Genomic DNA, 43,330 nt, shown 5'->3' on the forward strand with positions numbered 1-43,330 from the left:
ATGAACTTCTTGAAGAAGGCGCTCGGCCGCGACGACGCGAGCGGGGGTGGCGGTCGCACGCGGTTCTGACCGGACGCGCCGTTGTCCCGCTCGCGCTCGCGTCGATCAGTTCCCGGTGAAGTCGATCCGCGACCCGCTTCCGTCGCCCTTCCCGTCGGAGGGGCCGAGCCGGACGAACTCGTAGGCGTCGTCGTCGAGGTACACCGCGTCGTCGGCCACCGTCACGTCGACCGATTCGAGGACGGCGCCCTCGCAGGGGCCGAAGTTACAGTAACCGCCGTCGGCCTCGAACGTCGCGCCGTGCGTCTGACAGAACACCTCGCCCTCCCGCACGAACGCGCCGTCGTCCTTGTCGAGGCGGACGTCGGTCCAGTGTTGACAGTAGTTCCGGAACGCGCGCACCTCGCCGGCGGCCCGCGTGAGGATCGCCTCGACCTCCGGAGCCCCGTCCTCGCTCTCCCCGAGGTCGCCCTCGCCCTCGTCGACGGCGTCCGGGTCGGTCGGTCGGAGCGTCGCGAGCAGCGTGCTCTCCTCGGGAACCTCCTCGACGCCGGCGATCCGGCGGTGCTCGTCCATGTCCGAGCGAGGCCGGCGACCGGCTTGAACGTTGTGCGTTCCCGCGTCGGTCGCGGGATTCCCGATTCTCCGTCGCTCGAACGCGACTCCCTCTGTGACCCGACTCAGACGCCGAGCCACTCGTCGTCGCGGACCTCGTAGCCGTGCTTGCGACAGTACTTCGCGGCCTGTCGGCGCACGTCCCGCGACCCGGGGACCGTCTCCTTCTCCGCGATCCGGTCAACGACCCAGTCGGCGATCGCCCGGACGCCCTCCTCGTCGTCGAGTTCGTCGATGTCGCTCAGCGCCCGGAACGTCCGCTCGAACGCCTCGTGTTGCGACCGGCCGAACTCCTCGTTCTCGAGCGTCGCGGCCGCCTCGACGACCCGTTTCATCGCGGCCGCGACCGCTGGGCGACGGACGCGTTCCCGGACGGTCGCGGGCGTGTCGAACGCCTCGAGATCGGCGTCGGGGAGCAGGTCGGCGACGGTGTACACGCGAGCGGGCGACGCCAGTTCGCGGTCGCCGACCGCGGCGACGATCTCGCGGCCCGTCGCCGGGAACGTCAGCGGTTCGAGCGCCGCCTCGAACTCGTCGACCTCGTCGGAGTCGATCGGGGGCTCGGCCTCGTCGCCGCGCTCCAGCTCGGACTCGACGTCGCGCTCGCGCTGTCGGCGGTCCTCGTCTGCGGCCTGTTTCTCTCGTCCGTCCTTGTCGTCTGCCATCCCCCGTCTACGGCTCCCGGCGGGATAACGGTGTGGTCGAGCGTGACTCGCGGACCGGTTCGGCGGCCGCCCGCTGGATCCGTCCGGCGGTGATCCGAGGGGCCGCTTCGGCGACCCGCTTCCCCCGACTACAGCCGCCCGCCGTCGTAGTACCCCTCTTCGATCCGCCGGTCGAACAGCCGCGAGAGGAGCGTCGTGAGCGGCCCGGCGACCCCCTCGCCGTCGCCGTCGGCCGCGATGCCGTCGACGGTCTCCACGGGTCGAATCTCCCACGTCGAGTTCGTGAGGAAGGCCTCGTCGGCCTCGCGGACGGCGTCCGGCGCGTACGTCCCCTCCTCGACCGGGATCCCCTCCGACTCCGCGATGTCGATCACGGTCGCTCTGGTGACTCCGGGGAGGATCGGGCCGTCGAGCGACGGAGTCTTGAGGGCGGTCCCGTCGACGAAGAAGAGGTTCGAGGTCGCGCCCTCGGCGACGTTTCCGTCGGGGTCGAGCATCAGCGCCTCGTCGGCGTCGGTGACGCGGAGTTCGAGGCGGGCTACGATTCCGTTGAGGTAGTTGTGGGTCTTCGCCGCGGCCGGGAGCGCGCGGTCCGCGGGCTTGCGCGTCTTCGTCGTCTGGAGCGCGGCCGGGCCGTCGTGGGCCGGATCGCTCCCGACGCCGCCGCGCGGGAGCGGCTTCGCGATGACGACGACGGTGGGATCGACCTCGGGCTGCGGGTCGAGCGTGCCGGGCTGGACCCCCCGGGAGATCGAGAGCTTGACGTACGCGTCCGCGAGGTCGTTCGCGGCCAGCGTCTCGTCGACCCGCCGCTTTAGCTCCGCGTCGGCGATCCCGTGGTCGAGCCCGAGCGTCTCGCAGGTATCGGCGAGCCGGTCGGCGTGCGCCTCCCACCGGAAGACGTCGCCGCCGTACGCGCGCATCGTCTCGAAGGCGGCGTCGCCGTAGGCGAACCCGCGGTCCTCCACCGAGACGGTCGCCTCCGCGGCGGGGACGAGCTCGCCGTCGACGTGGTACCGCAGCGGGTCGTCACTCATGCGCTTCGCACACCTCCACGAAGTTCCGGACCAGTCGCTTCCCGCGGGGCGTGAGGATGCTCTCCGGGTGGAACTGGACGCCGACGTGCGGCTTCTCGCGGTGGCGCACGCCCATCACGACCTCGCGCTCCTCGTCGGTGCGCGCAGTCTCGACCAGTTCGTCCGGGAGGTCCTCGCGCTCGACGCACAGCGAGTGGTACCGGCCGACGCGCAGGCGGTCGGGGAGGCCGTCGAAGACCCCCTCGCCGTCGTGGGTGATCGTCGAGGGCTTCCCGTGGACGACCTCCGGCGCGTGGCCGACGCGGCTCCCGCGGCTGGCGCAAAGCGCCTGATGGCCGAGGCAGACGCCGAACACGGGCCGGTCGAGTTCGAAGACCGCGGTCGAAATCCCCGCGTCGGCCGGCGTCCCCGGCCCTGGCGAGACGACGACGCCGTCGGGATCGAGCGCGCGGATCCCCGCGAGGTCGACCGCGTCGTTCCGCCGGACCGTCACCGCGCCGGCGACCTCGCCAACGTACTGGACGAGGTTGTACGCGAACGAGTCGTAGTTGTCGACGACGAGGACCCGGGCGTCCGAGTCGCCCGTGCCGGGGCGCCAGCCGCGTTTCATCGTCTCAGCCGCCGACCCGGTCATCGCTCCACCGCCTCCTCCACGGGGTCACCCTCGGCCTCGACCGCCATCCCGCCGGCGGCGAGCGCCTCGTCGACCGCGCTGACGAGGGCGCGTGCCTTCGCGAGCGTCTCCTCGTACTCGGCGTCCGGGTCGGAGTCGTGGACGATCCCCGCGCCGACCCGGAGGTGGTACTCCGCCGCGTGGCGCACGAGCGTCCGGATGACGATGTTCAGCGTCGCGCGCCCGTCGAACCCGGCCGCGAACATCGACCCGGTGTACGGCCCCCGGCGCGTCGGCTCCAACTCGTCGATGATCTCCATCGTCCGTGGCTTCGGCGCGCCCGTGATGGTCCCGCCGGGGAAGCAGGCCGCGACCGCGTCCGCGAACCCGGCGTCAGGGCGGGCCTCCCCCTCGATCAGGCTCACGAGGTGCATCACCTCGCTGTACCGGTCGACGCGGCGGTACTCGCTCACCTCGACCGTGCCGAACCGCGACACCTTCCCGAGGTCGTTGCGTTCGAGGTCGACCAACATCGCGTGTTCGGCGCGCTCCTTCTCGTCGCCGGTCAGCTCGGTCTCCAGTCCGGCGTCGGCGGCGTCCGTGTCCCCTCGCGGTCGTGTCCCCGCTATCGGCTCCGTGACGAGGCGCGCGCCGCGGTCGGGGTCGTCGGTCGGCTCGCGCGCCAAGAGGAGCTCCGGGCTCGCGCTCACGAGGTCGACGCCGCTCGGCTGGCCGCCGAACTCGATCAGCCCGGAGTACGGCGCCGGGTTCACTGCCCGGAGCGCGTCGTACGCCTCGACCGGGTGGACCGCGGCCGGCGCGGTGAGCCGCTGGGAGACGTTCGCCTGGAACGTGTCGCCCTCGCGAATGTACTCCTTGACCCGCCGGACCGCGTCGGCGTACCCCTCGCGGCCCACGTCGCTCTCGAAGGTCGCGCTCTCGGCGGTCGGGTCCGGCGCCGGTCCCGCGGCCGGGTCGCCGTCCTCGATCCGGTCTATCAGGTCGGCGGCCCGCGTCCGCCCCTCGTCGAACAGGGCGTCGAGCGCGGCGTGGTCAGCGTCGGGGTCGTCGAATCCGTCCGGGACGCGGGGACAGGCGGTCACTCGAAGCGTGACGGGGTCGTCGTTCGCGTCGGCGTCGTCGCCGTCCACCGGGCACTCCCACGCCGCGACACGGTCGAAGAGGACGGCCCGGAGCCGCGGGAGCCCGCGGTCGTCGACCGCTCCCGGACCGTCGGGCGCTGCGGGCGGGAACTCCTCCAGCTCGCGGGCGGCGTCGTAGGAGAGCCAGCCGAACGCGCCGCAGGGGTACGGCACGTCGCAGTCGCCGCGCGCCAGCCGCTCGCCGTCGAGGACGCCCTCCAGCGCCGAGAGTGAGGGTGACGGGCGACGGTAGTCGCCGGTCGACGGCGGGTCGTCACTCTCGTCAGCAGGATCGGCCGCACCGCCCGCGACGACCGCCTCGCCGGAGACGGTCAGCCGCTCGACCGGGTCGACGCCGAAGTACCCCCAGCCGGACTGGCCGCCGGTCGTCTCGTAGAAGACGCCGCCGGGGCCGTCGCGCGCCCGGCGGTAGGCGTCGAAGGGGTCGTCGACGTCGACCCGCAGCTCGACCGGGACCCGCGCGCCGTCCGGCGCCGCGGCCGCGACCGCTCGGAACCGCTCCCGGTCGGTGTGTACCGTTCGCCTCATGGGACTCCGTTCGGCGGAGGCGACGAAACAGTTGCGGTCGCCCGACCCGCCCTCAGAACTCGCTCGCGCGGTCGATCCACGTCGCGGCGCGGTTCTCGCCGACGCTCGTCCCCTCGGCCACCGCGGCGGCGTCCGCGCCGGCGAGGTCGTCGACCGTCTCGATGCCGATCTCCGCGAGGCGCTCGGCGTACGCCGGGCCGATGCCCTTGATCTCATCGACGCTCGGGCCGCGGTCGTCGTCGTCGACCGCGACGGCGTCCTCTTCGCCCGCCGCGGCCTCCGCCTGCTCGGCCGCCTCGTCCGCATCGGCGCCCTCGTCGTCGACGAGCGACTCGGTCGAGGCGGCGGCCTCCGTCTCGGCGGCGACCGCCTCCCCGTCGGTCTTGTCGGTCTCGTCGGCCTCGCTCTCCGCAGATTCCGGTTCTTCAGTAGATTCCGGTTCTTCAGTAGATTCCGGTTCTTCAGCAGATTCCGGTTCAGTCGCCGACTCCGCTTCCGCCGCCGCTTCCGTCGCCTCGACCGGATCGCTCGCCTCGGTGCCGTCGGTCCCGGACGCGTCGGCCGCCGGCTCCGATTCGCGCTCGACCGTCACTTCCGTCTCGCCGGACTCGCGCTCGCCCGAACCGCTCCCGAATCCGAGCTTCTCTTTGAGCTTCTGGAGTAGAGCCATTGCCGGCGGCTACACGTGCGAGATATTTAAAAACCCTCTCCGCCGCAACCAACCGTTGCCTCCGTCCCGCCGCAACGGTCGGGCGATCCGTCCCGCCGGTTTATAAGTGGGACCGGCGCGTTCCGATGGTATGGACGTTCTCAATCCGGTCATGTGGTCGGTCCACGTCGGCTTCGCCGTCCTCTGGGTCGGCAGCGTGCTGTTCGTCACCCTCGCGATCCTTCCGCCCGCGCTCCGCGGCGACATCGGCGGCGACGCGCTCGGCTCGGTCGTCGGCCGTCTGCGCTGGATCACCCGGATCGGCGCGATCGCGTTCGTCGCCACCGGCGGCCACATGGCCGGGACGCTGTACACGTTCGAGGGGCTGACGGGGACGCCCCGCGGCCACCTCGTGTTGACGATGCTGGGGCTGTGGTTCGTCGGCACCGGGCTCGTCGAGGTCGGCGGCTCGAAGCTGGCTGACGGCCTCGACGCGGGCAAGCTCCGCGAGCCCGCCCGCGACGCGAAGCCGTTCCTCTACGGTGCTTCGGCGGTCTCCGTCGGACTCATCGTCACCGCCGGACTGCTCGCGAGTCCTGGATTGTTTTAACGAGGCTTGGTTCGGGTAGTCGGGTTCTTTTAAGATGTCATCGGCCGCTTATAAATAGCTAATAGCAGATCGGCGGCGAATAGCTCCAAAGCTCCAGTCGCTCGCTTATAAATAGCTGACAGCAGATCGGCGGCGAACACCTCCAAAGCCCCAGCCGTGAGGCGGGCGCACGCTCGCTGCGTTCCTCGGTCGCTCACCCCGTTCGCTCCCTGCGGTACTTACTTCGCCTGCGCCCGCCTCACGGCTGCCCCTTTGAGTCCCACCCCGCACCGCTCCGCACAGCACCTCACACCTCCCCAGCCTCGTCGGCGGTCCTCCGCTCCGCTCCGGACCGCCGACTCCCTCGCGCGTGCTCCTCGCGGCCGCCGATGGCGGCCGCTCGCAGGCACGCGCCGCCGCAGTTCCGTTTATAAATAATCGCTCTACCGCGTCACTCCAGTTCCGCCCGTAACGCCGCGTTCATCGCCTCGACTGGCGCGTCCTCGCCGGTCCAGATCTCGAACGCCTCGACCCCCTGATAGAGGAGCATCCACGCGCCGTCGACGGTCGTCGCGCCCGTGGCGGCGGCATCGCGGAGCAGCCGGGTCTCGATCGGCGCGTACACCGCGTCGAGGACCGCGAGGTCGCCGTGGAGGTGCTCCGCGGGGACCGGGGTCTCCTCGGGCGCCTCCATCCCCACGCTCGTCGCGTTGACGAGCAGGTCGGCGGCCGCGACGCGGGTAGCGAGGTCGTCGAGGCCACCGCCGGTCGCGTCCGGCACGTCCGCGGCCAACTCCGTCGCGCGCTCCGCGGTGCGGTTCGCCACGTGGACCGTCGCGCCCGCGTCGGCGAGCGCGAACGCGGCCGCCCGCCCCGCGCCGCCCGCGCCGACGACGAGCGCGTCGCGGCCGTCGACGGGCACGTCGTGGTGCGCGAGCGCCCGCGTCACCCCGGCTGCGTCGGTGTTGTGGCCGCGCGGCCGGTCGGTCTCGCCCGCCCTGACCGGCCCGTAGTCGACCGTGTTGACGGCGCCGATGCGCTCGGCGAGCGGGGCTGGGTCGACCGCGCCGAGGGCGTCTCGCTTGAACGGCACCGTCACGTTGAGCCCCGCGACGCCGAGGTCGGCGGCGCCCGAAATCGCCGCGGCCGCGGCGTCGGCGTCCGGCTCGAAGGTTACGTACCGCGCGTCGAGGCCGAGCGCCTCGTAGCCCGCCTCGTGCATCGGCGGCGACAGCGAGTGGCCGACCGGGTTCCCGATCAGTCCGTACACGTCCATGCCCGCTCACGCGGCCGCGACCGACAAAAGGCGGTCGGTCGGACGCCGAGCGGTCCGGTCCGCCCCTACTCCCGCTGCCCCTCGGCGTCCCGCTCGGCGTCGATAACGTCTTCGAGGGTCTCGGTGCCGACGTCGCTGGCGACCTTGACGCCGACGAGCGACACGACGATGCCGCCGACGATGAACGCCGCGAGCTGCTGGACCGGGGTCAACGTCATCCCGTACATCGACAGCGGCTCGTGGATCGCCTCCTGCGCGAGGAAGTAGCCCGCGAACCCGCGGACGACGAGGGCGACCGCGGCGATGACGAACGGGAGGTTGAGGTACGGCGTCCGGATCCCCTCGTCGCGGATCAGCTCGTCGAGCAGCCGTCCGACGGCCGCGGTCACGCCCGCGACCGCGAACCACGGAACCGCCGCGTAGGCGAACTCCACGACCTCGACGAGCCGGGGCGATCCGGGACCAAGGTCCGAGGCGGCGAGGAAGCCGAAGAACCCGCCGACCAAGGCGAGCCCGCCCGCCACCACGTACGTCACGACGGACACCTGCCCGGCGTACAGCGCCTCGCGGACCCGCTCGGGCATCCCCGCCACGAACCGGTCGATCGCGAGTCCCTTATAAAGGAGCGCGGCGCCGAGCAGGCCGGCGACGCCCGCGATCGCCTCGCCGGCGGAGAACCAGTAGAACAGCGCGGGGACGAGCAGCAGCGCGACGCCGAACGGCACGAGTATCGTCGACCGCAGCTGCTCGTCGGCGAGGAACTGCTTGAGCAGGTAGTAGGTGGACTCGATGTCCCGGGCCTGGCGGACGACGACGCGGTCGACCGAGTCGACCGGGATCCGCGACTCGACGACCGGGAGGACCCGCTCGTCCTCGGCGGAGTCGACGACGACGATGGCGGCCCGCGGGTCGTACCGCTCCACGAGGTCGTCGAGCTGGGAGGCGATAGAGCGGTCGGCGCCCACCGCGGTGTCGCTCTCGGCGGAGACGACCGCCACGACCGACTCCTCGCGCTCGTCCCTGAGGTCGCGCGCGACGCGCAGCGACTCCAGCAGGCAGTTCACGCTGGCGTCCTCGGGGTCGTCTAACCCGGCGTCCGTGACCAGCGACCGGACGGCCTCCCAGCCGGCGACCGGCATCGGGACGTTGGTGGCGCGACCGATCGCCCCCGAGCGGTCGACGCAGATGACCAGCGTCGTCACGTGTCGACCCACACCGCGACCGGACAAAAATCCTCCCCGTCGACCGCCGCGCGCGGGTCGGCCTTCCCGGGCGCTCCGCTAGCCGTTACCGGAACTCCACGTCGATGTCGCCGCCGTCGTCGACGAAGGCGTCCGAGACCCCGCTCCCGGCCGCGAACGCGACGCGCTCGGCGCCGATGCCGAGCCGCTCCGCGAGCCCGCGTTCCGGGGTGAACTCGCGGACTTCCGGCTCGGCGCCGAGCAGGTCGGCGAGCCGGTCCTCGACGTCGTCCTCGGTGCCGAGGTCGTCGACGAGCCCCATCTCCGCGGCGTCCTCGCCGAGGTACACGCGCGCCTCGGTGTCCCGGATCTCTTCCGGGTCCATGTCGCGCCCCTCGCTCACGGTCTCGACGAACTGCTCGTAGTAGCCGTCGATGATCCCCTGGAGGTACTCCCGTTCGTCCTCCTCGATCTCCTTCAGCGGGACGCCGGCGTCCTTGTACTCGCCCGCCGTGAACTGCTCGTAGGAGATGCCGAGCTTGTCCGCCAGTCCCTTGGCGTTCGGCCGGGACCCGACGACGCCGATGGAGCCGACGAGGCTCGCGTCGCGCGCCCACAGCTCGTCGCAGCCGCTCGCGATCCAGTAGCCGCCGGACGCGCACAGGTCGGTCGCGTACGCCACGGTCGGCCCGTCGAACTCGGCGGCGGCCCGCCGGATGTCGTCGCTCGGGACGACCTCGCCGCCGGGCGTGTTGAGCTCGACGAGCAGCGCCTCGACGTCTTCGTCCTCGTCGGCCGCCTCGATCTGCTCGACCACGTCGTCGGCGGTCGCGCCGCCCGGTCCCGACAGCGGCGAGGGTCGCCCCTGGTTCCGCCGGATCGGCCCCGAGACAGTCACCTTCGCGGTGTTGTACTCGTCGGCGTCACCGAACCGCCCGCCGGTGAGCCGCCCGAGGAGCGCGTGGCCCGCGATCGTCGTCGCCGCGCCGACTGCGGCGGCCGCGAGCAACCCCTTCCGTCCGTCCGTCGAGGCGTCGTTCATACCGACGGTTGGCGGCGCACGCGTTTATAAGCTGTCGTGGGCGGCGCCGCCGATCGCGGGCGGGAGCGCCGGCGGCTCGTCGCGGTCGACGAGCGCGTCGCTGTCGACCGTGGAAAACCGCAGAAAACCGCGTCGGAACCGGGGGACTCGACCGACTTACAGGAGGCCGGTCTTCTGGAGCTTCATCAGGTCCTCGGTGTCGAGCGTCTCGCCCTCCTTGAACTTCTGATAGATCTCCTCGGCCTCTTCCTTCTCCTCTTCGCGCTTCTCGGCGCGCTCGTCCTGCCGCTCCTCCTCCTCCTTCTTGTCGAGCTCGCGCAGGCGCTTCTGGACGCGGACGAAGTCCTCGTGGTGGCGGTCGGCCGCCTCCTGGGCCTCGACGAAGAGCTCGTGCATCTCGTCGGCCTCGTCGCGGATGTCGTCGGCCTCGCGGTAGGCCTCGATCATCTGGTTGTGATGTTCCTGGGCCTTGTCCGCGAGCTCCGTCACCTTCTGGTGGTGCTGGGACGCCTCGGAGCGGACCTCCTCGGCCTCCTCGACGAGCTCGTCGAGCTCGCTCGTGTCGTCGACCTTCTCTTTCTTCTCGGCGAGCTTCTCGCGTTTGTCGTCGATCTTCTCGATCAGCTCGCGCTCGTCCTCCGCGTCGAGCACCTCGGTCTGCTGGCGGAACTCGAGGTCCTCGATCTCCTCTTCGAGCTCCTCGATGGACTTCCCGGAGCCGAGCTCGAGGTCCTGTTTGAGCTCCTCGACCTCGTCGAACAGCTCGTTGGCCTCGGCGTTGAGCTCGTTGCGCTTGTCCTTGTGCTCTTGGACCTGCTCGTTGAGCTCGTCGCGCTTCTCGCGGTGTTCCTGGGCCTCGTCGACCTTCTCGCGCGTCTTCGCGTTGAGGTCGTCGCGCTCGGAGGCGCGCTCGGACGCCATCTGGTTCAGCTCGTTGCGTCGGTCTCGCAGCTGGCCGGCGCGTTTGATGAGCTGGCCCTTGGAGCCGTTCTCCAGGTCGTCCTCAGAAAGGTCCACGTTGTCCGCCTCGTCCATCGGTTCCACGTCGTACTGCTCGATGACTTCTTCTTTCGTTACCATTTGTTATCTCTCCATCACCGCTCCGGCGATAGCGGACGCTCGCTGTGGTGCGTCGGGCCGTCTGCAAGAACTCCCGTTCATTTCAGCGTGCGATTCCACCAGCGCCAGAGGCGTTCTGGTACCAGCAACTACCAACGGGCGATACATAAATACTTCGGTGATTTTCGTGCGTACCGGTGCCACGGAGCGTGTACCCGGCGATTTCCGTGGTTACGGTTCACACGGTCGTCGGCCGCGGCCCGCCTCCCTCGCCGTCCGTCGTCACGCTCCGTCCTCCTCCCCGACCGCGTACGAGAGGACGACCCCGTCGTCGAGCCGCTCCGTTCCCGTGAGCGTCAGGTCGGGAAACCCCTCGGTGAATCCGGCGCCGTCCGCCAGCGTGGGCGCGTCGCGGCCGCCGATCACGAGCGAGCCGACGTAGACGTGGAGCTCGTCCACGACGCCGGCATCGAAACAGGAGAAGATCACCTCGCCGCCCCCTTCGACCATCAGTCGGTCGATGCCGCGGTCGGCGAGCCGATCGAGCCCCTCGGCGACGTCGACGCGCTCCTCGCCGGCCACGATCACCTCTGCGCCGGCGTCGGCGAGCGCCTCGCGCCGCTCCCGGTCGGTCGCGGCCGAGACGAGCAGGTACGTCGTCGCCGCGTCGTCGAGGATCCGGGCGTCGGTCGGCGTCCGCCCGGTGGAGTCGACCACGACGCGGGCGGGGTCGCCCGGTCGGCCGTTCCGCAGGCGCTCGACGCGGCGGTCCTCCTCGTCGAGCGTGAGGTGCGGGTCGTCCGCGAGGACGGTCCCGACCCCGACCAGTACCGCGTCCGCGGCCGCCCGGACGCGGTCGACCCGGTCGAAATCCTCGGGCCCGGAGATCCGGAGCTGCTCCCGGCGGCGGGTGGCGAGCTTCCCGTCGACGCTCTGGGCCGCGTTGACGACCACGTGCATACGCGAGGGTCGTCCGGACGCGGAATGGTCGTTTCGGTCGGGGAGGCCGCTGCGACCGTTGGCCGTGGAGGCCGCCGCGACCCAAAGCGTATCCGACGCGGGACCGAAGCGGGCGCGTCATGAGAACGTCGACGATCGTCGTCCTGATCGGCGCGCTCCTGTTCGTCCTGCCGCTCCCGGGGACGTTCGTTCTCGGCGCGCTGGTCGTGCTCGCGGGACTCGCCGCCCGCCTGTTCGGGCTCTGACCCGACACCGTTTAGCTCCGGCCGACCGAGCGACCACCCGTGTCCGACCCAACCGCACACCACGTCGGGGTCACCGTCGCCGACCTCGACCGGGCCGTCGAGTTTTACACAACGACGTTCGACCTCGACGTCGTCGCCGAGTTCTCGGTCGGCGGCGACGCCTTCGCCGAGGCGGTCGGCGTCGAGGGCGCCGCGGCCGAGTTCGCGCACCTCGACGCCGGCGACGCGGTCGTCGAACTCGTCGCGTACGACCCGGACGTCGACCCCAGCGACGAGCCCGAGCTCAACCGCCCCGGCGCGACTCACCTCGGCCTCGCCGTCGACGACGTCGAGGCGTTCTACGCCGACCTCGCGGACGACGTGGAGACGCTGAGCCCGCCACGAACGACCGAGAGCGGGACGACGGTGCTGTTCGTTCGGGACCCGGAGGGGAACGTAAACTACCCTACCCTACTCCCTCGGCGCTCCGCGCCTCGGTCCTTGAGGGTAGGGCTTTGATGTGGACTCCCGGCAATCAGTCGCCAGCAAGAGGCTGGTGACTCTCACCGTTCAACGTCCCACCATTCACACGCACGTCTACTTGTGCGTCTCCGCTCCCCGACTTGGGCGAGGAACGGAGTTTGTGTTGCCGCTTCCGAGCGTACCGCACGCCAATATTCTTTGCAGCGTTGTAATCCGCGTTCACTTCATACCCACACTTCTGGCACTCGAACTGTTCGCCGTGGCGGTTGCCGTCGTGTGTAAAGCCACAGTCCGTCCGAGAACAGCGTTGAGATGTGTGGTTCGGCTCGACTTGCTCCACGGAGACCCCCTGTTCAGGGGCTTTGTAGGAGACGTACTCAAACAGGCGTCGGAACGCCCAAACGTGGTGCCACTTCGCGTCCGGAAGCCGCTCTCGAATGTCACTCAAGTCCTCGAACGCGATTACGTCGCAGTCGTGTTCGACGGCTTCCGAGACGAGTTCGTTGGCGATGGTGTGGATGTACTGTTTGCGCCAAGCTTCTTCGCGCTTCCCGAGGCGAAGCAGGGCCTTGTGTGCGGCCTGCGTGCCGCGCCGTTGTATCTCGCCACGTCGCTTCTCGAACTCACGACACCAGTGGTCGTAGTCGTCCCCCTGCCAAAACGTGCCGGTTGAGGACACAGCGAGGCTGTTGACGCCGAGGTCGATACCGAGGACCGTTTGGTCGGAGTGCCCGGCATCTTCCGAAACCTCATCGTCACCGTCTGTCCGCCGCGTCGAAATGTTGAGGTAGAACTCGTCAGTGGCCGCGTCGTACCGAAGCGTACTCTCGCGGAACTCGTAGTCCTCCGAGAGTACGTACCGCTCGTAGGGCGTCGGACTGTCTGCCGGGAGAACAAACGAGGGTTCGACTCGGCCCTCAACAGTTGCCAGTGACACCTTGTTCCGGTAGAAGGTCGCGCTCCGCGTGTCGTAGTCCATCGTTTCGGCGGTGAACGTCGGTTGAGAGACGCGCTGTCCCTTTTTCCACCGTTCAACACACGCTTTGACGGCTTCGACAGCGCGTTTGATAGCGGCTTGGACAAGTTGGGCCTGTAGGTCCGTCTCCTCTCGAAGGTCGGCGTAGAGCGCGTCGCGAACCTCTCGCTTGTTGGTCTTACACTGGGTGTAGGAGGTGTCGGACCAACAGTAGTCGGCGGTTCGTTTCGCGCAGTACAGATATTGTTCGGCGGTTCGGTGGAGTACGTCGCGTTGCTCGTCGGAAACAGCGAGTTTCACGACGGCGGTTCGACGCACGCCCATAGTTTCAGAGAGTATCCAACGGTATTTATATTCTTGGGAGTCAGTCGGTCGCTGTGTGGCGGTTGTGTCGTCCCATGTCGGTTTCCTCCCCGACCTACTCGCTCACTCCGTTCGCTCCTTGAGGCCGGGGGCTCCACCTCGAAAATGCTGAGGCGGGCGTCGGACCGTGGAGCGACCGGACCGCGGCCGATCGCTACCGTCTGCCCGCCTCGCGCAACACGAGCAGCGACAGCGGCAGGCTCGCGACCACGAGCCCGTACGCGCCGCCGAGGATCGGCTCGACGCCGAACTCGGGCGCGAGCAGGTAGCCGGCGGCGAACCCGATCGGGTCGCAGACGACCGCGACGAGGATCAGCTGTGCCTGAAACGAGAGGGCCTCGAACCACGCGAGGAGGGCCATGCGCGACCCGTCGCACGTCAGTCAAATAAAACTTCGAGAACCGTCGCCGTGACGGGGGCGCCGCGACCTCACTTCACCTTCGTCCCGGGTGCGGCGTCCTCGTAGGTGGTGAGGAGGTCGGCCTCCTCGCCGGCCGCGAGGACCATCCCGTTCGACTCGACGCCGAACAGCTCCGCCTTCTCCATGTTCGCGAGGACGATCACCTTCGTGTCGGGGAGGTCGTCGACGTCGTGGAGCTGTTTCAGGCCCGCGACGATCGTCCGGGTCTCCGCACCCAGATCGACGGTGAGCTTCACGAGGTCGTCGGCGCCCTCGATCCCCTCCGCCTCCTCGATCCGGCCCACGCGGATGTCCAGTTCCTGGAAGTCGTCGAAGCTGATGCGGTCGTCGCTGAGGGGTTCGATGTCGGTCATGTCGGTGGCGTCGGTGTCGTCGGCCATGTCGGTGTCGTCGGTGGTGTCGCTTTCGTCGTCGTCGGACTCGGACTCGGCGACGCGCGCTTCGAGCTTCTCGTTCAGGGCCTCGACGCGCTCGTCTTCGATCTGCTCGAACAGCTCGGTCGGCTCGCTCAGGTCGCCGGCGGGGCCCTCCCGTGCGGCCTCGACCGTCGCGTCGTGGACGGATCCGGGCTCGCCGAGCTGGGCCCAGAGGCGCTCGCTCTTCTCGGGCGCCAGCGGCTCGAAGAGGACCGCGATCGCCTTCGCGATCGCGACGCAGTCGTAGATGACCTGCTCCGCCTCCGCGGGCTCCTCGTCGACGAGCTTCCACGGCTCGTTGCGCTGGATGTACTCGTTGCCGTATCGCGCGAGGTCGGTGACGGCGTCGCCGAGCGCGCGGACGGAGTAGTCGTTGACCGCGGCCGCGAACTCCTCGACCGCCTCGTCGATCCGCGCCGCCACCTCGTCGCTCGGGGCGTCGGCGTCGGGGCCGTCCTCGTAGTTGCGGTGGGCGAAAAGCAGGGAGCGGTAGAGGAAGTTGCCGACGGTGCCCACCAGCTCGGTGTTGACGCGCTCGGCGAACTTCTCCCACGAGAAGTCCACGTCCTGCTGGAACCCGCCGTTGGTCGCGAGGTAGTAGCGGAGCGGGTCGGGGTGGAACCCCTCGTCGAGGTACTCGTCGGCCCAGACCGCGCGGTCGCGGCTGGTCGAGAACCCCTTGCCGTCGAGGGTGACGAACCCGCTCGCCATCACCGCGCGCGGCTCCGCGTGGTCGGTCGCCTCCAACATCGCGGGCCAGAAGATCGTGTGGTGCTGGATGATGTCGCGGCCGATCACGTGGACGATCTCGCCGCCCTCCGGGTGCTCGTCGCTGACGCCCTCCTTCCAGGCCGCCTCCCAGTCGAAGGCGTCGGCGCCGACGCGCTCGGAGAACTGCTTCGTCGAGGAGATGTACTCGATCGGGGCGTCGACCCAGACGTACAAGACGAGGTCCTGCTCGCCGTCGTCGCCCGGGTAATCGATCCCCCAGTCCATGTCGCGGGTGATACACCAGTCCTGGAGCCCCTGCTCGATCCACTCTCGGGGCTGGTTCCGGGCGTTCGAGGTGCCCTCCAGCCGGTCGAGGAAGTCGGAGAGGTAGTCGGCGAACTCCGAGACCGCGAAGAACTGGTGGGTGCGCTCGCGGTACTCCGCGGGGTTGCCGGTGATCGTCGACTCGGGGTCCTCGACCTCGCCGGGTTCGAGGTGGCGCTGGCACCCCTCGTCGCACTCGTCGCCGCGGGCGTGTGCCCCGCAGTACGGGCAGGTCCCCTCGACGTAGCGGTCGGGGAGGTACTGGTCGTCGACGGGGTCGTACGCCACCATGATCTCCTTCTCGTAGAGGTGGCCGCCCTTGTCGAGGTCGCGGACGAGCTGCTGGGTGATCTCGGTGTTCGTCTCGTCGTGGGTGTGGCCGTAGTTGTCGAAGTCGACGTTGAACTTCGGGAACGTCTCGGCGTAGCGCTCGTGCCAGTCGAGCGCGAACTTCTCGGGGGAGACGCCCTCCTGCTCGGCGTTGACCGCGACCGGCGTCCCGTGCATGTCGGAGCCGGAGACGAACGCGGTCCGTTGGCCGAGTCGTTCGAGCGCGCGGCTGTACACGTCGCCGCCGACGTAGGTGCGGAGGTGACCGATGTGGAGGTCGCCGTTGGCGTACGGCAGTCCACAGGTCACCACCGCGGGCCGGTCGGTGGGGAAGTCGTCGTGGCTCATGTGGTGTGTGTGTCGTGTGTCGGTCGATCGGGTCTAAAGCCCGCTGGTTCGGGGCCGACGCAGCTCGCGCGGTCCACGGGAGAGCCGCGGTCCGCGAGGCGGTCGACGGCCCGGGCGCTGCGGAGAGGCGACGGGATTCGCCGCCGCGGCGCCGTCGACCGCGTTACCGGCCGCCGGCGACGCGACGGGTCCGCCCGCCGCAAAAGGAGCGCATCCGCATCCCAAGCCGTCGGATCCGAGTCACACCCCTCGGTTCGTGCGGTCCGGTCTAAAAAGCGTCGCCCGAGGGGCGGTCGGTTCGCAGCGGGCCGCGGGCGGCCCGCGTCGGCTCACAACAGCTCGCGAACGACCCGCGCGGCCTCGGCAGCGGTCGGCGCGAGGACGTACACGATCGGCTCGACGCCGACGGCGCCGGTCTGGTACAGGACGAGCGTCTCCGTCTCCGCGTCGGCGGGGAGGTCGGCGGCCGCGACCGCGTCGGCGACCGCCTCGCGGGTCGGCCGCTCGGCGTCGAACTCGACGGTCGGGCGGTCGGCGGCGAGCGCCTCGACCGTCTCCGGGTCGTACCGGAGGTTCACCGCTCCCCGAACGTCGGCGCCCGCCTCGCGCGCGGCGAGCAGCACCGTCGCGACGTGTTCGCTCACGCCGAACTCCGGCTCGCCGGGCACCATCGCCCGGCCCTTCACGTCGACGAGTCGACCGGGGACCGCGGCGACGTCGTCGACGGTGGCCGCGTCGGCGAGACACTCCGCGACGTTCGCGCCGACGTTCGGGATGAGCCCCGCGAAGCCGGAGGCGTTCGTCAGGGTCCGGAGCCCGCGACGGACCGAGGTGAGGACGCGCTCGCGCTCGCGGAGGCCGCTGTCCGGGTCGTGGACCGAGAACTCCACGTCGGCGTCGGCGAGCGCGGGCATCGCCGCCTCGTGGAGGTCCGCGAGGAGGTCTCCCTCCTCTAACTGGCGGATCAGCACCTCGATCTCGACGAGCGCGGCCACGGGCGTGAGGTCGCCGCTCGCGAGCCCCTCGCCCACGCGCTCGACGAGGTCGCGCACGCGCTCGTCTTCGACGATGTCCTCGTGTCTCGCCACGTCGCCGGCGGCGTATTTCGAGACCGCGGACTGCGAGATGCCGAGGGCGTCGGCGACCTCGGACTGCGTGAACCCGCGGTCGCGGAGGTCCTCCGCGAGCATCGAGCGGACGGTCGGCAGGAACTCATCGACGACGACCTCCTCGATGAACTTCATCGCTCTTCGCCCTCCGGGTTCCCCGACCGGTCGGCTGCGTCGCCGCCCTCGCCCTCTTTGCCCGCGAACTCGGGGTCGTCGCCGATCCGCGACGCCTGCGGGCCGTCCTGGTTCTGGTACTTCGAGCCGCGCTCGGCGCCGTACGGGCGCTCGGCGGGCCGTTTCAGCTCCGTGAAGGTGAGCTGCGAGACGCGCATGCCGGGCGAGAGCGCGACGGGAGCGGTGCCGAGATTCGAGAGTTCGAGCGTGATCTGTCCTTCGTACCCCGGATCGCACAGGCCGGCCGTGGCGTGAACCACGATCGCGAGCCGGCCGAGCGAGGAGCGCCCCTCGACGTGGGCGACGAGGTCGTCCGGGATCGCGACGCGCTCCGCGGTGGTCCCGAGGACGAAGTCGCCGGGGTGGAGGATGAACTCGTCGCCCTCATCGACAGTCGTCTCCGTCACGTACTCGCTCACCTCGCCCGCGTCGGTCGGGTGGATGCAGGGGATGTTGGTGCGCTGGAACTCCAAGAACCGCTCGCCCAGCCGCAGGTCCACGCTGGCGGGCTGGACCTGCTGGTCGACGTCGTCGAGCGGCTCGATCGCGAGGTCGCCCTCGGCGAGCCGGTCGAGGATGTCGGCGTCGGAGAGGATCATACCGGGAGGGGGAGCGCCGGCGCTTAAAAACTCCCGAATCCGCAGCCGCGGCGAGCGCGGCGGGACGTTCCGGGGCGCTTCAGACCGCCGCGAGCAGCAGCGCGACGACCGCGAAGACCGTCGCCACGCCCGCCGCGCTCCCGCGGTCGAGGTCGTGTTCTGCCTCTAACCCGCCGACGACCACGACCCACTGGACCGCGATCCCGACCGCGGACGCGACGAGCAGCGGCCCCGTCGCGCTCGTGACCGCGGCGACGATCTCGTTCGAGAGCGCCTCGAACGTCTCCCCCGAGATCGCCGCGTTCGAGAGCGCGTACCAGATCGCGGCGAGCCCGGCGGCGAGCCGGAGCAGCTCGACGCCGATCGCCCACCCCGCGATCACGAAGGAGTCGCCGACCGAGCCGGAGCCGCCGGCGACGCGCGCGCCGACGTGGAGCGCGACCGCGAACAGCGCCCACCAGAGCGGCACGCCGAGCAGCCCGTAGTGGAGGTAGCCGGTCGCGGCGTCGCGTAGTTCCTCCCCCGCGTCGACCTCGATCCGCTCCGGCTCGTCGCACTCCTCGGCGAACACGGAGTCGGAGTCGTCGCCGAACGTCTCGCAGGTCGGCTCCGGGGGGCGATCCGGGTTGTCGACGGTGATCTGCCGGTCGACCGTCGCGTCGAAGACGGCTCCGAGCGCGAGGATTCCGACGCTGGTGCCGATCGTGACGACGACGACCATCGCGACCGCAACCCCGCCGGCCCGGGGGGAGCCGAAGGCGTCGCGAACGCGGTCGAGGGCGCTACCGGGAAGGCTCGCGAGAGCGGCGAGCGGGGAGGGCATAGTCGGCCGATCTCCCTCGACGGACAAGTGCTTTACCGCCCGGCTCGCGGCCGCGGGTCGGCGCCTCGGCGGACCTCCTCACTCCCGGTCGAACTCCGGCTCCCGTTCCGCGTCGGTCTCCGGTTCCGCGTCGGTCTCCGGTTCCGCGTCGGTCTCTGGTTCCGCGTCGCCTCCTTTCGCCTCGCTCGGGGCGGTCTCGTCCGCGTCGTCGTCGCTCGCGGCGGCCTTCCGGGCGCGGTCGGCCGCCAGTTCGCGGTCGATGTCGTCCTCGACGTACCCGGTCGACTCGACGGTGACGACGTTGCCGCCGCCGGGGTCGACCACCATCACCTCCTCGCCCTCGTCGATCTCGCCGTCCATCGACCGGGCGGAGTAGTGGGGATTGAACCCGCCGCCGGCGAGCTTCACCTCGCCGCCCGTGGGCGTCACCCGCTCCGTCACCGTCCCCGTCTTCCCCTTCAGCGAGTCGCTGTCGCTGGTCTGTTGCTGCCCTTTCCCGCCGTAGAGGTCGAACTCGTGGTAGCCGTAGAAGGCGGCGGCGCCGAAGGCGAGCGTGAGGAGGGCCATGAGGGCGACCAGCCCGGCGCCGGCGACGACGGACGAGAGGAGGAGCCCGCCGAGCCCCGCGCCGATGAGCGCGATGCCGACGACGATGAAGTTCGCCCCCGGGGCGAGCGCCTCCGCCATCGAGAGCAGCAGCCCCGCGGTCAGAAGCAGGAGCGGGAGGGTGTCCGGCGAGAGGAGCCCGGACTGTGCGAGCGCGTTCATGTTCGGTCCTACGGCCGCGGCCTGATAAGTGGTGCGCGGCCGCGGCGTCGGTCGAGCGGCCGTCCCCGCCCGGTTCGCGCCCGACCGGCGGCGACCTGACTCAGAACCCGAGCAGCAGGACGCCGACCGTGAGCGCGACCCCGAGGACGACGAAGACCGCGTGTTCGAGGGTGACGTCGCCCGGCTCTATCGGCTCGTCCGCGGGCGTGGCGGTGTCTTCCGTGACCCCGTCGGGCCCGACGTCGTCGACCGCGAAGCGCCACTCGCGCTCGTCGTCCGCGCTCTCGTCGCCGGCGTCGTTGGCCCGGCTCCGCTCGCCGAACTCCGCCGACTCCGGGGATTCGGCCGAGTCACCGTCGCGGGCGTCGCCGCCGGATTCGTCGCTCATGGCCGGACGTACGCGGCTCCGTAATAAATGGCTGGCGGGCGCGGGCGGTCGGGTCGGGAGGAGCGGTCAGATCGCTGGGGTGGTTGGGTTGGGCGCGGGACGGGTCGGCGGCCCCAGTTCGGTGGATCGACCTACCGCTCGCGGGCCGCCCGGAGGACGTCGCCGTCGTAGACGACGCCGCGCTCGCCGTCGACGGTCACCGTGGTTCCGTCCGCGACGGACTCGGGCAGGCGGGCGCCCGAGACCATCGGGACGCCGAGTTCGCGGGCGACGACGGCGGGGTAGCCGGTCATCCCCTCGCGGGCGTCGATGACCCCGGCGATCCGGTCGAGGTCGCCGGAGAACTCCCCGTCGAAGTCGGGGCCGAGCGCGACGACGGCGCCGTCCGGCAGCGCGTCGAGGTCGCCGTCCGCGGTCCGGTGGACGGGGGCGGCGACGCGACCGGCGACGACCGCCTTCCCGGTCACGAGCGTCTCGGCGGCGACGTGGACCTTCAGCGTGTTCGTCGTGTTCGTCCCCTCGAACTCGGTGAGCATGCCGGAGAGAACCACGAGGGTGTCGCCGGACCTGGCGCCGCCGCGGTCGAGCGCGGCCTCGACCGCGTTGTCGAGGATCCCCTCCATGTCGTCGGCGTACTCGGTTAAGACGGGGCGGACGCCCCACGAGAGCGCGAGCTGACGGCGGACGCGGTCGTTCGGCGTCGTCGCGACGACGGGGACGCCCGGCCGGAACATGGCGGTCTTGCGCGCGGTGAAGCCGGACTCGGAGACGGCGACGACCGTCGAGGCGCCGATGTCGCGCGCGAGGTAGCGCGCCGACCGCGCCAGCGCCTCCGTGCGCGACCCCTCCTCCGCGGTCGGGACGCGCTGCTCGCGCGTCTCCGCGTACTCGTCGCTGGCCTCGACCTGCCGGACGATCCGGTCCATCGTCTCGACGACGTTGACGGGGTCGTCGCCGACCGCGGTCTCGCCGGAGAGCATGACGGCGTCGGTGCCGTCGAGGACGGCGTTGGCCACGTCGGAGGCCTCGGCGCGGGTCGGCCGCCGCGAGGTGACCATCGAGTCGAGCATCTCCGTCGCGGTGATGACGGGGACGCCCTCGTTGACGCAGGTCCGGATGATCCGCTTCTGGATCACCGGCACGTCCTCTAAGGGGCACTCGACGCCGAGGTCGCCGCGGGCGACCATCACGCCGTCGGCGGCGTCGACGATCTCCTCTAGGTTATCGACGGCGCCGGCGCGCTCGATCTTCGCGACGATCGGGATGTCGTCGCCGCCGCGGGCCTCCAGCTCGTCGGCGATCTCGTACACGTCGTCGGCGTTCCGGACGAACGAAGCCGCGACGAAGTCGGCGTCCGTCCGGGCCGCGAGGTCGAGTTCCGCCTCGTCCTCGGGGGTGATCAGGTCCACGTCGATGGCGACGCCGGGGAGGTTCACGCCCTTCCGGGAGCCGAGCTTCCCGCCGGAGACGACCGTCGCGACGACGGACTCGCCCTCGACGCGCTCGACGCGGCACTCGATCCGACCGTCGTCCAGCAGGATCGTGTCGCCCGGTCCCGCGGCCCCGATCGAGTGGGTGAGGCCGACGCGCTCGGGCGTCGCGTCGTCGCCTTCGAGGAAGGTGACCTCCGAGCCCTTCGCGAGCGAGATCGGCTCGTCGATCTCGGCGGTCCGGACCTCCGGGCCCTTCAGGTCGACCATCACCGCGAGCGGGTCGTCGATCTCGTCGTCGACCTCGCGGGCGCGTTCGATCACCGTCTCCCGGTGGTCGGTCGTTCCGTGGCTGGCGTTGAGCCGGACGACGGACATCCCCGCGTCGGCGAGGCCGCGGATCGTGTCCCGGTCGTCCGAGGCGGGACCGATCGTACAGACGATCTTGGCGTTTCGCATGTCGCCGGGTTCGACGTAGCGCCGGAAAAAGGCACCCGGTTGCGTCGCTCCCGAGTAAACGTTCGTGAAGAACGGTCCCGACGCGGTTCTCCGACTCGGAGTACGGCGACCACTTATAAATCGATACGCGGTCGGCGCGTGCCTGCGAGCGGCCGGTAGGCCGCGAGCCAGCACGCGCGAGGGACGCCGCGAACGCCCGAAGGGCGTGAGCGGCGAGGCTGGGGAGGTGTGAGGCTGCTGTGCGGGGCGGTGGGGGTGGGACTCAAAGGGGCAGTCGCGAGGCCGCCGTAGGCGACGTAAGCACCGGAACGAGGGAGCGAACGAAGTGAGCGACCGAGTGAGGAGCGCAGCGAGCGTACGGCGGCCTCGCGACTGGGGCTTTGGAGGGGTTCGCCGTCGATCCACAGTTGACCGAGTATAGCCGAGCGGCTGGGGCTTTGGAGGAGTTTGCCGTTGATCTAAGTCGACGATTTATAAATAAGAGTCAGAGGCGTTGGAGGGGGCCGTCCTCGAAGCGTCAGCGGTGGTTTATCAGTCGTCCGCGGGGGCGGGCCCGCTCCCGACCGACAGCTCGACCTCGGGCGCGTCGACGCCGAGTTCGTCCAGCGCGGTCTGGGCGGCGCGCTTCCCCGACACCAACATCGCGCCGAACGTGGGACCCATCCGCGGGAGGCCGTGGGCGGTCGCGACCGCCATCCCGGCGGCGATCAGGCCGTCGTGGACGACGCCGGTGTGCTCGACGACGGCGTCCTCGCTCTCGCCGACCCACATCGAGTCGTGGCCGGGCGAGTCGTGGCCGGGGGCGCCGTACTCGCCGTCGCCGGTCTGGTCCATCCCGGTGTTATTCTCCTTGGCGTGTTCGATGCCGGGCGCCGAGAGGACGCCGCGCTCGTCGAGCTTGCTGATCGCGACGGCGTCGTGGCCGGTCGCGTCGATGACGAGGTCGGACTCGACCGCGATCGGGTCGACGCAGGTGATCTCGCGCGGGAGCGCGTGGACGGGCGTCCAGTTCATCACGATCCCGCCGACCTCGTGGTCGTCGCGGACGACGAGGTCGGTGAACTCCGTCATGTTCTGGACGCGCGCGCCGGCGTCGCAGGCCGCCTTGATCAGCCCGGAGCAGGCCTCCGGCCCGGCCGCGGTGTAGAGCCCGTCGACGTCCCCGACCGGCTCGTAGTCGACGTCGAGATCGTCGAGGATCTCCTGGGCGGGATCCCGAACTGTCACCGTGTTCATGAGGAATCCCCCGAGCCAGAACCCGCCGCCGAGGTAGTTGTTCTTCTCGACGATCATCACCTTCACGCCGCGCTCGGCCAGCTCCTTCGCGGCCATCAGCCCGGAGGGACCGCCGCCGAGGACGATCACCTCTGAATCCGTGAAATCGAGGAACCCGTCCGTCCACTCGGTGCCGATGGCTCTCGTTACGTCCGTCTCGCTCACGTCCGCGAAGCCGTCGAATCCCTTCATACAACTTGGTAGTATTACTTGGTTGTGATAGGTGTTACGGTGAAGCTGTGGGAGGTCGTGTCAGGGTCCACTTCGCACATTTATAAGTAACCGAAACGGGAGCCCCGGCGAACACCGCCAACGCCCCAGTCGCTCGGTGATATACGCACGCTACCGACACGAACACCGCCAAAGCCCCAGTCGCGAGGACTCGATGCGCTCGCTGCGCGCTTCGGTCGCTCGCTACGCTCGCTCCCTCCAGTGCTTGCGTCGCGCGTCTTCGTCCTCGCGACTGCCCCTTTGAGTCCCGCCCCGCACCGCACAGCGACCGCACCTCACGCCTCCCCAGCCTCGCGGTTCGCTCCGGGCTCCCTCCGGTCGCCCGTCGCTCACCGCTCCCTCGCGCGTGCTGCTCGGCCGCAGAGCGGCCTCGCAGGCACGCGCCACCGCCGCGTCCAGTTGTCTGCTTATCGTCGCGCGTGCCTTCCCGACCGCCGCAACTCGCAGCCTTTTTACCTACGCTGGCGGTAGAAGTGGCTACTATGGCTGAGGACAAGGCTCGAAGCACCGGCAGCGCGGGCCGATTCGGCGCTCGCTACGGCCGGGTCTCCCGCAAGCGGGTCCAGGACATCGAAGCGGAGATGCGCAACGCGACCGTCGACGGCGACGACGTCAAGCGCGTGGGTACCGGCATTTGGGTCAACGAGGAGACCGGCGAGACGTTCACGGGCGGTGCGTACCGCCCCGAGACGCCCGGCGGTCGCACCGTCCGCCGCTCCATCCGCGCCGCGCTCGCCGACGAGGAATAGGACGATGAGCTACAAGTGCTCCCGCTGTAAGCGCGACGTCACCCTCGACGAGTACGGCGGCGTGCGCTGCCCGTACTGCGGCCACCGCGTCCTCCTGAAGGAGCGCGGCGGCGACATCAAGGAAGTCGACGTCGAGTAAGCGACCCCCTCCATTTCGGACCGTGACGGCGACGCGCGCACACGAGACGGTCCTCTCTTTCAGTTACCCTACCGAGCGACGCGCCCGCGTCGTGGCCGCCGCGCTCGGCCCCGAGGTCGGCGAGATCGACGACGCCCGGTCGAGCGCGACCGTCGACCGCGAGGGCGACGCGGTCCGCGTCCGCGTGCTCGCCGACGACCTCGTGGCGCTGCGCGCCGGCGTCAACAGCTGGTCACGGCTGGTCTCCGTCGCCGAGGGCGTCGGCGCGGGACGCGATTGAGGCTCATCGGATACGCCGATACCGCGCCCTCTCGGCCCGCTGCGCTCCGAATAGTCCGTCGTCCGAGAAGTAAGGGGTTTTTCCGTCCGGGCCGCCTCGGTCCGCCCATGCAAGGGAACATGCCGCCCGAGGCACAGGAGAAGATCGAGGAACTGCAGGAGCTTCAGGAGACCGCACAGCAGGTCGCCGAGCAGAAGGAGCAGGCGCAGTCCGCGCTCAACGAGTCGAAGACCGCCCTCGACGCGCTCGAAGACGTCGACGAGGACGCGGGGATGTACCGCGAGATCGGCGAGGTCCTCGTCGAGACGGACTACGAGTCCGCCTACGACGACCTCGAGGAGAAGGTCGACTCGCTCGAGGTCCGCGTCGAGCAGCTCGAGAAGCAGGAGGAGCGCGTCGAGGAGCAGTTCGACGACCTCCAGAGCGAGCTCCAGCAGATGCTCCAGGGCGGCGCGGGCGGCGGCGGCGGCCCGATGGGACCGGGCGGCCCGGGCGCCGGCGGCGCGTAAGGCCGTGACCGACGACGGAACCGACGATTCAGAGGCCAACGACGGTGCGGACGACGCCGCGGACGCCGCGGACGCCGCCGCGGAGCCGAGCGACGACGAGGTCGTTCGCACCGCCGCCGAGGCGGCCGAGGGAATCGTGTTCAAACACTACGACCAGTCGACGGTCACGGACCTCGACGTCACCGTCACGTTCGAGGAGGGCGTCCTCGACGTGGACGTCTACCTCAACGCGCCCGAGGACGCGGAGCCCGACCGCGAGGCGGTCGCGCAGGAGGCGGTCGAGACCGCGGGCGAGGCCGTCGACGAGCTGTTCGCCGAGTAGGCCGCGCGCCCGACTTTCAGGCGGCGCGTCCGTCCGTCACGCGGCGCGCCCGTCCGTCAGCCGGGCGGCACACCCGTTTTTCCGGAGTCGATGTCGGACCCGAGGAGCCACTTCTGCCGCTAGGCGCAGCTGCTCTCCTCCTCTCGTAGTAAACTATTAATAATGACATTGAGTACAGTTGCCACATGTCATCTCGTACCGGCGGTACCACGGCGTTCGACCGGCTCCGGGCGCGCTTCGACGGCCGACCGCACGCCTGCGAGGAGTGTGGGTTCGTCGACGAGGAGAGCGAGTGGGCGGCCGCGACGACGGGCGCGACCGTCGAGTACCGCCACGAGTGCCCCGGCTGTGGCGACACCACGGTTCGGCGGTACCGGCTCTGAGACGGGGGCGCGAGACCGATACCGATGTACGACGCGATCCTGTGCCCGACCGACGGGAGCGCCGGGAGCGCCGCCGCCATCGAGCAGGCCTGCGGCCTCGCCGCGCTGACGGGCGCCCGGATCCACGCGCTGTTCGTCGTCGACGAGGGTATCGCCGGCGCCGACGAGTGGGATCTAGTCGTCGAACGCGAGGAGGAGCGCGGCGAGCGAGCCCTCGACGCGGTCGCGGAGGCGGCCGCGGAGCGGGGCGTCGAAGCTGAGCTCCACCTCCGTCGCGGTCGCCCGCACGAGGAGATACTCGACGCCGCGACTGACTACGGGGCCGACCTGATCGTGATGGGGACCCACGGCCGCACCGGGATCGGCCGCTTCGTCACGGCGGGCTCGGTCGCCGAGCGGGTCGTGCGACACAGCGAACTCCCGGTGTTGACGGCGCACATCGGAGAATAGTCTCGGATCCCTGCCGCGCTAGTCGTCCGCCTCCTCCCGACGCCCCTACGCCGACTCGCAGATCGCGACGAAGTTCTCGAAGACCTCCTCGCCGCGCTCCGTGTGGGCGACCTCGGGGTGCCACTGGACGCCGTACAGCCCCGCGTCCGGGTTCGACATCGCCTCGATGCCGCAGACGTCGGAGGTGGCGGTGCGGGCGAACCCGTCCGGCAGTTCAGTCACCTCGTCGGCGTGCGAGGCCCAGACGCGCGTCTCGGGCGCGAGCGAACCGACGAGCGGGTCCGCGTCGTCGGTTATCTCGACGTCGACGTCGGCGTAGCCGCCGTAGTCGCCCGCGCCGACCGCGCCGTCGAGCTCGCTCGCGATCAGCTGCATCCCGAGGCAGATGCCGAGGACGGGAATGTCGCGGTCGAGGTAGTCCGGGGCGTTGCCGACGCGGTCCATGTCCGGGCCGCCCGAGAGGACGACGCCGTCCGCGTCGACCTCGTCGGCCGGCGTGTCCGCGGAGATGATCTCGGTGTCGACGCCGAGGTCGCGGAGCGCCCGCCGTTCGAGGTGGGTGAACTGGCCGTGGAGGTCGATGACGACGATCCGGGTCATGCCTTCGGTTGCGGGCTGTCGCACAAAAACGGCTCGGAACGTTTCGCAGTATCGTGGTGGTTTCGGCCGGCGAACGGCCGCGGTAGTACACGAACGCGGATCGATCCGGGCCGGAGACCGCTCACAGGTCAAGCGGACCGCTTTTCGTGAACTCGCGGAGCAGCACGGTCGCGTACGAACCGCTCGGGAGCGCGAACGCGAAGCACGGGTCGCCGCCCGCGAACGTCACGTCGAGGTCGGTACGGAGGAGGATCGCCCGCCGCGTCCCCTTGGAGTCGAACTCGCCGGGGAGCGCGAAGTCGCCCGGCTCGATCCCGGCGTCGGCGAGGACCTCCCGCTCGATCTCGCCCGGCTCGCCGTCGCCGAGCTCCGTCTCGGTGCCGACGAGCGGCGCGGTGACGAACGCCCGCCCGCGCTCGCAGTGCCGGGAGACCACGTCGACCCGGTCGGCGTCGACCCGCTGGAGCCGGTCCGTGTCCGGCGCGTACAGCTCCTCGGGCGCGTCGCCGTCGGCGAAACACACCACATCGCCGGCGACGGGGCGGTCGAACGGGAGCCCGCGGCGCAGTCGCTCGCTCACGACCCGGTTGAAGAGGGACGACTGCGCGGCGTTGACGAACAGCCGCTGGAGGTTCGAGGGCACCGCCTCTAAGGCGTGCCACCAGTCCTCGTCGTCCGGCGGCGCGGCCGGGTCGACGCCGCGGTCGGCGAGCCGGTGGACCATCGACCGCTCGAACCGGAGCTTGCCGGGGATCGCGTCGAGGCAGGCGGCCCAGTCGCCGTCGCCCGTGCCGTCGGCGGCGGGACCCGACTCCCCGCCGACGCCGAACGCCGCGTCGACGCGGTCGCGCGCGGCCCGGGTGTCGTCGGGCTCCGTCTCGGCCGGGTTGCCGGCGTACAGCCGGACCGCCTCGCGGGGGTCGCGCCGGGCGATCGCGAGCCCCACGAGGTGCGTCACCGGCCGCCGGCTGCCGAACCGCTGCTGGCCGAAGTAGTTCGGGACGCCGACGGTCGCTTCGATCGGAACGTCGCCCTCACCGTCGGGAGGGGCCTCTCCGTCGCCCGCGAACGCGCGGAGGTCCCGCACCGCGTCGGTGACGCGTTCGGGGGCGTCGTCGACCGCGTCCGTGACCCGGATCTCGAAGGCGTTGCCCGCGAGGTCGCCGAACGAGAGGCTCCGCCCCGCCCGGCCGAGCGCCTCGATCTCGGCGCCGCGGATCTCGGGGAGTTCGTCGGCGTCGACCCCGCGGACCGTGAACAGCTGGGTGGTGACCGCGCGCTTGTCCTTCGTCCCGGCCCACGAGACGCGCTCGCGGCTGATCCCGAGCGCGTCCGAGAGCCGGCGCGCGAAGTCGTTCGTGTCCCAGTCGCGGAGCGTCGCCCGGAGGACGAGCTCGGGGTAACTTCCGGGGTCGGCGTCGAGCGGTTCCGCGTCGAACGCCTCCAGCTCGCGGACGCGGAAGTCCTCGGGCGACTCGCGGAGCCGGCCGCCGATCCCGTCGGCGTCGCTCACGTAGTGATCGATGCCGACCGCCTGCTCGGTCGGGTGCGCCTCGCGAAGGGTGCGTTCGACGGCCATTAATACAGCGAGAGGTCGCCGGTCACGCGGTCGACACTGTCGTCACGGGCGGGCCCGACCGCGAGCGCGGTGACGGTGCCGGGCTCCAGCTGCGTGTGGCCGGCGTCGCGGACGATGGCGTAGGGAAGCCCCTCCTTGTCGGCCTTGTCGGCCAGCTCGAACAGCTGGCTCTCGGAGTCGCCCTTCAGCACGACCTTCTTCTGCCCCTCGCCCTGCCACTTCTTGCGGGCGCGCTTGCCCGCGTCCTGGTACGCGGACAGCGACGCGTGCGCGACCTGCGCGGCGAGCTTCCCCTCGCCCATGCCGATGTCCGTCCGGGCGACGATGGCCTGTTTCATACCGTCTCCACCGCCGCCGCGGGTTTAGCGCTTTTCTCTCCGCCGCCGAGTCGCGGGGCTCGTCGTCGCCAGTCGAAAAAGAAAGAAGCCGGAACCGAAAGCGTCCTCAGTCGTCGGCGGGCGCCGCGCCGCTGCGCGAGGCCGAGCCGAGGCCGGAGGCCATGTCGGCGACGGTCCGCTCGTTGTTGACGACCCAGCGCAGCAGGAGGAACGCGAAGAGGTACTTCGCGACGATGTCCATCCCGCTGTACGCCCACGAGGTGATCGCGATGTCCAGCACCGCGATCCCCTCCGCCCCGAGCGCCCAGAAGATCGGGTAGCCGAGCCAGAGGACCACGGTGAGCACCTTCAGCGTGTTGAAGATGTCCGCGGTGCCGGCGACCTCCGCGTCCTTCGCCCACTCAGCGAGCAGGATATAGAGGACGACGACGAAGAACGCGCAGCTGATGGCGTACCAGACCCACCGCAACAGGAGGGAGGACGTGGTCAGCGCGGCCGCGAGCCCGGTGATACACATCCCGACGTCGGCCACCACGGCGGTGAACAGCTTGCTCAGGTTCGACCCGGCGAGCAGGCCGAGCGCGACGAGGATCATCGGCGTCGAGAACGCCCACGTGAGGTATCGGCCCCACGGGGTGAACACGCCGCCCTCCGGCCCGGCGCCCGCGCCGGCGAGCGCGTGTCCCGCCGGCATCTCGAGGAAGCTGACGGTGAGTCCGGAGACGAGCCCCGTGTAACTGGAGATGGACACCAGCGGTACCATCAGGGTTGCGACGAAGATCAGCTGTGCCCGGGGGTCCTCCACGTTCCGTCCCATATAGACGAACAGGAGGATCGACAGGCCCGCGAGGGCGATGTTTACCCAGAGCGACGCGCTCAACAGCGTGTTGCTCTGAATGAACTGGAATATCTCTGTCTGGGTCATTTCGAGCGGGACTGTTCCGCTTGCGAGTAAGTCAGCCGCTGCTGTTTCGATCATGCGACAGTGCTAATCACGTGGCGTATTTATTAAATGTACTAACCTTACTGGTAAGGTTTTCTAACCGTTTTTGATCTCGCGACCTGTTTTTCGAAATATTTTTTCTCTTCTCACTAACTGTGGACGAGCGTTTTGTTCTCTCCCCCGCTCTTCTCTCCTCCTCTCCGCTCCGTTCTGCTCCGCTCTTCCCGGCGCCACTCACTGACCCACCAGCGGCAGCCGGTCGAAGGGGCCTCCACCGGCCGCGTCCGCCTCGACCGCGGCCGCGCAGTGCTCGCCTCCGAGCAGGCACATCGGCACGCCGATCCCGGGGTTCGCGCTCCCGCCGACGTAGTAGAGCCGGTCGGTCCCCCGAACGCGCGGCCCGGGGCGCAGCGGCCCGGTCTGTCGCATCGTGTGGGCGAGCCCGAGCGCGCTCCCGCCGGGCTGGTCGAATCGCTCCGCGAACTCGGAGACGCACGCCGACTCCTCGGCGACGATCCGGTCGCGGAGGTCGACGCCGGCCCGCGAGGCCACCGCGTCGAGGACACGTTCCCTGAGCGCCGCCCGCCGCTCCGGCGTGTCGTCGAGCCCCGGCGCGAGCGGCACGAGCGTCACGACCGCCTCGTGGCCGTCGGGCGCGACCGACGGGTCCGTCCGCGACGGGACGTTCACGTACACGACCGGCTCCGTCTCCCCGGTCGGCCACGCGGGGTCGTCGAAGATGGCCGCGAAGTGCGGGTCCCAGTCCGTCGGCAGCGCGAGCGTGTGGTGTTCTAACTCCGGCAGCTCCCCCTTGACGCCGAGGTACAGCAGGTGCGCCGAGGGGCCGTACGTCCGCCGGTCCCAGTAGTCGCCGAGCCGCGGCACCGTCCCCTCGGGGAGCAGCTCGCGCTCGACGTGGGCCGGCGGCGCGTTACAGACCACCCGGTCGTGAACGTAGCGGTCGCCGCCGAGCTCGGCCTCGACGCCGCCGTCGATCGGCTCCAGCCCCGTCACCTCGACGCCGGTGTGAACGTCGGCGCCGGCGTCGCGGGCGACCGTCTCGACGGCCTCGATCACCTCGTACATCCCGCCCAGCGGGTAGTAGACGCCGAGCCCGTAATCGACGTGGCTCATCAGCTGGTACAGCGCCGGCGTGTTGTGCGGCGACCCGCCGAGGAACACGAGCGTGTACTCTAACAGCTGCCTGAGCTTCGGGTGGTCGACGTACGACCGCACCGTCTCGTCGAGGCTGGACAAGAGGTCCAGCTCCCGCCCCCCGGCGAGGACGTCCAGCGAGAGGTAGTCGCGGAAGCGCGACCGCCCGGGGAGCACGAACCGCTCCATGCCGGCGTCGTACGCCCGCTCCGCGTCGTCGAGGTACTCGCGGAACGCCGCTCCCGCCCCGTCCTCGTACGACTCGAACAGGTCGGCGGCGGCCGCGGGGTCGGCGGGGACGTCGGCGCTGTCGCCGTCGTCCCAGAACACGCGGTAGTGCGGGTCGAGCCGCTCCAACTCGTAGAAATCCTCCGGCGACCGGCCGAAGTCGTCGAAGAACCGTTCGAAGAGGTCCGGGAGCAGGTACCACGACGGGCCGGTGTCGAACCGGAACCCGTCGAGCTCCAGCCGCCCGGCGACGCCCCCGACGCGCTCGGCCCGCTCGTACACCGTCACCTCCGCACCGGCGGCCGCGAGGTAGGCCGCCGCCGAGAGCCCGCCGACGCCGCCGCCCACTACCCCTACCGACTCCCCGCGGAGCGACTCGTCGCTCATGGGTACGGTAGGGACTCGCGCCCTGTGAGTCGTTGCCAACTCTCGACGGGGCTTTATGAAGCGGGCCGCCGGTCCGCCGCGAGGCGTACTCGTTCGGGTTCCTTTTTTTCCGGCTTCGACCACGAAATCGACACATGGGACAGCGGTCGCGGTCGTCCGACTCCAGCCGCGCCGAACGCCCGGAGTCGGCCGGCCCCTCGGGCTCCGACGGCGGTGGCACCTCGGACGCGGCGCGGAGCGGCTCGGACGCGGCGCGGGACGCCGGGCGGTCCACCGGTCCGGGCGGCTCCGGCGACGCCGGCGTCCGCGTCGAGGTCGTGGTCCGCGATCCGACGCCCGCGCCCGTGGCGGAGGCGCTGCCGCCCGGGGCGGTCGCGGAGGACGTCGACCGCGTCCGCGTCGACGGCGCCGCCGTGTCGCAGTTCCGCGCCGACCGCGCCGTCGACGCCGAACTCGTCTTCGACGGGGGCGACGAGTTCGTCTACCGCTGCCGGAGTCGGGCCCCGGACCAGTTCCCGTCCGACGCCGTCGAGTCGCTCGGTTACCCCGTCTCGTCGGTCACGGTCCGGACGGCGCCCGACCGCGTTCGGCTCGGGCTCTCCCTGCCCGCGGCCGACCCGCTGGGCGACGTGATCGACGCGCTGGAGGCGACGGGCGGCTCGGTGCGGCTCGAACGGCTCACCAGCTCCGGCGGGGCCGACACCCGCTCGGACCCGGTCGTCGTCGACCGCGGGCGGCTCACGGAGCGCCAGCGGGAGGTGGTCCGGACCGCCCACCGGCTCGGCTACTTCGAGCACCCGCGCGGGGCGAGCGCGACCGAGGTGGCCGACGCGATCGGCATCGCCCGCGCGACCTTCTCGGAACACCTCGCGGCGGCGCAGCGCCGCGTCTTCGAGGACCTCGTCGGCGGGTGAACCCGTTCCCGCGCGGCGGGGTCGACCGCGATATTAAAACCGTTCAGGCTCCCAGATGGGGTATGTATCGCAGACGGTTCCTCCGGCGGACGGGTGCCGTCGGGAGCGCGGCGGCCGGGGTCGCCCTCGCCGGCTGCGCGGGCGTCGGCGGCGAACCGGACTACGACGTCGGCATGCTCGCGACCGCGTACCAGCCCCGCGAGATCACGGTCTCGGTCGGCGACACCGTCGTCTGGGAGAACACGAGCGCGCGCTCGCACACGGTCACCGCGACCGCGGGCGGCATCCCGGACGACGCCGAGTTCTTCGCCTCCGGCGGCTTCGACGACTACGCGACCGCCGAGGCGGCGTGGCAGTCAGACTTCGGCGGGCGACTGGAGAACGGCGACCGGTTCGAGCACACCTTCACCGTCCCCGGCGCCTACGAGTACGTCTGTATCCCTCACCGCGAGGGCGGGATGTACGGGACGGTCGTCGTGGAGGAGTGAGTCGCGCGTGACCAGAGCCCCGCTCCCCTCCGCGCGCCGAACGGGAGGTGACCGACTCGCGTGACCCTCTCCGCGCTCCTCGGAACCGACGTCCTGCTGTTCCTCGCGATCGGGTTGCTCGGCGGCGCCCACTGTATCGGCATGTGCGGCCCGCTCGTCACGGTGTACGCGAGCCGGATGGACGCCGACGCCGGGCGGACCGACGGCGGCGAGGCGGGCGCCGCGCGCACCGCGAGCGGGACCTCCGGCCGCGAAGGGCACCTGACAACCTACGAGGTCCGCCAGCACGCGCTGTTCAACCTCGGGCGCGCGGCGAGCTACGCGACGATCGGAACCCTCCTCGGCGCGCTCGGCGGTGCGGTCCTCGTCACCACCGCGACCCTGACCGGCGCCGCGACGGCGGTCCGCGGTGGAGTCGGGCTCCTCGTCGGCGCAGCCGTGATCCTCGTCGGCGTCCGCTACCTCCTCGGCGGCGCGACCGGCGGGGTCCACCTCCCCGGGCTCGAACGCGTCACGGGGTGGCTCACCGGACACGTCGACCGGCTCGCGAACGGCCCGGGCATCGTCGCGCTCGGCGCGGTCCACGGGCTGCTCCCCTGTCCGATCCTCTACCCTGCGTATCTGTACGCGTTCGCGAGCGGCTCGGCGGTCGCGGGCGGCGTCGCGCTCGGCGCGCTCGGGCTCGGGACGATCCCGGCCGTCTTCGCGTACGGCACCCTCATCGAGAGCGTCGACCCCGTCCACCGCCGCCGGATACACCGGCTACTCGGCGTCGCGTTCGTCGCGCTCGGCTACGTGCTGTTCGCCCACGGGCTGATGTCGGTCGGGATCCACGTGCCGCACCCGCGGCTCCCGTTCTGGAACCCGCTCGACGCCGGAATGATGGGGGGTATGTGAGATGAGCGAGGGGCCTCCGTCTCCGGGCGAAGGCAAGAACGGCGACCCCGCCGCCTGCACGCTCTGTGAACTCTCGACCGAGGGCGTCGACGTCACCGACGAGGCGGGCAACCGGTTCTGCTGTACCGGCTGCCGGGACGTGTATGGCGCCCTCGGCGACGTCGACGTGGACGCCGACGCGGTCCGCGAACGGCGGCGGGAGCGGGACGGTGCCGCGGAGGACGGCGAGGGGTCCGCCGACGGCGACCGCGACGTCCCCGACGGCCACGAGGCGACGTACCTGGAGGTCGACGGGATGCACTGCGCGACCTGCGAGGCGTTCATCGAAACGGTGGCGACCGACGCCGACGGCGTCAGCGGCGCGAGCGCGAGCTACGTCACCGACACGGTGCGGATCGACCGCGACCCCGACGCGGTCACCGTCGACGACCTCACGGAGACGGTGAGCGGCCTCGGCTACAGCGCCTACGCCCGCGACGACGCCTTCGCGCGGCGGCAGGCGAGCAACATGGCGACCGCGCGGCTCGCGGCCGGCGTCCTCGTCGGGATGGCCGTCATGCTGCAGTACATCGTGCTCATCTACCCGACGTACTTCGCGTTCCCCTTCTACAACCAGCGGACCCTCGACTACCTCAACGAGGCGATGGCCTCGACCTCCGGGACGTACTTCTTCATCGTCATCGCCGTCCTCACGACCATCGTCCTCTTCTTCACCGGGAAGCCGATACTACGCGGCGCGTACGTCAGCGCGAAGACGCGCTCGCCGAACATGGACCTCCTCGTCGCCATCGCGGCGGTGAGCGCGTACCTCTACAGCACGCTCGCGGTGATCTTCGTCGAGTCGCCCTCGGTCTACTACGACGTGACCGTCGCGATCATCGTCATCGTCACCGTCGGGAACCACTACGAGGACTCCGTGAAGGACCGCGCGACGGAGCTGCTCTCCGAGGTCACCGCGGTCCAGGTCGACGACGCGCGGCGGCTGACCGCCGACGGCGACACCAAGTCGGTCGCCGTTGAGGCGCTCGAACCCGGCGACCGGCTCCTCGTGCGCGCCGGCGAGCGGGTCCCCGTCGACGGCGAGGCGGTCGACGGCGACGCCGCGGTCGACGAGTCGGTCGTTACCGGCGAGTCGCTCCCGGTCCGGAAGGTCGCCGGCGACGCGGTGGTCGGCGGCTCCGTCGTGACGGACGGATCGCTCACGGTCGCCGTCGGTCCGGACGCGACCTCCAGCCTCGACCGCGTCGCAGAGCTCGTCTACGACCTCCAGAGCGGGAACCACGGCGTCCAGAAGCTCGCCGACCGGCTCGCGACCGTCTTCGTCCCGGCCGTCCTCGTCATCGCCGCCGTCGCGGCGGGCGCGTCCCTCGCGCTCGGCGGCGCGCCGACGGACGCGATGCTCGTCGGACTGACGGTGCTGATCGTCTCGTGTCCGTGCGCGCTCGGCTTGGCGACGCCGCTCGCGGTCGCCGCCGGGATCCGCGACGCCCTCGAACGCAACATCGTCGTGTTCGACGACACCGTCTTCGAGCGGATCCGCGACGCCGACACGGTCGTCTTCGACAAGACCGGCACGCTGACCACCGGCGAGATGCGGCTCGTCGCCCGCGAGCTCGACGACGACCTGCTCCGGCTCGCGGCCGCCCTCGAATCGCGCTCCGCGCACCCGGTCGGGCAGGCGATCGCCGCGGCGCGCTCCGCGGCGGGCGCGGCCGACGCCGCTCTCGGCGAGGCCGGCGAGGACGGCGCGACGCCGGCGGTCGCGGACGGCGGGGTGGAGCCGGTCGACGGCGAGACCGGCGAGGGAGGCGACGCTCCCGCCGTCGAGTCCTTCGAGAGCCACGCCCGCGGCGTCTCCGGCGTCGTCGACGGCGTCGAGGTCGTCGTCGGCCACCCGGACCTGTTCGACGAGCGCGGCTGGACCGTCCCCGACGAGATCCGCGAGGCGGTCGCCGACGCGCGCGACGTGGGCCGCGTCCCGGTCGCCGTCGGCCGCGACGGCGCGGCTGAGGGGTTCGTGGTGGTGGGCGACGAGCTGCGCGAGGGGTGGGAGGAGACGGTGACGGCGCTCGACGAGTCTGGCGTTGAGGTGATCGTCCTCACCGGCGACGACGAGCGCGCCGCGACCGTCTTCGCCGACCACGACGCGGTGTCGTCGGTGTTCGCCGGCGTGCCGCCGGAGGGGAAGGCCGAGGCAGTCGGGCGGCTGAAGGAGCGCGGCGTCACCGTGATGGTCGGCGACGGCACTAACGACGCGCCGGCGCTCGCGGCGGCGGACCTCGGGATCGCGCTCGGCGGCGGCACCGCGATGGCGGCCGACGCCGCCGACGTGGCTATCGTCGACGACGACCTCGGCTCCGTGGCGACCGTCTTCGAGCTCGCCCGGGCGGCCGGCCGGCGCGTGAGGGGCAACATCGGCTGGGCGTTCTGCTACAACGCGGTCGCCATCCCGCTCGCGGCGACCGGCCTCCTGAACCCGCTGTTCGCCGCCGTCGCGATGGGCGCGTCGAGCCTGCTCGTGGTGACGAACTCCTCGCGCGCGCTGCTGGCCGACGACTGAGCGCCCGCGGCCGCGACCCGAAGGCACTTTTCAGTCCCGGTCGTGGCGCCACGTATGTCCCTCCACGAAGCCGAGCGGCGCCGCGACCGGGGGTCGTCCTCGACCGACGACGCCGAGAGCGACGACGAGACCGACCGTCGGCTCGGCGTCACCCTGATCGTCGCGCTCGCGCTGATCAGCGGCCTCACTGACCTCGTCGGCGGACTGGCGCTGGCCGCGAGTCCGCTGTTCCTGATCGGGGTCCCGGTCGCCGCGATCGGGGCCGTGAAATGCTGGGCCGCGCTCGGCCTCCGCCGACGCAGCCCCCGAGCGCTCGGGCTCACCTTCCTGTTCTTCGGCGTCGGCGCCATGGTATCGACGGGCGAACTCCTCTTCGCGCTCCGGGGCGGCGGCGGCCTCGTCGCCCCCGCGGCCGCGCTCGCGCTCGACCTCGCGGTCGTCGGCTACCTCTTCGTGCTCGTCGACGAGTTCGACTGAGCGGCCCGCCCCTACCGCAAGCGATTTTCGGCTCACGCGAGTAGACGAGGGTGATGACAGATCAACAGCAGCAGCCCGCGATACCGACCCGCAACGGAATGCCCGTTCTCGGGCTTGGGACGTGGGAGAACGACGACCCCGCGCAGTGTACCGAGTCGGTCGCGAACGCGCTCGACGCCGGCTACCGCCACGTCGACACCGCCCAGATCTACGGCAACGAGGCGGCCGTCGGCGAGGGGATCGCGAAAAGCGACGTGGACCGCGAGGACATCTTCCTCGCGTCGAAGGTGTGGATCGACAACCTCGCGCCCGCCGACGTGGCCTCGTCGACCCGCGAGAGCCTCGACAAGCTCGGCGTCGACGCGGTTGACCTCATGTACGTCCACTGGCCGGCCGGGGAGTACGAGCCCGAGGAGACGCTGCCGGCGTTCGCCGAGCTGCGCGACGACGGCCTGATCGACCGGATCGGCGTCTCCAACTTCGAGCCGCACCACCTCGACGCCGCGACGGACGCGCTCGGCGAGGCGCCGTTCGCGAACCAGGTCGAGATGCACCCGCTGCTCCGTCAGGAGGAGCTCCGCGAGTACGCCGACGCCAACGACGTCGAGCTCGTCGCCTACTCGCCGCTCGCGCGCGGCGAGATCCTCGACGACCCCGACATCGTCGACATCGCGGAGAAGCACGGCGTCAGCGCCGCGCAGGTCAGCCTCGCGTGGCTCCGCGAGAAGGGCGTCACGGCCATCCCGAAGGCGACCGGGATCGACCACATCCGCGACAACCTCGCGAGCGTCGACCTCGACATCGACGACGAGGATGCCGCGGCGATCGACTCCCTCGGCCGGACCGACCGCCAGCTCAACCCCGACTTCGGGCCCGACTGGTAAGCGCCTGACGCGCCGCTCACTCGGACGCGAGCGGCAGCGACACCGTGATCCGGTTGCCGCGCTTGCCGCCGGCCCGATCATGCCCGCCGCCCGCCGTGCCGACGTCGACCGACACGCTCCCGTTCGACAGCTCCACGCTCCAGTAGACGAGCCAGAAGCCGAGCCCGCTGCTGTGATACACTTGGCTCATGTCGTGGTCGCCGGTGAGCACGTCGGCCTCGACCGCCGGGATGGGGGGCAGGTCGTCCTCGACCACGAGCTCGGCGCCCGCCTCGGTGCGGCGGAGGCTGACCGTCACCGTCGGCGTCCCCTCGTTGCTGTGCTGGAACGGGTTCTCTAGGAGTTCGATCACCGCCGAGCGGAGTTCGCAGCGCCCCTCCACCGCCACCGCGTCGAGGTCCTCGACCGCGATCGACCCCTCCGGGTACCGCTCGCGGACGGTCTCGACCGCCTCCTCGACCACGTTCCGGAGGTCGATCGCGTCGGTCTCCCGCCCGTCGGTGATCAGCTCGATGACCTCCCGCTCCTTCTGTGCGGTGCTGAGGAGGCTCTCGCCGACCCGCCGGATCACCGCCGTGTGCTCCGCCGAATCGGGTATCTCCGCCTCTAGCTCCTCGACCTTCCCGAGGACGATGTTGAGGTTGTTCCGGAGGTTGTGGCGCAGGAGGTTGTCCATCACGACGAGCTGGCGCTCGCGCCGCCGCCGGTCCGTGATGTCCTTCGTGAACCCCGTGATGCGGACCACTTCGCCGTCCTCGACGATCGGCTCTCCCTGGACCCAGACGCACCGGTTGTAGTTCTCGTCGGCGTTCACCCGGTACTCCATGTCCACCGACGAGCCCGCCGAGAGGGCCTCCATCGCCTCCTCGACTGCCGGGCGGTCGTCCGGGTGGATCGCGTCGAGGAACGTCTCGGGGTCGCCGCGGACCTCGTCGATCGAGGTCCCGTAGATCTCCTCGTACGCGGGGTTCGCGAAGAGCAGCTCCGACCAGTCGGCGTCGAACATCCAGAGGACGTCGCTGGAGACGGCGGCGATCTCCCTGAGGTGCGAGGCGGTCTCCGCGCGCTCCCGCTCGGCCCGGACCCGGTCGGTGACGTCGCGGGAGCTGACTACGTAGCCGTCGAGCGCGTCGTCGGTGAGGTTCGACATCCGGCTCTCCAGCCAGACCCACGATCCGTCCGCGGCCCGGTGGCGGTACTCGATCGACTCCTCGGTGAAGTCGTCCGTGTCGATCGTGCGGCGGAACGCCCGCTCGACCGCCTCCCGCTCGTCCGGGTGTACGTACTCGAAGGCGACGTCGCCGAGGAGCTCCGCCGGCGCGAATCCGAGGATCCGCTCCGCCGCCGCGTTGACGTAGGTGAACCGCCCCTCGTCGTCGAGCAGGGCGATCTTGTCCTGCGCCTGATCGAGCAGCAGCGCGGACGCCTCGGATCCGGTCATTTTTCTCGCTTTCCTCGCCCGGAAACATAACAGTCACGACGGTCCGCGCACGGGTTTCACGGCGTTTCGCCCGACCCCGGAGCCGTCCGGCAAGACCGCGGTCCGGACGCCCCCGCTCCGAGACCCTCCGGCTCAGACGTGCTCCGCGAGGAAGTCGACGATCTCCCGGTACGCCTCGATCCGGTTGTCGAGCTTCGCGAAGCCGTGCCCCTCGTCGTCGAAGATCAGCTTCCGGACGGGGACGCCCTGCTCGCGGGCCTCCTCGACGATCTGTTCGGCCTCGCCGACGGGCACCCGCGGGTCGTTCTCGCCGTGGAGGACGAACAGCGGCGTCTCGATCCGCTCGATGTTGTTGATCGGCGAGACGGACTCGAGGAACTCGCGGTCCGCGTCGAGCGAGCCGTACTCGGCCTCGCGCAGCGACCGCCGCCAGTCCCCGGTGTTTTCGAGGAACGTGACGAAGTTCGCGATCCCGACGATGTCGACGCCCGCGGCCCACAGCTCGGGGTACTCCGTTAGCGACGCCAGCACCATGAAGCCGCCGTAGGAGCCGCCCATCGCGACGACGCGGTCGGGGTCGACCTCGGGGTGGTCGTGGAGCCAGCCGACTCCCTCCCGAATGTCTTTCACCGAGTCCATCCGGTTCTCCACGTCGTCGAGCCCGGAGTACGCCTTCCCGTATCCGGAGGAGCCGCGGACGTTGGGCTCGAAGACGGCGTACCCGTTGTTCAGGAGGTACTGCGTGACGGAGGCGAAGGAGGGCCGCCGCTGCGACTCGGGGCCGCCGTGGATGTCGACGACGACCGGGTAGCCCGACTCCGGCGGCTCCGTCTCCGGCACGGAGAAGAACGCGGGGATCTCTCTGCCGTCGAAGGTGGGGTAGTGGACCAGCTCGCGCTCGACGAACGTGTCCGGGGGAACCCCCGCGGTCGAGGCGCGGGTCCACCGCTCCGCATCGCCCGTGGTCGCGTCGACCACGTAGACGTTCGCGTTGTGCGTGCTCCCCGTCGCCGTCACCGCGAACCGGTCGCCGTCGGGACCGAAGCTCACGCCGCCCGCGACGCCGTCCGGCAGGTCCGGTTCCGGGAACTCGTCGATCCGGTCGGGCGCGACGAGTTCGCCGGCGGTGAGCTCGGTGTAGCCGTCGACGTTCCGGGAGTAGACCAGTCGCCGGGACTCCTCGTCTATCGCGACGCCGTCGACGTTCCACTCGCCGCCGTCCGCGACGACCGCGAACTCGTCGGTCTCCAGGTCCAGCCGCTCTAACCGAAGGGTGTCGGTGTCGCGGTCGGTGACGAGGTAGATCCCCTCGCCGTCGGGGCCCCACTCCGGGCCGGAGTAGCGCACGTCGCCCTCGTGGGGCGTGTGGTGGGTGAGGTCGCCGGTCGACAGATCGAGGGTGTACACGTCGTGGTCGAACGAGGAGTGCGCCTCGTGGACGATCAGCCGGTCATCGCTCGGCGACCAGCCGGCGACGGAGAGCCAGCCGTCGCCCTCGTACACGAGTTCGGCGTCGTCGCCCGTCTCGTCGCGGCCCTGAACGTACACGTCGAAGACGGCCTCGTCGCGCCGGTTCGACGCGAACGCGAACCGGTCGCCGGTCGAGTCCCAGCCGCCCCATCGGTGTTTCGCCTCGGGCATGTCGGTGAGCTCCGTGATCGCGCCGGACTCGTAATCGAGCCGGTACAGCTGCGCGCGCTCGTTGCCGCCCTCGTCCATGCCGAAGACGGCCTCTGAGCGCTCCGGCGAGGAGTCGACGAAGGAGACGGACTCCTCGAAGAAGGTGTGCTGTTCGGGCCACGACTCCGGCTCGCGGACCGACCACACTTGGCCCGTTCCTGTCGTGTCGAGGAGGAAGGACAGCCGGCCGTCGGGACCGAGGTCGGCGCCGCCCGCGTTCCGGACGTTGAGGTAGCGTTCGATGTCGTACTGTCGCATGCCACTCGGTTCCGCGCGTGTCGGGAAACCGTTTCGGGTGACGGAACCCCGACGCGGTTTCGGCCACCCGGATGCCGTGTCTTTTTACCGGCGCCCCCCGTCCGGTCGGCGTATGCGCGTCGCGTTCGTCTCGCTCTTCGCCCCCGGACACGGGGAGACCTCGGCGCGAACGCGAACCCTGCGGACCGCCCGCGCGCTCGCCGACCGCGGCCACGACGTGGTCTGGCTCTGCGCGCAGTGGTGGGGCGGCGACCACGACGCCTTCGACGAGGACGGCGTCGAGTACCGGGCGGTCACCGTCGAGCCCGCGCCGGTCGCGTTCGCCGCGAAGCTCCCGGCCGCGCTCCGGCGCGTCGGGCCCGACGTCGTCCACGCGGTCAACAGCCCGCCGACGCCCGCGCTCGCCGCCACGGTGGCCGGGTCGCTGTCGCGGGCGCCGGTCGTCGTCGACTGGTGGCGCGACCACCCCGCCGACGCCCGCCGCTGGTACCGACCGCTCGCGCGGCGCGCGGACGCGGTGACGACGCCCTCGCGGACCACCAAGACGCGCGTCCGCGAACACGGGGCCGACGGCGCCGACGTGCGGGTGCTCCCCGAGAGCATCGACTTCGACGCCGTCGAGGCCGCGGACGTCGACGACCGGTTCGACGCGGTGTACTCGCGGCGGCTCGACCGCCACGCCAACGTCGAGACGTTCCTGCTCGGGCTCGCCGAGCTCCGCGGCCGCGACTGGACCGCCGCGGTGATCGGCGACGGCCCCGAGCGCGGCCGGATCGAGGCGACCGCGAGCGACCTCCGGATCGACGACCGGGTCGAGTTCCTCGGCGACCTGTCGGTCGAAGAGCGGATCCCGATATTTAAAGGAACGCACGTCGCGGTCGCGACGGCGACGTGGGAGACGTTCGCGACCGACCTGCTGTGGGCGGTCGCGTGCGGCTGCGTCGCCCTCGTCGAGTACCAGGCCGATTCGAGCGCACACGAACTCGTCGAGGGGCGCGAGCGCGGGCGCCTCGTGACGAGCCCGGCGGAGTTAGCCGACGAGTTCGTCGCGGTCGGCGACCTCGAACGGCGCGCGGTCGACCGCGAGTTCGCCTCCTTCGACCGCGAGGCGGTGATCGACCGCTACGTCGCGCTGTACGAGGAGCTCGTCGACGGGGAGTGACGGGACCGCTGCGGGCGAGGGCGACCCCGAGAAGAGCGCAACCGTCGTCCGCTACGTCTGCTCCTGCCGGGTGATCGTGCCGCCGTACTTCATGAAGACGAACGCCAGCCCCAGCGTGCTCACCATCGCCATGAACGTCGCGATGCCGAGCGCGCGGGCGGCGTCCGGGACGAACACCGCGTCCGAGCCGCCGCCGCCGCCGACCTCGACGGTGGCGACGTCCTCGCCGACGGCGAGGCCGCCGTGCATGCCAACCGCGGTGTGGGGCACGCAGTGGTAGTGGGTGATGCCGGCGTCCTCGCTCGACGTCTCGTACTCGTAGGTGGCGCCCTCCTCGCCGACGGGGTCGCCGCTGTCGAGGCTGGCCGGGCCGCCACCGTCGACGGTCTGGACGTTGTGGGAGCCGCCGGCGCCTGTCCACTCCCAGGTGATCGTCGTTCCCTCGTCGACCCACACGAGGGTCGGGTCGAACGCGAGCCCCTGGTCGCCGGCGCCGACCGAGATGGTCACCGAGTCCTGACCGCGGGCGTCGGTGTACGACCCGACGTTGCCGTTGGCGGCGCTCGGCCAGTCGGGTTCCACTTCCTGTGCAGCCGCCGTCCCCGCCGTCGCCGTCGCCGCGCCGGCGGCGGCCGCCGCACCGCCGGCCGTCCGCATGAATGCGCGCCGAGAGACGTCGTCCGAACTCATACAGGCCGGTTCGTGGTGACCCGTAGTGAATATGTTGATCCGAACGCGAGATCACTGTTGAACGACGACCGCCACCGAAGCCCCAGCCGCTCGGCCGCACGTGGCTACTTCTAAATCGACGATCAACGCGACCGCCACCGAAGCCCCAGCCGCTCGGCCGCACGTGGCTACTTCTAAATCGACGATCAACGCGACCGCTACCGAAGCCCCAGCCGCGAGGGCGGCGCACACTCGGTGCGCTCCTCGCTCGTTCGCTCCGCTCACTCGCTGCGGTGCTTCCGTCGTCTGCGCCGCCCTCGCGGCTGCCCCTTCGAGTCCCACCCCGCACCGCGACAGCACCTCACGCCTCCCCAGCCTCGTCGGTGGTCCTCCGCTTCGCTCCGGACCACCGACTCCCTCGCGCGGGCTCCTCGCGGCCTCCGCTTCGCTCCGGCCGCTCGCAGGCACGCGCCACCGCCCAGCAGGTTGATTTATAAGGGTCACTCGCCACTGCGGTCGCGTATTTAAATATCCTCTACCCCCGGATCCGGTCGAGGTCGTCGAGGAACGCCCGCAGCGCCGCACGCGTCACGTGCGGCATACACACCA

General features: G+C 70.8%; 48 protein-coding genes (1 of these 48 running past the window's edge). 18 read left to right on the top strand and 30 right to left on the bottom strand.

Going from position 1 to position 43,330, the window contains the following annotated elements; genetic code table 11:
- Positions 1–69 carry the 3' end of a DUF5788 family protein gene (locus B378_RS0103715; protein WP_017342479.1) on the top strand. The gene continues 378 nt to the left of window position 1, outside the view, so the window shows 69 of its 447 coding nt (coding positions 379–447); its start codon lies beyond the left edge, outside the window; it ends in the stop codon at positions 67–69.
- 36 nt (positions 70–105) lie between these two features.
- On the opposite strand, the gene B378_RS0103720 is transcribed toward B378_RS0103715, so the two are convergent.
- From B378_RS0103720 to B378_RS0103745, 6 genes are all read right to left on the bottom strand, one after another.
- Positions 106–576 (bottom strand): Rieske 2Fe-2S domain-containing protein, encoded by a 471-nt coding sequence (locus B378_RS0103720; RefSeq protein ID WP_017342480.1) that lies wholly within the window; start codon positions 574–576, stop codon positions 106–108.
- Positions 577–680: 104 nt separating this feature from the next.
- Positions 681–1,280 (bottom strand): hypothetical protein, encoded by a 600-nt coding sequence (locus B378_RS0103725; protein ID WP_017342481.1) that lies wholly within the window; start codon positions 1,278–1,280, stop codon positions 681–683.
- Positions 1,281–1,408: 128 nt separating this feature from the next.
- Positions 1,409–2,317 carry an aminotransferase class IV gene (locus B378_RS0103730; protein ID WP_017342482.1) on the bottom strand — a complete coding sequence of 303 codons (909 nt, stop codon included), beginning with the start codon at positions 2,315–2,317 and terminating at the stop codon, positions 1,409–1,411.
- Positions 2,310–2,951 (bottom strand): aminodeoxychorismate/anthranilate synthase component II, encoded by a 642-nt coding sequence (locus B378_RS0103735; RefSeq protein WP_017342483.1) that lies wholly within the window; start codon positions 2,949–2,951, stop codon positions 2,310–2,312. The genes B378_RS0103730 and B378_RS0103735 overlap by 8 nt, the downstream gene beginning before the upstream one ends.
- Complete coding sequence (locus B378_RS0103740) at positions 2,948–4,621, bottom strand: anthranilate synthase component I family protein (RefSeq protein WP_017342484.1); 1,674 nt, start codon at positions 4,619–4,621, stop codon at positions 2,948–2,950. Before B378_RS0103740 ends, B378_RS0103735 begins: the two co-directional genes overlap by 4 nt.
- A gap of 52 nt (positions 4,622–4,673) precedes the next feature.
- Positions 4,674–5,291: a helix-hairpin-helix domain-containing protein gene (locus tag B378_RS0103745; RefSeq protein WP_017342485.1), complete on the bottom strand. Its 618-nt coding sequence runs from the start codon at positions 5,289–5,291 to the stop codon at positions 4,674–4,676.
- Positions 5,292–5,421: 130 nt separating this feature from the next.
- Between B378_RS0103745 and B378_RS0103750 the strand changes: the two genes are divergently transcribed.
- A complete protein-coding gene (locus B378_RS0103750; RefSeq protein WP_017342486.1) occupies positions 5,422–5,880 on the top strand; it encodes a hypothetical protein in 459 nt (152 codons plus the stop codon).
- Positions 5,881–5,909: 29 nt separating this feature from the next.
- Here B378_RS0103750 and B378_RS17000 read toward each other — a convergent pair whose 3' ends face one another.
- From B378_RS17000 to B378_RS0103775, 6 genes are all read right to left on the bottom strand, one after another.
- The gene (locus B378_RS17000) at positions 5,910–6,077 is read right to left on the bottom strand and encodes a hypothetical protein (RefSeq protein WP_192812431.1); all 168 of its coding nucleotides are present in this window, start codon (positions 6,075–6,077) and stop codon (positions 5,910–5,912) included.
- Positions 6,078–6,310: 233 nt separating this feature from the next.
- The gene (locus B378_RS0103755) at positions 6,311–7,135 is read right to left on the bottom strand and encodes a shikimate dehydrogenase (RefSeq protein WP_017342487.1); all 825 of its coding nucleotides are present in this window, start codon (positions 7,133–7,135) and stop codon (positions 6,311–6,313) included.
- A gap of 65 nt (positions 7,136–7,200) precedes the next feature.
- A complete protein-coding gene (locus B378_RS0103760) occupies positions 7,201–8,337 on the bottom strand; it encodes a DUF373 family protein (protein WP_017342488.1) in 1,137 nt (378 codons plus the stop codon).
- An 85-nt stretch (positions 8,338–8,422) separates the two neighbouring features.
- Positions 8,423–9,358 (bottom strand): signal peptide peptidase SppA, encoded by a 936-nt coding sequence (gene sppA / locus B378_RS0103765; RefSeq protein WP_017342489.1) that lies wholly within the window; start codon positions 9,356–9,358, stop codon positions 8,423–8,425.
- Between the two features lie 156 nt (positions 9,359–9,514).
- Entirely contained in the window at positions 9,515–10,438 is a 924-nt protein-coding gene (locus tag B378_RS0103770) for a coiled-coil protein (protein WP_017342490.1), read from the bottom strand.
- Between the two features lie 261 nt (positions 10,439–10,699).
- Positions 10,700–11,377 (bottom strand): 2,5-diamino-6-(ribosylamino)-4(3H)-pyrimidinone 5'-phosphate reductase, encoded by a 678-nt coding sequence (locus B378_RS0103775; protein ID WP_017342491.1) that lies wholly within the window; start codon positions 11,375–11,377, stop codon positions 10,700–10,702.
- A gap of 119 nt (positions 11,378–11,496) precedes the next feature.
- Between B378_RS0103775 and B378_RS17405 the strand changes: the two genes are divergently transcribed.
- Both B378_RS17405 and B378_RS0103785 read left to right on the top strand, forming a co-directional pair.
- Positions 11,497–11,622, top strand: coding sequence for a hypothetical protein (locus B378_RS17405; protein ID WP_017342492.1), 126 nt, complete (start codon positions 11,497–11,499; stop codon positions 11,620–11,622).
- 39 nt (positions 11,623–11,661) lie between these two features.
- Positions 11,662–12,120: a VOC family protein gene (locus B378_RS0103785; RefSeq protein WP_017342493.1), complete on the top strand. Its 459-nt coding sequence runs from the start codon at positions 11,662–11,664 to the stop codon at positions 12,118–12,120.
- 16 nt (positions 12,121–12,136) lie between these two features.
- Here the strand turns inward: B378_RS0103785 and B378_RS0103790 are convergent, their stop codons facing one another.
- The 10 genes from B378_RS0103790 to B378_RS0103835 form a co-directional block, all read right to left on the bottom strand.
- The gene (locus B378_RS0103790) at positions 12,137–13,384 is read right to left on the bottom strand and encodes an RNA-guided endonuclease TnpB family protein (RefSeq protein ID WP_017342494.1); all 1,248 of its coding nucleotides are present in this window, start codon (positions 13,382–13,384) and stop codon (positions 12,137–12,139) included.
- Between the two features lie 193 nt (positions 13,385–13,577).
- Positions 13,578–13,784 (bottom strand): hypothetical protein, encoded by a 207-nt coding sequence (locus tag B378_RS0103795; protein ID WP_017342495.1) that lies wholly within the window; start codon positions 13,782–13,784, stop codon positions 13,578–13,580.
- A gap of 68 nt (positions 13,785–13,852) precedes the next feature.
- A complete protein-coding gene (gene metG, locus B378_RS0103800; RefSeq protein WP_017342496.1) occupies positions 13,853–15,973 on the bottom strand; it encodes a methionine--tRNA ligase in 2,121 nt (706 codons plus the stop codon).
- Between the two features lie 329 nt (positions 15,974–16,302).
- Positions 16,303–17,217 (bottom strand): thiamine-phosphate synthase family protein, encoded by a 915-nt coding sequence (locus B378_RS0103805; protein WP_017342497.1) that lies wholly within the window; start codon positions 17,215–17,217, stop codon positions 16,303–16,305.
- Positions 17,214–17,855, bottom strand: a complete 642-nt coding sequence (dcd, locus tag B378_RS0103810) for a dCTP deaminase (protein ID WP_017342498.1) — start codon at positions 17,853–17,855, stop codon at positions 17,214–17,216. Before dcd ends, B378_RS0103805 begins: the two co-directional genes overlap by 4 nt.
- Positions 17,856–17,934: 79 nt before the next feature.
- Positions 17,935–18,678 carry a YIP1 family protein gene (locus tag B378_RS0103815; RefSeq protein ID WP_017342499.1) on the bottom strand — a complete coding sequence of 248 codons (744 nt, stop codon included), beginning with the start codon at positions 18,676–18,678 and terminating at the stop codon, positions 17,935–17,937.
- A gap of 78 nt (positions 18,679–18,756) precedes the next feature.
- On the bottom strand, positions 18,757–19,446 hold the full coding sequence (locus B378_RS0103820; protein WP_017342500.1) for an NfeD family protein: 690 nt from the start codon (positions 19,444–19,446) through the stop codon (positions 18,757–18,759).
- A 100-nt stretch (positions 19,447–19,546) separates the two neighbouring features.
- Positions 19,547–19,834, bottom strand: a complete 288-nt coding sequence (locus B378_RS0103825; protein ID WP_017342501.1) for a hypothetical protein — start codon at positions 19,832–19,834, stop codon at positions 19,547–19,549.
- 131 nt (positions 19,835–19,965) lie between these two features.
- A complete protein-coding gene (pyk, locus tag B378_RS0103830) occupies positions 19,966–21,723 on the bottom strand; it encodes a pyruvate kinase (protein ID WP_017342502.1) in 1,758 nt (585 codons plus the stop codon).
- Between the two features lie 531 nt (positions 21,724–22,254).
- The gene (locus B378_RS0103835; protein ID WP_017342503.1) at positions 22,255–23,190 is read right to left on the bottom strand and encodes a thiazole biosynthesis protein; all 936 of its coding nucleotides are present in this window, start codon (positions 23,188–23,190) and stop codon (positions 22,255–22,257) included.
- A 521-nt stretch (positions 23,191–23,711) separates the two neighbouring features.
- On the opposite strand from B378_RS0103835, the gene B378_RS0103840 reads away from it, so the two are divergent.
- The 7 genes from B378_RS0103840 (at position 23,712) to B378_RS0103870 (ending at position 26,061) form a co-directional block, all read left to right on the top strand.
- A complete protein-coding gene (locus B378_RS0103840; RefSeq protein ID WP_004596544.1) occupies positions 23,712–23,978 on the top strand; it encodes a hypothetical protein in 267 nt (88 codons plus the stop codon).
- Between the two features lie 4 nt (positions 23,979–23,982).
- Entirely contained in the window at positions 23,983–24,117 is a 135-nt protein-coding gene (locus B378_RS0103845) for a DNA-directed RNA polymerase subunit P (protein ID WP_007994536.1), read from the top strand.
- A gap of 22 nt (positions 24,118–24,139) precedes the next feature.
- Positions 24,140–24,397, top strand: coding sequence for a KEOPS complex subunit Pcc1 (locus B378_RS0103850; RefSeq protein ID WP_008365861.1), 258 nt, complete (start codon positions 24,140–24,142; stop codon positions 24,395–24,397).
- Between the two features lie 119 nt (positions 24,398–24,516).
- On the top strand, positions 24,517–24,906 hold the full coding sequence (locus B378_RS0103855; protein WP_026046168.1) for a prefoldin subunit beta: 390 nt from the start codon (positions 24,517–24,519) through the stop codon (positions 24,904–24,906).
- 4 nt (positions 24,907–24,910) lie between these two features.
- Positions 24,911–25,228, top strand: coding sequence for a DUF3194 domain-containing protein (locus B378_RS0103860; protein ID WP_017342506.1), 318 nt, complete (start codon positions 24,911–24,913; stop codon positions 25,226–25,228).
- A gap of 185 nt (positions 25,229–25,413) precedes the next feature.
- Positions 25,414–25,611 (top strand): HVO_0649 family zinc finger protein, encoded by a 198-nt coding sequence (locus B378_RS0103865; protein WP_017342507.1) that lies wholly within the window; start codon positions 25,414–25,416, stop codon positions 25,609–25,611.
- A gap of 24 nt (positions 25,612–25,635) precedes the next feature.
- On the top strand, positions 25,636–26,061 hold the full coding sequence (locus B378_RS0103870) for a universal stress protein (RefSeq protein WP_017342508.1): 426 nt from the start codon (positions 25,636–25,638) through the stop codon (positions 26,059–26,061).
- A gap of 45 nt (positions 26,062–26,106) precedes the next feature.
- Here B378_RS0103870 and B378_RS0103875 read toward each other — a convergent pair whose 3' ends face one another.
- The 5 genes from B378_RS0103875 to B378_RS0103895 form a co-directional block, all read right to left on the bottom strand.
- Positions 26,107–26,661, bottom strand: coding sequence for a GMP synthase subunit A (locus tag B378_RS0103875; protein WP_017342509.1), 555 nt, complete (start codon positions 26,659–26,661; stop codon positions 26,107–26,109).
- 121 nt (positions 26,662–26,782) lie between these two features.
- Positions 26,783–28,240, bottom strand: a complete 1,458-nt coding sequence (gene truD / locus B378_RS0103880) for a tRNA pseudouridine(13) synthase TruD (RefSeq protein ID WP_017342510.1) — start codon at positions 28,238–28,240, stop codon at positions 26,783–26,785.
- Positions 28,240–28,578, bottom strand: coding sequence for a peptidyl-tRNA hydrolase Pth2 (pth2, locus tag B378_RS0103885; protein ID WP_017342511.1), 339 nt, complete (start codon positions 28,576–28,578; stop codon positions 28,240–28,242). Before pth2 ends, truD begins: the two co-directional genes overlap by 1 nt.
- A 106-nt stretch (positions 28,579–28,684) precedes the next feature.
- Positions 28,685–29,503, bottom strand: a complete 819-nt coding sequence (locus tag B378_RS0103890) for a bacteriorhodopsin (RefSeq protein ID WP_017342512.1) — start codon at positions 29,501–29,503, stop codon at positions 28,685–28,687.
- 252 nt (positions 29,504–29,755) lie between these two features.
- A complete protein-coding gene (locus B378_RS0103895; protein WP_017342513.1) occupies positions 29,756–31,291 on the bottom strand; it encodes an NAD(P)/FAD-dependent oxidoreductase in 1,536 nt (511 codons plus the stop codon).
- 134 nt (positions 31,292–31,425) lie between these two features.
- Between B378_RS0103895 and B378_RS0103900 the strand changes: the two genes are divergently transcribed.
- The 6 genes from B378_RS0103900 to B378_RS0103925 all read left to right on the top strand — a co-directional run bounded on the left by B378_RS0103900 (position 31,426) and on the right by B378_RS0103925 (position 37,511).
- Complete coding sequence (locus B378_RS0103900; protein WP_017342514.1) at positions 31,426–32,205, top strand: helix-turn-helix domain-containing protein; 780 nt, start codon at positions 31,426–31,428, stop codon at positions 32,203–32,205.
- 62 nt (positions 32,206–32,267) lie between these two features.
- Positions 32,268–32,693, top strand: coding sequence for a plastocyanin/azurin family copper-binding protein (locus B378_RS0103905; RefSeq protein WP_017342515.1), 426 nt, complete (start codon positions 32,268–32,270; stop codon positions 32,691–32,693).
- A gap of 60 nt (positions 32,694–32,753) precedes the next feature.
- A complete protein-coding gene (locus B378_RS0103910; protein WP_017342516.1) occupies positions 32,754–33,590 on the top strand; it encodes a sulfite exporter TauE/SafE family protein in 837 nt (278 codons plus the stop codon).
- Position 33,591: 1 nt separating this feature from the next.
- Positions 33,592–36,150 carry a cation-translocating P-type ATPase gene (locus B378_RS0103915; protein ID WP_017342517.1) on the top strand — a complete coding sequence of 853 codons (2,559 nt, stop codon included), beginning with the start codon at positions 33,592–33,594 and terminating at the stop codon, positions 36,148–36,150.
- A 54-nt stretch (positions 36,151–36,204) separates the two neighbouring features.
- Entirely contained in the window at positions 36,205–36,627 is a 423-nt protein-coding gene (locus tag B378_RS0103920; protein ID WP_017342518.1) for a hypothetical protein, read from the top strand.
- Between the two features lie 98 nt (positions 36,628–36,725).
- Positions 36,726–37,511, top strand: coding sequence for an aldo/keto reductase (locus B378_RS0103925; RefSeq protein WP_026046169.1), 786 nt, complete (start codon positions 36,726–36,728; stop codon positions 37,509–37,511).
- Positions 37,512–37,527: 16 nt separating this feature from the next.
- On the opposite strand, the gene B378_RS0103930 is transcribed toward B378_RS0103925, so the two are convergent.
- Both B378_RS0103930 and B378_RS0103935 read right to left on the bottom strand, forming a co-directional pair.
- Positions 37,528–38,952, bottom strand: a complete 1,425-nt coding sequence (locus B378_RS0103930) for a PAS domain-containing sensor histidine kinase (protein WP_017342520.1) — start codon at positions 38,950–38,952, stop codon at positions 37,528–37,530.
- A 132-nt stretch (positions 38,953–39,084) separates the two neighbouring features.
- Positions 39,085–40,890 (bottom strand): S9 family peptidase, encoded by a 1,806-nt coding sequence (locus B378_RS0103935; RefSeq protein WP_017342521.1) that lies wholly within the window; start codon positions 40,888–40,890, stop codon positions 39,085–39,087.
- A gap of 112 nt (positions 40,891–41,002) precedes the next feature.
- Between B378_RS0103935 and B378_RS0103940 the strand changes: the two genes are divergently transcribed.
- On the top strand, positions 41,003–42,052 hold the full coding sequence (locus tag B378_RS0103940; protein WP_017342522.1) for a glycosyltransferase: 1,050 nt from the start codon (positions 41,003–41,005) through the stop codon (positions 42,050–42,052).
- 51 nt (positions 42,053–42,103) lie between these two features.
- On the opposite strand, the gene B378_RS0103945 is transcribed toward B378_RS0103940, so the two are convergent.
- On the bottom strand, positions 42,104–42,742 hold the full coding sequence (locus tag B378_RS0103945; RefSeq protein ID WP_017342523.1) for a halocyanin domain-containing protein: 639 nt from the start codon (positions 42,740–42,742) through the stop codon (positions 42,104–42,106).
- Positions 42,743–43,330 lie beyond the last annotated feature (588 nt).

Origin of the sequence: Halorubrum sp. T3, assembly GCF_000296615.1 — an archaeon.
Classification (GTDB): domain Archaea; phylum Halobacteriota; class Halobacteria; order Halobacteriales; family Haloferacaceae; genus Halorubrum; species Halorubrum ruber.

Coding starts and splice junctions, on each gene's coding strand:
- pyk (WP_017342502.1), bottom strand. CDS start 21,723: ATGCGAAACGCCAAGATCGTCTGTACGATCGGTCCCGCCTCGGACGAC.
- B378_RS0103935 (WP_017342521.1), bottom strand. CDS start 40,890: ATGCGACAGTACGACATCGAACGCTACCTCAACGTCCGGAACGCGGGC.
- B378_RS0103725 (WP_017342481.1), bottom strand. CDS start 1,280: ATGGCAGACGACAAGGACGGACGAGAGAAACAGGCCGCAGACGAGGAC.
- B378_RS0103740 (WP_017342484.1), bottom strand. CDS start 4,621: ATGAGGCGAACGGTACACACCGACCGGGAGCGGTTCCGAGCGGTCGCG.
- B378_RS0103735 (WP_017342483.1), bottom strand. CDS start 2,951: ATGACCGGGTCGGCGGCTGAGACGATGAAACGCGGCTGGCGCCCCGGC.
- B378_RS0103795 (WP_017342495.1), bottom strand. CDS start 13,784: ATGGCCCTCCTCGCGTGGTTCGAGGCCCTCTCGTTTCAGGCACAGCTG.
- metG (WP_017342496.1), bottom strand. CDS start 15,973: ATGAGCCACGACGACTTCCCCACCGACCGGCCCGCGGTGGTGACCTGT.
- B378_RS0103870 (WP_017342508.1), top strand. CDS start 25,636: ATGTACGACGCGATCCTGTGCCCGACCGACGGGAGCGCCGGGAGCGCC.
- B378_RS0103900 (WP_017342514.1), top strand. CDS start 31,426: ATGGGACAGCGGTCGCGGTCGTCCGACTCCAGCCGCGCCGAACGCCCG.
- B378_RS0103835 (WP_017342503.1), bottom strand. CDS start 23,190: ATGAAGGGATTCGACGGCTTCGCGGACGTGAGCGAGACGGACGTAACG.
- B378_RS0103895 (WP_017342513.1), bottom strand. CDS start 31,291: ATGAGCGACGAGTCGCTCCGCGGGGAGTCGGTAGGGGTAGTGGGCGGC.
- B378_RS0103825 (WP_017342501.1), bottom strand. CDS start 19,834: ATGAGCGACGAATCCGGCGGCGACGCCCGCGACGGTGACTCGGCCGAA.
- B378_RS0103845 (WP_007994536.1), top strand. CDS start 23,983: ATGAGCTACAAGTGCTCCCGCTGTAAGCGCGACGTCACCCTCGACGAG.
- B378_RS0103755 (WP_017342487.1), bottom strand. CDS start 7,135: ATGGACGTGTACGGACTGATCGGGAACCCGGTCGGCCACTCGCTGTCG.
- B378_RS17405 (WP_017342492.1), top strand. CDS start 11,497: ATGAGAACGTCGACGATCGTCGTCCTGATCGGCGCGCTCCTGTTCGTC.
- B378_RS0103745 (WP_017342485.1), bottom strand. CDS start 5,291: ATGGCTCTACTCCAGAAGCTCAAAGAGAAGCTCGGATTCGGGAGCGGT.
- B378_RS0103820 (WP_017342500.1), bottom strand. CDS start 19,446: ATGAACGCGCTCGCACAGTCCGGGCTCCTCTCGCCGGACACCCTCCCG.
- B378_RS0103920 (WP_017342518.1), top strand. CDS start 36,205: ATGTCCCTCCACGAAGCCGAGCGGCGCCGCGACCGGGGGTCGTCCTCG.
- B378_RS0103865 (WP_017342507.1), top strand. CDS start 25,414: ATGTCATCTCGTACCGGCGGTACCACGGCGTTCGACCGGCTCCGGGCG.
- B378_RS0103915 (WP_017342517.1), top strand. CDS start 33,592: ATGAGCGAGGGGCCTCCGTCTCCGGGCGAAGGCAAGAACGGCGACCCC.
- B378_RS0103875 (WP_017342509.1), bottom strand. CDS start 26,661: ATGACCCGGATCGTCGTCATCGACCTCCACGGCCAGTTCACCCACCTC.
- B378_RS0103855 (WP_026046168.1), top strand. CDS start 24,517: ATGCCGCCCGAGGCACAGGAGAAGATCGAGGAACTGCAGGAGCTTCAG.
- B378_RS0103925 (WP_026046169.1), top strand. CDS start 36,726: ATGCCCGTTCTCGGGCTTGGGACGTGGGAGAACGACGACCCCGCGCAG.
- B378_RS0103730 (WP_017342482.1), bottom strand. CDS start 2,317: ATGAGTGACGACCCGCTGCGGTACCACGTCGACGGCGAGCTCGTCCCC.
- dcd (WP_017342498.1), bottom strand. CDS start 17,855: ATGATCCTCTCCGACGCCGACATCCTCGACCGGCTCGCCGAGGGCGAC.
- B378_RS0103905 (WP_017342515.1), top strand. CDS start 32,268: ATGTATCGCAGACGGTTCCTCCGGCGGACGGGTGCCGTCGGGAGCGCG.
- B378_RS0103720 (WP_017342480.1), bottom strand. CDS start 576: ATGGACGAGCACCGCCGGATCGCCGGCGTCGAGGAGGTTCCCGAGGAG.
- sppA (WP_017342489.1), bottom strand. CDS start 9,358: ATGAACGACGCCTCGACGGACGGACGGAAGGGGTTGCTCGCGGCCGCC.
- B378_RS0103815 (WP_017342499.1), bottom strand. CDS start 18,678: ATGCCCTCCCCGCTCGCCGCTCTCGCGAGCCTTCCCGGTAGCGCCCTC.
- B378_RS0103890 (WP_017342512.1), bottom strand. CDS start 29,503: ATGACCCAGACAGAGATATTCCAGTTCATTCAGAGCAACACGCTGTTG.
- B378_RS0103840 (WP_004596544.1), top strand. CDS start 23,712: ATGGCTGAGGACAAGGCTCGAAGCACCGGCAGCGCGGGCCGATTCGGC.
- B378_RS0103770 (WP_017342490.1), bottom strand. CDS start 10,438: ATGGTAACGAAAGAAGAAGTCATCGAGCAGTACGACGTGGAACCGATG.
- truD (WP_017342510.1), bottom strand. CDS start 28,240: ATGGCCGTCGAACGCACCCTTCGCGAGGCGCACCCGACCGAGCAGGCG.
- pth2 (WP_017342511.1), bottom strand. CDS start 28,578: ATGAAACAGGCCATCGTCGCCCGGACGGACATCGGCATGGGCGAGGGG.
- B378_RS0103940 (WP_017342522.1), top strand. CDS start 41,003: ATGCGCGTCGCGTTCGTCTCGCTCTTCGCCCCCGGACACGGGGAGACC.
- B378_RS0103945 (WP_017342523.1), bottom strand. CDS start 42,742: ATGAGTTCGGACGACGTCTCTCGGCGCGCATTCATGCGGACGGCCGGC.
- B378_RS0103930 (WP_017342520.1), bottom strand. CDS start 38,952: ATGACCGGATCCGAGGCGTCCGCGCTGCTGCTCGATCAGGCGCAGGAC.
- B378_RS0103805 (WP_017342497.1), bottom strand. CDS start 17,217: ATGAAGTTCATCGAGGAGGTCGTCGTCGATGAGTTCCTGCCGACCGTC.
- B378_RS0103775 (WP_017342491.1), bottom strand. CDS start 11,377: ATGCACGTGGTCGTCAACGCGGCCCAGAGCGTCGACGGGAAGCTCGCC.
- B378_RS0103750 (WP_017342486.1), top strand. CDS start 5,422: ATGGACGTTCTCAATCCGGTCATGTGGTCGGTCCACGTCGGCTTCGCC.
- B378_RS0103790 (WP_017342494.1), bottom strand. CDS start 13,384: ATGGGCGTGCGTCGAACCGCCGTCGTGAAACTCGCTGTTTCCGACGAG.